Annotated in this window: 49 protein-coding genes and 4 tRNA genes (2 of these 53 running past the window's edge); 26 read left to right on the forward strand and 27 right to left on the reverse strand. The window is 39.3% G+C overall.

Annotation, left to right across the window (positions count from 1 at the left end; genetic code table 11):
• From H5088_RS09840 to H5088_RS20320, 3 genes are all read right to left on the reverse strand, one after another.
• A protein-coding gene (locus H5088_RS09840; RefSeq protein ID WP_182752777.1) for an aminotransferase class V-fold PLP-dependent enzyme crosses the window boundary here: on the reverse strand, positions 1-188 show its 5' end (the start). Its footprint begins 2,068 nt before the window's first position; 188 of the gene's 2,256 nt are visible here — the first part of the coding sequence; it begins with the start codon at positions 186-188; its stop codon lies off the left edge, out of view.
• A 135-nt stretch (positions 189-323) separates the two neighbouring features.
• The gene (locus H5088_RS09845; protein WP_024606584.1) at positions 324-1,400 is read right to left on the reverse strand and encodes an AI-2E family transporter; all 1,077 of its coding nucleotides are present in this window, start codon (positions 1,398-1,400) and stop codon (positions 324-326) included.
• The gene (locus H5088_RS20320; protein WP_024597627.1) at positions 1,393-1,611 is read right to left on the reverse strand and encodes a hypothetical protein; all 219 of its coding nucleotides are present in this window, start codon (positions 1,609-1,611) and stop codon (positions 1,393-1,395) included. Before H5088_RS20320 ends, H5088_RS09845 begins: the two co-directional genes overlap by 8 nt.
• Positions 1,612-1,756: 145 nt before the next feature.
• Between H5088_RS20320 and H5088_RS09850 the strand changes: the two genes are divergently transcribed.
• Genes H5088_RS09850 through H5088_RS09870 form a run of 5 tightly spaced genes read left to right on the forward strand, consistent with a single transcriptional unit; the run spans position 1,757 to position 5,276 of the window.
• A complete protein-coding gene (locus tag H5088_RS09850; RefSeq protein WP_024597628.1) occupies positions 1,757-2,422 on the forward strand; it encodes a hypothetical protein in 666 nt (221 codons plus the stop codon).
• Position 2,423: 1 nt separating this feature from the next.
• Positions 2,424-3,881 carry a M48 family metalloprotease gene (locus H5088_RS09855; protein ID WP_039487326.1) on the forward strand — a complete coding sequence of 486 codons (1,458 nt, stop codon included), beginning with the start codon at positions 2,424-2,426 and terminating at the stop codon, positions 3,879-3,881.
• Between the two features lie 53 nt (positions 3,882-3,934).
• Positions 3,935-4,282: an arsenate reductase (glutaredoxin) gene (gene arsC, locus H5088_RS09860; RefSeq protein WP_182752778.1), complete on the forward strand. Its 348-nt coding sequence runs from the start codon at positions 3,935-3,937 to the stop codon at positions 4,280-4,282.
• The gene (gene wrbA, locus H5088_RS09865) at positions 4,282-4,836 is read left to right on the forward strand and encodes an NAD(P)H:quinone oxidoreductase (RefSeq protein WP_024595680.1); all 555 of its coding nucleotides are present in this window, start codon (positions 4,282-4,284) and stop codon (positions 4,834-4,836) included. Before arsC ends, wrbA begins: the two co-directional genes overlap by 1 nt.
• Complete coding sequence (locus H5088_RS09870) at positions 4,833-5,276, forward strand: DUF2069 domain-containing protein (RefSeq protein ID WP_024595679.1); 444 nt, start codon at positions 4,833-4,835, stop codon at positions 5,274-5,276. The genes wrbA and H5088_RS09870 overlap by 4 nt, the downstream gene beginning before the upstream one ends.
• Positions 5,277-5,356: 80 nt before the next feature.
• Here the strand turns inward: H5088_RS09870 and H5088_RS09875 are convergent, their stop codons facing one another.
• Together H5088_RS09875 and H5088_RS09880 are read right to left on the reverse strand one after the other, a co-directional pair.
• A complete protein-coding gene (locus tag H5088_RS09875) occupies positions 5,357-6,694 on the reverse strand; it encodes an ankyrin repeat domain-containing protein (RefSeq protein ID WP_182752779.1) in 1,338 nt (445 codons plus the stop codon).
• Positions 6,695-7,051: 357 nt separating this feature from the next.
• Positions 7,052-7,645, reverse strand: a complete 594-nt coding sequence (locus tag H5088_RS09880; protein ID WP_182752780.1) for a phospholipid-binding protein MlaC — start codon at positions 7,643-7,645, stop codon at positions 7,052-7,054.
• Positions 7,646-7,890: 245 nt separating this feature from the next.
• Here H5088_RS09880 and H5088_RS09885 point away from each other — a divergent pair, with 245 nt between their 5' ends.
• Together H5088_RS09885 and H5088_RS09890 are read left to right on the forward strand one after the other, a co-directional pair.
• Complete coding sequence (locus tag H5088_RS09885) at positions 7,891-8,427, forward strand: acyloxyacyl hydrolase (RefSeq protein ID WP_182752781.1); 537 nt, start codon at positions 7,891-7,893, stop codon at positions 8,425-8,427.
• 89 nt (positions 8,428-8,516) lie between these two features.
• Complete coding sequence (locus H5088_RS09890) at positions 8,517-8,663, forward strand: DUF2897 family protein (protein WP_182752782.1); 147 nt, start codon at positions 8,517-8,519, stop codon at positions 8,661-8,663.
• A gap of 53 nt (positions 8,664-8,716) precedes the next feature.
• On the opposite strand, the gene H5088_RS09895 is transcribed toward H5088_RS09890, so the two are convergent.
• Positions 8,717-10,087: a YjiH family protein gene (locus H5088_RS09895; protein ID WP_182716756.1), complete on the reverse strand. Its 1,371-nt coding sequence runs from the start codon at positions 10,085-10,087 to the stop codon at positions 8,717-8,719.
• A 66-nt stretch (positions 10,088-10,153) separates the two neighbouring features.
• Positions 10,154-11,215, reverse strand: coding sequence for an outer membrane protein assembly factor BamC (bamC, locus tag H5088_RS09900; protein WP_182752783.1), 1,062 nt, complete (start codon positions 11,213-11,215; stop codon positions 10,154-10,156).
• A gap of 358 nt (positions 11,216-11,573) precedes the next feature.
• On the opposite strand from bamC, the gene H5088_RS09905 reads away from it, so the two are divergent.
• Positions 11,574-12,107 carry a glycine cleavage system protein R gene (locus H5088_RS09905; protein ID WP_007583906.1) on the forward strand — a complete coding sequence of 178 codons (534 nt, stop codon included), beginning with the start codon at positions 11,574-11,576 and terminating at the stop codon, positions 12,105-12,107.
• Positions 12,108-12,118: 11 nt separating this feature from the next.
• On the forward strand, positions 12,119-12,598 hold the full coding sequence (gene bcp, locus H5088_RS09910; RefSeq protein WP_182752784.1) for a thioredoxin-dependent thiol peroxidase: 480 nt from the start codon (positions 12,119-12,121) through the stop codon (positions 12,596-12,598).
• Positions 12,599-13,225: 627 nt separating this feature from the next.
• On the opposite strand, the gene H5088_RS09915 is transcribed toward bcp, so the two are convergent.
• The 3 genes from H5088_RS09915 to queE all read right to left on the reverse strand — a co-directional run bounded on the left by H5088_RS09915 (position 13,226) and on the right by queE (position 16,730).
• Positions 13,226-14,788: a P-loop NTPase fold protein gene (locus tag H5088_RS09915; protein WP_182752785.1), complete on the reverse strand. Its 1,563-nt coding sequence runs from the start codon at positions 14,786-14,788 to the stop codon at positions 13,226-13,228.
• A gap of 261 nt (positions 14,789-15,049) precedes the next feature.
• Entirely contained in the window at positions 15,050-15,793 is a 744-nt protein-coding gene (locus H5088_RS09920; protein ID WP_182752786.1) for a class I SAM-dependent methyltransferase, read from the reverse strand.
• A gap of 271 nt (positions 15,794-16,064) precedes the next feature.
• A complete protein-coding gene (gene queE, locus H5088_RS09925; protein WP_024591014.1) occupies positions 16,065-16,730 on the reverse strand; it encodes a 7-carboxy-7-deazaguanine synthase QueE in 666 nt (221 codons plus the stop codon).
• Between the two features lie 145 nt (positions 16,731-16,875).
• Here queE and queC point away from each other — a divergent pair, with 145 nt between their 5' ends.
• Positions 16,876-17,532: a 7-cyano-7-deazaguanine synthase QueC gene (queC, locus tag H5088_RS09930; RefSeq protein ID WP_002960416.1), complete on the forward strand. Its 657-nt coding sequence runs from the start codon at positions 16,876-16,878 to the stop codon at positions 17,530-17,532.
• A gap of 94 nt (positions 17,533-17,626) precedes the next feature.
• Here queC and H5088_RS09935 read toward each other — a convergent pair whose 3' ends face one another.
• Entirely contained in the window at positions 17,627-18,076 is a 450-nt protein-coding gene (locus H5088_RS09935; protein WP_007378935.1) for an isoprenylcysteine carboxylmethyltransferase family protein, read from the reverse strand.
• A 195-nt stretch (positions 18,077-18,271) separates the two neighbouring features.
• Here H5088_RS09935 and H5088_RS09940 point away from each other — a divergent pair, with 195 nt between their 5' ends.
• The gene (locus H5088_RS09940) at positions 18,272-18,514 is read left to right on the forward strand and encodes a hypothetical protein (RefSeq protein WP_010553668.1); all 243 of its coding nucleotides are present in this window, start codon (positions 18,272-18,274) and stop codon (positions 18,512-18,514) included.
• A 4-nt stretch (positions 18,515-18,518) separates the two neighbouring features.
• Here H5088_RS09940 and H5088_RS09945 read toward each other — a convergent pair whose 3' ends face one another.
• From H5088_RS09945 to H5088_RS09965, 5 genes are all read right to left on the reverse strand, one after another.
• Positions 18,519-19,541 carry a hypothetical protein gene (locus H5088_RS09945; protein ID WP_182752787.1) on the reverse strand — a complete coding sequence of 341 codons (1,023 nt, stop codon included), beginning with the start codon at positions 19,539-19,541 and terminating at the stop codon, positions 18,519-18,521.
• A 101-nt stretch (positions 19,542-19,642) separates the two neighbouring features.
• On the reverse strand, positions 19,643-20,323 hold the full coding sequence (locus H5088_RS09950) for a tRNA (adenine(22)-N(1))-methyltransferase TrmK (RefSeq protein ID WP_182752788.1): 681 nt from the start codon (positions 20,321-20,323) through the stop codon (positions 19,643-19,645).
• Positions 20,324-21,262 carry a class I SAM-dependent methyltransferase gene (locus tag H5088_RS09955; RefSeq protein WP_182752789.1) on the reverse strand — a complete coding sequence of 313 codons (939 nt, stop codon included), beginning with the start codon at positions 21,260-21,262 and terminating at the stop codon, positions 20,324-20,326. It lies immediately after the preceding gene.
• A gap of 2 nt (positions 21,263-21,264) precedes the next feature.
• Positions 21,265-23,259 (reverse strand): excinuclease ABC subunit UvrB, encoded by a 1,995-nt coding sequence (uvrB, locus tag H5088_RS09960; RefSeq protein WP_039487290.1) that lies wholly within the window; start codon positions 23,257-23,259, stop codon positions 21,265-21,267.
• The gene (locus H5088_RS09965; RefSeq protein ID WP_138489356.1) at positions 23,256-24,635 is read right to left on the reverse strand and encodes an MATE family efflux transporter; all 1,380 of its coding nucleotides are present in this window, start codon (positions 24,633-24,635) and stop codon (positions 23,256-23,258) included. The genes uvrB and H5088_RS09965 overlap by 4 nt, the downstream gene beginning before the upstream one ends.
• 1,051 nt (positions 24,636-25,686) lie before the next feature.
• Between H5088_RS09965 and H5088_RS09970 the strand changes: the two genes are divergently transcribed.
• The 15 genes from H5088_RS09970 to H5088_RS10040 all read left to right on the forward strand — a co-directional run bounded on the left by H5088_RS09970 (position 25,687) and on the right by H5088_RS10040 (position 38,567).
• A tRNA-Asn gene (locus H5088_RS09970) sits at positions 25,687-25,763 on the forward strand.
• A 21-nt stretch (positions 25,764-25,784) separates the two neighbouring features.
• Positions 25,785-25,861 (forward strand) — tRNA-Asn (locus tag H5088_RS09975).
• 21 nt (positions 25,862-25,882) lie between these two features.
• Positions 25,883-25,959 (forward strand) — tRNA-Asn (locus H5088_RS09980).
• Between the two features lie 29 nt (positions 25,960-25,988).
• Positions 25,989-26,065: transfer RNA gene (locus tag H5088_RS09985), tRNA-Asn, on the forward strand.
• 148 nt (positions 26,066-26,213) lie between these two features.
• Positions 26,214-28,157 (forward strand): EAL domain-containing protein, encoded by a 1,944-nt coding sequence (locus H5088_RS09990; RefSeq protein ID WP_182752790.1) that lies wholly within the window; start codon positions 26,214-26,216, stop codon positions 28,155-28,157.
• Positions 28,158-28,369: 212 nt separating this feature from the next.
• On the forward strand, positions 28,370-28,951 hold the full coding sequence (rsxA, locus tag H5088_RS09995) for an electron transport complex subunit RsxA (RefSeq protein WP_008172491.1): 582 nt from the start codon (positions 28,370-28,372) through the stop codon (positions 28,949-28,951).
• A 1-nt stretch (position 28,952) separates the two neighbouring features.
• The gene (gene rsxB, locus H5088_RS10000; RefSeq protein WP_007585357.1) at positions 28,953-29,507 is read left to right on the forward strand and encodes an electron transport complex subunit RsxB; all 555 of its coding nucleotides are present in this window, start codon (positions 28,953-28,955) and stop codon (positions 29,505-29,507) included.
• Positions 29,508-29,515: 8 nt separating this feature from the next.
• A complete protein-coding gene (gene rsxC, locus H5088_RS10005) occupies positions 29,516-32,092 on the forward strand; it encodes an electron transport complex subunit RsxC (RefSeq protein WP_182752791.1) in 2,577 nt (858 codons plus the stop codon).
• The gene (rsxD, locus tag H5088_RS10010) at positions 32,089-33,147 is read left to right on the forward strand and encodes an electron transport complex subunit RsxD (protein ID WP_182752792.1); all 1,059 of its coding nucleotides are present in this window, start codon (positions 32,089-32,091) and stop codon (positions 33,145-33,147) included. The genes rsxC and rsxD overlap by 4 nt, the downstream gene beginning before the upstream one ends.
• Positions 33,144-33,785 (forward strand): electron transport complex subunit RsxG, encoded by a 642-nt coding sequence (rsxG, locus tag H5088_RS10015; RefSeq protein ID WP_002962266.1) that lies wholly within the window; start codon positions 33,144-33,146, stop codon positions 33,783-33,785. Before rsxD ends, rsxG begins: the two co-directional genes overlap by 4 nt.
• Positions 33,782-34,480 carry an electron transport complex subunit E gene (locus tag H5088_RS10020; protein ID WP_002962263.1) on the forward strand — a complete coding sequence of 233 codons (699 nt, stop codon included), beginning with the start codon at positions 33,782-33,784 and terminating at the stop codon, positions 34,478-34,480. The genes rsxG and H5088_RS10020 overlap by 4 nt, the downstream gene beginning before the upstream one ends.
• A 49-nt stretch (positions 34,481-34,529) precedes the next feature.
• Positions 34,530-35,162: an endonuclease III gene (gene nth, locus H5088_RS10025; protein ID WP_182752793.1), complete on the forward strand. Its 633-nt coding sequence runs from the start codon at positions 34,530-34,532 to the stop codon at positions 35,160-35,162.
• Positions 35,137-35,598 (forward strand): hypothetical protein, encoded by a 462-nt coding sequence (locus H5088_RS10030; RefSeq protein WP_182752794.1) that lies wholly within the window; start codon positions 35,137-35,139, stop codon positions 35,596-35,598. The genes nth and H5088_RS10030 overlap by 26 nt, the downstream gene beginning before the upstream one ends.
• A 52-nt stretch (positions 35,599-35,650) precedes the next feature.
• Positions 35,651-36,361, forward strand: coding sequence for a GGDEF domain-containing protein (locus H5088_RS10035; protein WP_024598546.1), 711 nt, complete (start codon positions 35,651-35,653; stop codon positions 36,359-36,361).
• Positions 36,362-36,656: 295 nt separating this feature from the next.
• The gene (locus H5088_RS10040) at positions 36,657-38,567 is read left to right on the forward strand and encodes an aminotransferase class I/II-fold pyridoxal phosphate-dependent enzyme (protein WP_182752795.1); all 1,911 of its coding nucleotides are present in this window, start codon (positions 36,657-36,659) and stop codon (positions 38,565-38,567) included.
• Positions 38,568-38,937: 370 nt separating this feature from the next.
• Here H5088_RS10040 and H5088_RS10045 read toward each other — a convergent pair whose 3' ends face one another.
• The 11 genes from H5088_RS10045 to H5088_RS10095 all read right to left on the reverse strand — a co-directional run.
• Positions 38,938-41,901 (reverse strand): TonB-dependent receptor, encoded by a 2,964-nt coding sequence (locus H5088_RS10045; protein WP_182752796.1) that lies wholly within the window; start codon positions 41,899-41,901, stop codon positions 38,938-38,940.
• Positions 41,902-42,422: 521 nt separating this feature from the next.
• Entirely contained in the window at positions 42,423-45,455 is a 3,033-nt protein-coding gene (locus tag H5088_RS10050) for a TonB-dependent receptor (protein WP_182752797.1), read from the reverse strand.
• Between the two features lie 322 nt (positions 45,456-45,777).
• Positions 45,778-48,510: a poly(beta-D-mannuronate) lyase gene (locus H5088_RS10055; protein ID WP_182752798.1), complete on the reverse strand. Its 2,733-nt coding sequence runs from the start codon at positions 48,508-48,510 to the stop codon at positions 45,778-45,780.
• 449 nt (positions 48,511-48,959) lie between these two features.
• A complete protein-coding gene (locus H5088_RS10060; RefSeq protein WP_182752799.1) occupies positions 48,960-49,922 on the reverse strand; it encodes a class 1 fructose-bisphosphatase in 963 nt (320 codons plus the stop codon).
• The gene (fbaA, locus tag H5088_RS10065) at positions 49,919-51,001 is read right to left on the reverse strand and encodes a class II fructose-bisphosphate aldolase (RefSeq protein ID WP_182752800.1); all 1,083 of its coding nucleotides are present in this window, start codon (positions 50,999-51,001) and stop codon (positions 49,919-49,921) included. Before fbaA ends, H5088_RS10060 begins: the two co-directional genes overlap by 4 nt.
• Positions 51,002-51,015: 14 nt before the next feature.
• The gene (eda, locus tag H5088_RS10070; RefSeq protein ID WP_058154918.1) at positions 51,016-51,633 is read right to left on the reverse strand and encodes a bifunctional 4-hydroxy-2-oxoglutarate aldolase/2-dehydro-3-deoxy-phosphogluconate aldolase; all 618 of its coding nucleotides are present in this window, start codon (positions 51,631-51,633) and stop codon (positions 51,016-51,018) included.
• A 229-nt stretch (positions 51,634-51,862) separates the two neighbouring features.
• A complete protein-coding gene (locus H5088_RS10075; protein ID WP_182752801.1) occupies positions 51,863-52,795 on the reverse strand; it encodes a sugar kinase in 933 nt (310 codons plus the stop codon).
• Between the two features lie 74 nt (positions 52,796-52,869).
• Entirely contained in the window at positions 52,870-54,177 is a 1,308-nt protein-coding gene (locus tag H5088_RS10080) for an MFS transporter (RefSeq protein WP_002962964.1), read from the reverse strand.
• Between the two features lie 2 nt (positions 54,178-54,179).
• Positions 54,180-54,524: a cupin domain-containing protein gene (locus tag H5088_RS10085; protein WP_002962963.1), complete on the reverse strand. Its 345-nt coding sequence runs from the start codon at positions 54,522-54,524 to the stop codon at positions 54,180-54,182.
• Positions 54,525-54,529: 5 nt separating this feature from the next.
• Positions 54,530-56,746: a heparinase II/III family protein gene (locus tag H5088_RS10090; protein ID WP_182752802.1), complete on the reverse strand. Its 2,217-nt coding sequence runs from the start codon at positions 56,744-56,746 to the stop codon at positions 54,530-54,532.
• A 5-nt stretch (positions 56,747-56,751) separates the two neighbouring features.
• Positions 56,752-57,671 carry the end of a polysaccharide lyase 6 family protein gene (locus tag H5088_RS10095; RefSeq protein ID WP_182752803.1) on the reverse strand. It continues 1,339 nt past the right edge of the window, so the window shows 920 of its 2,259 coding nt (coding positions 1,340-2,259); its start codon lies beyond the right edge, outside the window; it ends in the stop codon at positions 56,752-56,754.

A 57,671-nucleotide genomic window follows, 5' to 3' on the forward strand; every position in this document is an offset into this window, starting at 1 on the left:
TTTTGACGTGTTTGTTCTAATAAATGCTTGGCTTGAATACCTGTGATGTGCGGGCTTGAAGGATTACCAAAACATATTTGCATGGTATGAGAAACAACATCAGCAATACAAGGCAACACAGGGGTCGTTGCATTTGCATCAAGGTAAACTTGTTTTACTGGCTCATCGTGCAATAAAAACTCAGACATTAAAAAACGCACCTTATTACTAAAAAATATATCTTATTACCAATAGTACATAAATTTACAGGTAATGAGTAATAATCAATTAGCACTAGAGGTGCGTTTACTATGCTTTTTTAAACTAAAAGTCTGTTTGCTTAACTATTCACTGAGCTCTTTGCTGATCTCTTCGTGCGTTGACGACCAAGCTGTTATTAGCGCTTTTACTAATGAGGCCAGTGGGATGGCAAAAAATACGCCCCAAAACCCCCATAAACCACCAAAAAATAATACCGCGACAATTATAAATACCGGATTTAAATCAACTGCCTCAGAAAACAACAGCGGTACAAGTACATTGCCATCAAGCGCTTGAATAATTCCATAAATAATTAAAATGGTCCAAAACTGCGTTTCTAATCCAAACTGAAACAGTGCAACTGCCGCTACCGGAATAGTGACGAGTGCCGCGCCAATAAATGGAATTAATACCGAAAAGCCAACAAGCACACCAAGTAAAGCTGCATAGCGCAAATCTAAAACAGTAAATGCAATGAAAGACACACCACCAACAATTAAAATTTCGAATACTTTACCGCGAATGTAATTCATAATTTGTTGGTTCATTTCGTTCCACACTTGTAAAATCAAGCGTCGTTGCTGCGGGATCAGTTTAGCTATACTCCCTGTCAGCTCCAGCTTATCTTTAAGCATAAAAAACACCAGTAACGGCACAAGTACCAAATATATAAGCCAAGCAACAACATCTTTTAAAGACGTAAGTGAAAACGATAACACCGCTTGACCAAACTCAATAATTTTAGCTTCTACGGTTGCAACAATAGCTTGTACTTGTTCTATATTAATTAAACTTGGGTATTGTTCAGGTAAAGCCATTAAATAAGACTTCCCCTGCTCTAGCATATGCGGTGTTTCTTGCACTAAGTTACTGGTTTGCTTCCAAAGCACTGGGCCAATAACTAAAATAAGAGTGAGCATAATGCTAATAAATATCAACATTACAATAATTGTTGCAGTAAAACGTTTTAAGCCAACACGCTCTAAATGAACAACCGGCCAATCTAGTAAATAAGCGATAACCAGTGCAACAAGCACAGGAACAATTAACGCGCCAAAAAAGTAAAGTAAGGCAACTGATACCAATAATAAAAATAATAAGGTAGACGAATGAGGATCAGAGAACTTCCTTTCGTACCATGTTTTTACGTATTCAAACATGTAATGGCTCCACTAATAACAACCCACGTTGTTTATCAAAATTGTAACTATAAGCATTTTTTTGCAAAAAACGTTCAATGTCGTTCGCACTTTCACCTTTATTAAGACTAAAAGTGATGCATTGTTTTGATGACTGTGCACTTCGAAGCGCAAGCTTGAACTGCACAAATTGCTGAGGACACTTAAACTCTTTTAAATCGCGCTCTACCATAACTACTTTATCCGTATAGTAAATGAATAATAAGTCGCATATTTACGGTCTACGTATTTATATACTCAAACCGTTGTAACTTTTTGTTAAAACAATTCCTGCAATAGTTTATCCTTATAACATAACTAGCAGTAAGGATAAGTTAATGCCTGGCACGCATAATAAAGCGCAACTACCAAGTAATCCAACACTCAAAGAGATTAATTGGTTTAAAAAGCAGATTAATTGGGGCGAACTACCTCCTTTTTATCACCTTGTTGCCTCATCAATAAGCGAATCAGAAGGAATTTTAGATCATGGGTTCGACAATGCAGTTAAACAACTTTTAGATAAACGCAATTGGAACTTAGATTTATTAGAAGGCTATGAAGATAACTTAGGTGAAATACATACCAAACATAAGCCACGTATTGCGCTGCACCAAGTATTTACCGACAGAGGCTTTGAGCTATGGGCACAGCCTTATGCTAAAGATGTTATTGTTGATCAATACATAAAAAACAATCGCTTTATGGAGTTTAGAGTGTGGGACCCACATTCAATGAAAAACTTGATCAGAATAAGTCAGTTACATAAGTTTATTGGCTTTTATTTTGAACGAGGCGACAAAGCAGATAAAGCCATTATTTTACATGCACACAAAGTAGTACATAAAATTATTACTTTTTTGCAGCGAGAATTGAACGTTGTAAAGCTTGATGGAGTCACAATAAAAGAACTGTACCAATTGTGCGAAAAAGACAGCCGTGCAAGCAGTGACGAAATAGACATAGCCAAAATTGCAATTGGCGAACAAATTAACAAGGAATAAAATGCAGCTAAAATCAGCATTTATCACTTTATGCAGTGCTGCGCTTACGTTTAGCTTATTAATAAGCGAACCTTTAAAAGCGCAAACTAACTTTACGCTTCCTGATTTAGGAACATCTGCATTACAAGCACTGCCACTCGAAAAAGAACAAGCCATTGGCGAAGTAATGATGATGCAAATACGAGGCTCATCACCAGTAATAAATGACCCAGTGCTTGATGAATACCTCACAACTATTGGCCGTAAACTCGTTGCTAATGCTAATGACGTGCGCTTTCCGTTTTCATTTTTTTGGATAAACAACTCAGAAATAAATGCCTTCGCCTTTTATGGCGGCCATGTAGGCGTGCATACAGGGTTAATAGCTCAAGCCGATAACGAGAGCCAGTTTGCCTCAGTGCTTGGCCACGAAATAGCTCACGTAACACAGCGCCACTTAGCGCGAAGAATACAGCAACAACAAGATAACAGCGCGCTGACTATTGCCGGTATGATAGCCGGAATATTAGCAACCGTTGTTGCACCAGATGCGGGTATTGCGATTATATCTGCCAGCCAAACACAATCTGCTTTTAGTCAGTTAACGCATAGTCGCTCAGCCGAGCAAGAAGCTGACCGCATAGGCATGCAAACGCTTAACAATGCAGGCTTTGATGCCCGTGCATCGAGCGAATTTTTAACTAAACTTGCCGCGCAAATTCGTTATAAATATAAACCACCTGCGTTTTTACTTACTCACCCATTACCAGAGAGCCGAGTATCAGATGTGCGTTTGCGTGCAGAGCAATTTCCTGTGCGTCATATGAGTGCCAGTCTTGAGTTTAATTTAGCTAAAAGCCGCGTGCTTGCGCGCTACGACAACAAACCAGAAAACGCCGAAGACCTATTTAGAAAACGACTACGCGAAAATAGCTACGATAACACCGCTTTAAAGTACGGTTTAGCTATTAGCTTACTTGATCAAAAAAAGCTTGATGAAGCAGCCCCAATACTAGACGAGCTTTTAAAAAACGATCCTAAAAACCTATTTTATATAGATACCCATACCGATTTACTCATCGCGCAAAAAAAGGCAGATGAAGCCGTAAAATTTTTAGCCGATTTAAATCAGTATCGCCCTAATAATCAGGTAATTACGCTCAACTATGCCAACGCAGCACTTGAAGCTGAGCAATATGAACTAGCCGAAAATATTTTGAAAAGTTTTTTACTCGAAAAGCCAGATCATAACCTAGGTAAGCAACTTCTGGCTGATGCGTATAAAAAACAAGATAAATTAGCCTCATATCACGAAGCGAACGCCGATGTATTGGCTCAATACGGTGCTTATTTAAAAGCCGCAGACGAAGTACAAAAAGCACTTAACTTCGTAGAGCCAACCGAACTTGTAAAGCAACAACGTTTAAAAGCACTACTTACCCAGTATCGACTTTTACAAAAAGAGCTTGCAAGACTTTAAGTCTGCAAGCGCTTACCCTAAAATAGACGCAATTCACACTTTGGAATCATTTTATGTCTGTTACTATTTACCACAACCCACGTTGTTCTAAATCACGCGAAACGCTAGCGCTACTGCAAAGTAAAGCGATAGAGCCAAGTGTTGTAGAGTATTTAAAAACCCCTCTTACTCACGAGCAAATCTCAACGCTTGTAATCCAACTTGGTTTTTCATCCGTACGTGAAATGATGCGCACCAAAGAAGATGACTACAAAACGCTTAATTTGAAAGATGAAACAAATGAGAACGCACTTATTAACGCTATGGTTAAATACCCAAAATTGATTGAACGCCCTATCGTAGTTAATAACAATAAAGCAGCGATTGGTCGTCCACCAGAAAACGTACTAAGCGTTTTATAATGAGTGCAACCATAGTGGTGCTTTATCACTCAAGCCATGGCTCAGTTGAAGCAATGGCTCACGAGATAGCAGAGTCGATAGAGCAACAAGGTGCTAGTGCACTACTTCGCACCTTTGTGGCTAAAAATGCGCACGATATTGTGATCACCAAAGATGATTTAATAAATTGCGATGGTTTAGCATTTGGTACACCAACTCGATTTGGCATGATGGCCTCTCAAGCAAAAAGCTTTTGGGAAACCACCAGCGACTTGTGGCTAAAAGGCCAATTAATCGATAAGCCAGCGTGTGTATTTTCGTCATCAAGTAGTATGCATGGTGGAAATGAAGCAACCTTACTTAACTTATCTTTGCCACTATTACACCACGGCATGGTGCTTATGGGTGTGCCATACGATGTGCCCGAACTACTTGCAACACAAACTGGTGGAACACCATACGGTGCAACACACGTCGCTGGCAGCGCTAATAGTGCACAGCTAAGCAAAGACGAAATTAAAATATGCCAAAGCGTTGGTAAACGCCTTACTCACATTGCGAGAAAACTTAAATGACTACAGCTGACAGTCCAGCTAAAAAGCCGATTACGGTAAAATTTCAACGTGCAGCACTATTTGGCTATGTTGGCTTACTTATTCTGATTCCTTTGTGGATGTATTTTGTACCCCCTCTAGACGGTAATACTAGTTGGGTGTCATTGTTTTTTCCTATCATTCCTTTACTGCTGCCGCTAAGAGGCATAATTCAAGACAACACATACACCTATGCGTGGGCTAACTTTATTGTAATGCTTTATTTTATCCACGGTCTTACCATGCTGTGGGCAGCACCAGATGAATTAATTTGGGTGTTGTTAGAGCTTGTGTTTGCCTCTTCAATGTTTATTGGTTGTACTTACTACGCAAGACACCGCGGACAAGAACAAGGTTTAAAAATCCGTAAGCTTAAAGAAGAATTAGCTGAAGAAAAAGCAGCAAATGAGCACGGTAAATAAGGCTTAACCATAAACGCTATATACAAAAAAACGCGCTTAAATTACTTTAAGCGCGTTTTTTATTAATTGTTTAAAACTAGCTAAACTAAATCGCTCAAGGCAGCTAGCACCACAATACTCGCCAACCCTATTTGAGCAATTAAGCTAATAAACGAAAAGCCTCTAAGCACAAATAAACCCCAAGGGTGTTTAATATGTGGATATAGCGCACAGCGCTTTAATGTGGTCGCAAAGAAAAAACAAATCACTGCAGTCATAGTTAAACCCAGCGTCAGCTCACTTTTAATTGAGAGGGTTTCATCAAAAAAGAAAAACAACTGTAAAGGCAGCAATATAGTCACAATAGCATGTAGCACATGCACTTTTTTAATGCGATCGAACTGCCCTTCTGGCGAAAGTTCTTTAATACCAAAATCACGCTCTAAACATTTAACTAAGTTATTAGCTTTAATACTCACCGCCAAACGATAACAGCTTAAACCTTCTTTATTACGTGCCCTAAAATCGTATCCGGCTTTAATAAGCAGCACCATTAACGACTCATTTTTAGCAAACACAGCATAATGAAGTGCAGTATTACCAAAGTTATCTGTCGCTTTTTTGTCTTGCTTTGCAAGTAGCGTTTCAACCACATTTACAAAGCCTTTTTCGGCCGCCCACATAAAGGCTGTTTTATTGTTTTCATCAGCAAGTACACCTGTAGCGCCTTGCTCAATAAAACGCATAGCCATTGTTTGCTTGGCTGTTTTTTTACGTAAATGAGTAAGCAAAGCTTTTTCTAGCAGTACAACAGAGTCAACATCAGGAGAAACCTGCGTAAGCAGCGTAAAATAGTCTTTACCCGCAGCTACTTTTTCGCTGGCAAGTTCACAAAGGGTATCTAAATCAGCAATAGATTCTGGAATAAACGCACTTAGGCGCTCTCTAAAATCAACTTCCTTCCAAAGCGCTAATGTGTCCTTTGCCGAGAGTTTACTTTTATTATTTAACGCATGCTCAATTAAGGTGAAGTAGCGTTTACTAAAAAATAAATCGACTAAAGACAGTGGCGTATCTATGGTATTTTGTGCAGCCACGCTTGCGTATTTTTCAAGGCGCTGGCACAGCATAAGCACTAAGCTTTCAGGGGTGAATTCATTATCGTAGTAATGGCTTTTAACCGCACTAATATACGCTTGTGCGTCTTCGTCATATTCAGAGATATGTTGAAAGTAACATTCTTCAAATGGCTCCAGCGGGGTTAGCCATGCCAAATAATAAATAGGTGGCAGCACGGTGGTGCATACACCATCGTCTTCATTTGTAGAACGACAAGCAGGCCAAGCTTCCAAAGCATCTAAAATAAAGGCACCGTTTTGTTCTACCAGTCCTTTAATAAGTAATGGGTATTCCTTTGGCCAAATCAGTACATTTTCCATTAAAACAACACAACTCCAGTGTGGCTTGGGGGTGGTAAGTTATATCAGTTTTAAGCTGACACCACGCTTAATCAAAGTGCCGATATTCTAGCACACCTTTGTTTTGCTGCTAGCGCAAAATTACGCAATAACAACAATCCTTTAGGATTATACCAATTCGCTTAATTAAGTGATTTATTTTGAGGTAAAAAACCGTGTGATAGCAAGGCAAAAATTTCGTTATTTAGTTGTTCTAAATGATTAAGTATTACTGTGGATTGGTATTGTCCTTAGCAAAAATATAAAAACGGCCAAGTACATAAGTAATTGGCCGTTTTTGAGGTTGGAGTTGGGCTTAATCAGAGCCAGACAAATAGTCTATTTACTTTTTAACTCGCTAATAACTTGCTCTAAACCCACATCAGAAATGCGTTGAATAATCTCTTTTTGTTTAGCACTTAATAGTGAAATGCCTTCAGCAACAATATCGTATACTTTCCACTCATTGTTTTTACCTAAACGAAGCTTAAAGCTTAAGTCGATAGTAGGCGCATTTGGCTCAATAATTTGCATATTAACTGTTGCGTACTCAGAGTCACTTTTTGCGTTATTACGCTCAAATACTACTTTTTGACCCGTGTACTTCATTAGTGCACCGGCGTATGTGCCTGTTAAGTAATGCTCTACTGCATCTATAAATTGAACAGCTTGCTCGCGCTCAATACCTTTAATGTGTTTACCTAATAATTTAAACGACACAAACTTAACGTCAATATGTGGCATTAAACGTTTTTCAACAATGGCAGCCATCGCGTCTTTGCTGGCTGTACCTTTTGAGTTTACTTGGCCAATATCTGCAAAAAGCTTGTCGGCTACCGATTCAAGTAACTGATCTGGTGATTGCTGAGCTTGTGCAAATAACGAACTGCTAAAAAAAGCAGTGGCTAAAACGAATAGTTTAAAGAGTTTCATAATTGTATATGTCTGTGTGATTAAGATGGCTGTAATTTACGCGAACTATACGCAATAAAAAAGGCACAAATAAGCAACTTATTAATGCTTAATTAGCACCAATCAAATAAATAAAATAAATTCAAGCAGTTAGAAAACTCCATTAACAGCTCATATACAACCGGCATTTTGTCCTCATTGTAATTGTTAACAGGCCGCCCTTATCATTTAGTTATCAAATTAAATCAAACAAACATTTGGCACCTATGAAAACGTCACTTAAAACACTTATTATCTCTTTTGTATTAGTAGTTTCACTTTTTGGCAAGCTTGCTTTTGCTCAATCGGACCAAGGTTATGCCGTTGACTTTCTCAAAGGCGAAGGTAACGTAAACGGCGTTAAGCTTGCGTATCAGTACCATGCACCTGGTATGCAAAACCTTATTGGTGATGCACGCTTTTACTTTGAAACCAGCGTAAACATGTGGGAATACCGCCACGGCGATGAAACACAATCAAACCTAGTACTTGCTATGTCGCCTGTACTGCAATTTCCTGCTTTTAGTTTTAACAATACCCCATTTTATGTAGAAGCAGGCATTGGTGTATCACTGATTGATGAAACGCAGTTTGCCGGTAAAAACATAAGTACTCACTACCAGTTTGAAGACCGCATAGGGCTTGTAGCCGATTTTGGCCACACCAATGTTGCCCTTCGCGTTATTCACTATTCAAACGCAGGCTTTAAAGAGCCAAACCCTGGGCTTAACTTTTTAACACTTTCGGTAGCGAGACGTTTTTAACGTTATTGATTGTATTTTTGAGTAAATTAATTGCTGTTATAGCGCAAAGCGGTCACACTTAAACGTACTAAAGATTAGGTGATACTGCGATGCAAACTTGGCATATTGTAATTATTGTCGCCGTTGTATTTGCCATTATCATTGGTAACATTGCGCTAATTAAGCTCTCTGCAAAACAGGAGTTTATAAAACCCAACGCCAATATAAAAAATACAACAGACACAAAAAAGCCCTGATTAATCAGGGCTTTTTCAATAATATCAATTCGCTTAATTATATTTTCGTTAATTTAGCCTACGAGCCAATGCGCCATTAGCGCAATAACAGGTAAAGTAATTAGCGTTCGCAAAATAAATATAATAAACAACTCTAAAATGTTTACCGGTATTTTACTGCCAAGTAAAAGTGCACCTACCTCAGACATATAAATAAGCTGAGTTACACTCATTGCGGCAATAATAAAGCGCGTTACATCACTTTCAATAGTCCCTGCTGCTAATATTGACGGAATAAACATATCAGCAAAGCCAACCATGATAGTTTGCGACGCTGCGGCTGCTTCGGGTACTTGCAATAGCTCTAAAAATGGCACAAACGGCATACCTAAATACTGAAATATAGGCGTATGCTCAGCAATGATCAGTGCAAATGTGCCTACCGCCATAACTACAGGTAACACACCAAACACCATATCAAGCGCATTATGTACGCCCTCTTCTATAGTGCCTTTAACACCCGTTGAATTATCTGCTTTAGCTAGTGCAACATCTAACGAATGGCCAAATAAGGTTTTATGACCCGGAATTGTTTCAGCGTCTCTATCTGGCTCAGTGCCATCAATGAGTAAGTCTTTTTTAAAGCGCAGTGGCGGTAATCGCGGCACAATAATAGCGGCAACAATACCGGCTAAACATACCGTTGCGTAAAACGGTGCAAATAGGTATTCAAGTTTAACTTGCCCAAGCACCACTAAACTAAATGTAATTGAAACCGCTGAAAACGTAGTACCAATAATAGCCGCTTCGCGTTGTGTATAGTGCTTTTGATCGTACTGCCTTGCAGTCATCAAAATACCCACACTGCCATCACCTAACCACGATGCAGTACAGTCAACCGCGCTTCTACCTGGTACACCAAATACAGGGCGCATTACTTTGGTCATTAACGTACCAGCAAGCTCTAATAGACCAAAGTTAATTAATAGCGGCAGTAATAAGCCCGCTAAAATAAATACCGAAAACAACACAGGCAATAAGTCATTTAATACCAGTGCGCCAGTGTTGGCCGAGGTAATCATCTCGCTGCCTAGGCTTAAGTACGTCATTAAACCAAACGCCATACCAAATAAGCGTACCACCAGCCATGTCCAGCTCACATCAAATAAATGCTTTAACAAAGGTGAGTTACATATAGCGGCGGGTTTAAACACTTTAGTAATTACAGAAATAACCCCTGTAATACAAATAATGAGGGTAATAATTGCTTGAGCAGAGCCAAGCATCATTGCTTGAACCGCTTTTGCCATAACGGCAATAGGAATGGTCATCCCTTGCGAAGTACTAATGGGTGTCATAAATAAAAACACACCAATTAACGAAGGAACCAAAAAAGTAAACCAAGTGCGCCACGTATAGTGTGAACGTTCAGGTAGCTGAGACATATTGTTTAACCTATAAAAACCACAAAAAGAGCATAGCGCTCTTTTTGTGGTAAAACTTATTATTATTTAAATTTTAATGCCGCGCTGAATGAGTGCTGCTTCTAATGCTTGTTGTAAACCATTCATAGTACCTGGCTCAAGCGTTTCGCCTTTATCATCCATCCACGTTAAGCTAGTACCGCCTTCTTTAGTTTTACTTACTAAAATTTGGTATTGGCCTTCATCAATAGGTAGTTGAGCTACGTCATCACCCCAAATTGAATCCCAAACGCTTGTTTCTGGTTTAGTATAATCTGCAGTAATTAAGCCCGTATCTGGGTTAATTTCAACAATAGAGAACGACAAGCGCTCTAAAAACCCAGAGAAACGGTCAAACACAGCGTCGTAAGATTGCTCAGTTACAAGTGCTGCATTACCTTTATTATCAAAGCCCATTTCAAGAGAAATAATACCTTGGCGTTTACGCATATCAACTTCAAGTTGACGGTAACGGTAATCAAACTCGCTCACTACTTGGTTAAGCGCACGTACTTCTAGTTGCTGCTTGAGTAAGTCTGTTAGCGTTTTATCACCTTTAAAATCAATCAGCTCTACACGTAAAGACGCAGTGCGTTGATGTGATTTTTCTTCAATAGTGAACCTAAACTTTTCTAAATCATCGTTAACTTCATCGCCCCACCACCAAAAACCTTCTTCGGTTTTAATGATTGAGTACCAATCAGTTTCAATAATACCAAGTAGCTTATCTTCTTTAGTTTTGCCCGCGTTATTATCAGCTAGGACAGATTTAATCGTATCCCAAAGAAACTCATCTAAATCAGCAATGCCATCATTTTTATCAAAATAAATACGCGCTTGTTTATCTGTCTCTTCTACCCAACTGCCTTTCGCAATTGTTAATACTTGTGCCGGTGGGCGGTAATTTGTAGCTTCAGGATTATTGTCGTATTGACCTACATCCATTTTATAAACTGGGTCTTGAGCTGGTTGAGATAACGACGCTGGTGCTTTTACAGGCTCATGCGTACGATAATTACGCTCGTCATGTGCCTTATTAATAAATACACTACACCCTGATAAACTTACCAATACACTTACTGCAAGTGCTTTTGGGATCCAATACTGCACAGATATTTCTCCTTAGCATACCCTTTAATTGTTTTAACAAATATATGAGTGGGTAATACCGATTTGGTTCAGTGTAAAATCAATATTAACTTTACATTTATTATTTGGCTGCCTAAATGCAATAAAGTTCAGCACTTCAACTTAGTAAGCAACTAAGCGCAAATAAGCAAATTTTAGCTATGGTACTTTCCCGTGCCAGTAAAAACAAGAAACACCGCACTTTAAAAGCGCTTAATTAGCGTGTGCTGTAGTTTAGAGCCCTTTTTGTGTTAAACTTCGCCGCCGTGCAACTTCTCGTGTGTATTTTTGGTGTTGCCAACTCGGTTGATATAATCCAAGTAACAAGGTATTTGAACTCATGACTGCATTTTCAAATCATCAAATTGTTTTAACAGCGATTGGCGAAGACAGACCCGGTATAGTAAGTGAACTAACCCAACTGGTTAGCGATTGCCACTGCAACATTATTGACAGCCGTATTGCTATTTTAGGCTGCGAATTTACCTTTATAATGCTACTTAGCGGGGACATGTCGGCAATAAGCCGCATAGAACACGTACTGCCCACTAAAGCCATGGAACTTGGCCTGCTAACCATGATGAAGCGCACAGCAAGTCATACTCCTAGCGAGTTTTGTGCAGGTTACACACTAGAATACACAGGCATAGACACCCCTGGCACATTGAGCAAAGTAACGCGCTTTTTTGCCGACAATAATATTAGTATTTGCTCACTTAAGTCAGACACTTATTCCCAAGAAGACAACATTAAAATGCGTTGTGAACTTGAATTCAACATACCTGTTGATGTAGATATAGATCAATTTAAAATTAGTTTTGAGAGCCTTTCTCACACACTAAACGTAGATTATATTTTTAAACGAATTCGTTAAGGATGCTAAACATGAACACAATTAGTCCATTACAAGCTGGCGATACTGCACCCGCTTTTAGCCTACAAAACCAAAACGACGAAACAGTAACATTAAGCGAGCTGTTAAAAGAGCAACAAGTGCTTGTGTACTTTTACCCTAAAGCGTCAACGCCGGGCTGTACTGTACAAGCCGAAAACCTACGCGATGAGCAAGCACAGCTTGCTAAATTTAACACCCGCGTTGTAGGTATTAGCCCAGATCCAATTAAGCGCCTTAAAAACTTTGAAACTAAAAAAGAGCTTAATTTTGATTTATTAGCCGATGAAGACCACGCCATTGCTGAAGCATTCGGTGTATGGGGCTACAAAAAGTTTATGGGAAAAGAGTACGATGGTATTCACCGCCTAACGTTTTTAGTAGGCCAAGACGGTAAAATAAAACACCTATTTGATAAGTTTAAAACTAAAGATCACCATCAAGTAGTGTTAGATTATTTAACTGCAGAATAAGCTAGCGGCTAAGTAAGTTAGCGGGACAGTAAGTTAGCTACCAGCTATTAGACAAATACAGAAAAGCGTTGCTCAAGGGCAACGCTTTTTTTATGCCTATACATTTGCGCTATATAAAAACTTAATTAGTAATTTAGTAAATAATTTGTTAAAACTGCCAAAGCACTTATTATTAGCACCTTGCCAATTGGATATTTAAACCTTGAATAAAAGCCTAAAATTTAAACTTTATTTAACTGCCTTAATCATCTGTATTATCGGTTTTAACTTTTCAGAACCAAGTATGCAATTTTACTCAAACCCGTTTTATATCGGTAGTTTTGTTTTTGCTATTGCGCTTATAATCTCTGTAATTAATTACGTCTGCCCTGCCTGTAAGAAAAACCAAGTAATGCGCTCTATTTCTAGTTATAAGCTCCCCACTAACGATTGTTATAATTGCGGGAAAGAGATTGATGAGAAAAGCTAATTCACTTACTTTGTCAAGAATAAGGTAACTAATTATTTAACATCAATTCGTTATAGGACAAGTGTTGTGGAAGCTATTGAGGAGTTAGAGCTAACCGAAAAGCTTTTTCCGTTATTATGTTTAGCTGAGCTAGTTATTTCTGCTCGAAATTGCAGAGATTAATCTAGATTGACGGCCATATTTGTTAAGTCCTTGTAATATTCAGGATCTGTCTTCATTTGTATAAGTAAAATATAATATTTTAATGCTTCACTCTGTAAATCTCTAGGGTGCTTTTCTTGAACTAAGCGGCTAACTTTTTCACCTTGTCGCGCCAAACCATCTAGTCCGAATGAAGAGCCTAGCAATTTATGTAAAGTTATATTCATATGTTTTAAATTATGACCATTGATATTTTGTGTTTCAAAATCATAAACCTGCCCCTCTAAATATAGATAATCACTTCTAACCTGCAGTGTTTCTAAACTCAAATCGAGATTCACATTAATAAATTTTTTACCAAAGTTTGGATATAGCTCCCTCACTCTAAGAATCCCATTAGCTATAATTAATTCATTAAAACAAACCTCAAACATTTTTGAGCTTTTCTCTTGCGTTGCGAAAAGAAGAACTATCGCAGCAATATTGACGCAAGTGTTTTTTTTCAAGTTTAAGAATGTTAGTTGAATCCGATCAAAAACTTTAACGGCTTGTCTAGGTGTTAAATCAACGGCACTAAATACTGATATACAAAACGTTAAAAATTTTTCACCGTCAAAACAAACAAATGGAAACAAAATAACTTGCATACTTTTTAGTTTATCTGCATTCACTAAACCTATATTACAATGGTTTTCTATAAGTCCTTTATTTAGCTCTGTTTTTAAATAATATCGATTATTGAAGAATCGGCTTAGATATTCTTCAGCATTAAAATCAACACCATAAACAGCTTTTACGGTATGCGCTAATTGAGATGTATTTGTTGCAACAATGAACACTAGGCCAGGTATATCGAAAACATGTTTTATTGCTTCTAACATTTCAACAGCATAAGTCGGCTTACAGCGATCTAATTCATCTACGAAAATAAATGCCGGGTAGCTATTAGTGATAGTATTCATATTTCTAACTGGATGATCTACAACGTATTCAACCCAATCTTGAATTGCGAGTTTTAGTGCTTTTACGCTTTTTTTGCTGTCAGTGACTTCTTTACAAAATATCTCTAATACTTTTTCACCAGCTTTAGAAAAATCAATTTCTTTATTAGACAAATTTGCATCGTCTGTGTGTGATGAATCAAATACATCAAGATCAAACCCTAAGTACCTTTTCATTAATCCACTGCCAACTCTTGGTGCTGCGGCTTTAATTATTTCTTTAAATTTAGCTTTGGCTTTAGGTGTATCGGCTCGATCAGTTTGGCTTTTTAATTGCTCAATAATTTCACTTAAAACAATCATTAGTGGAGACTCTAAGTAATCAATAGCCCACGCATCAATATAAACTACGGGGTGATTCCCCTTTAGATCTTCACTCCACCTTTTCAAAAAATATGTTTTACCAGCGCCCCATTCAGCATCGAGGTTAAGAACATAATTTGAAAGGTTATCTTTATCTGTACCACCTTTAGCTTTTATTAATGAAGCTAAATAAGTAGCATATTTTGCCCTATCAAGATTATCTGATGAGAACTGTTCTCCATCAATAAATTTGATTTTACTCCAGTCAAAATCCATTTTAGCTCTCTTCTAAAAGTCAGGTTGTCGTTTAATCTCTATAAATTAGAGCTTTAACCATTATTAGTGGAAAATAATACTCTGTACGAATTATATCGAGAATAGAACTCATATACGGTGTATTGTCGGATGGCGCTTCGCTTATCCGACCTACGTTTTCAAATATATAATGCGGGGTTATTAGGGGCGTGGATATTGGAGGTTCGTTGGGTTTCGCTACGCTCTACCCAAACTTTTATCTCTTCTTGATGAATGTTTGCCTTAAATTTTTACGCAGACAAAAATGGCGTTGCCTGAGCGCTCTGCCCATGGGGTTATTTTGTCGTAGTCATGTTCAAATATGTGGATTTCGAAGTACGGCTTTAAGGCTTCTTTAAGCTCTGTATAACTAAAAGCAACCATTGGGTGCTCATCGTGCCATACGAGTGTGTTGTCTACGGTGGTTTTTTCTATGCTGAGTTTTAATAACTGTTTGCTACCACTGCCACTGTAATGCCAACCAGAGCGAAATGTGAACGAGCTATTTTCGCTTGTTGCTGTGTGCTCTACAAATGAATCGCTGTCAATTTTGTTTTTATCAACCGTGTTAAAGCAAAATATTCCACCTACATTTAATGCATTGTGCACGCTAGCAAGGCACTCTTTTAGCTTATCAATTCCGTCGCAGTAGTGGATTGAATACAAAAAGCAGGTAATTAAATCCACGTGCTCAGCGACCTTAAATTCACTCATGTTTTGCAATGAAAATTGCGCTTCTGGGCAACGAACTTTTGCTTTATCGAGCATTGGCTGGTTTAAATCAAGCCCACTACTTTTATAGCCGTAATCAATAAAGTGGCGTACATGCGGGCCGGTGCCACACGCTAAATCGAGATGGGTATTTGCGCCATTACCAAAAATTTGGTGCAGCCTGTGAATAGAATTGCTTTGGGCTTGATAATTAATATCTGCACACATTAAGTCGTAGTAATCAGAAAGGTCGGTGTAAAGCGCATTTACGGACATATAAGCCTAGTAGTAAGTAGTGGAATATTTTTAAGTCGCGCATAGTAAACTAATTAGCACAATTAACGAAGAAGATATGAGCTTTAAGGTAGATGTAATTCTAGGATATAAATTTTAGGCTATAAAGTACAGGGTTGTCGGATGGCGCTTCGCTTATCCGGCCTACGTATTTAAATATTATAAAACGTTATTAGAAAATGGTGCGGAAGTAGAGGTTTGTTGGGTTTAGCTTCGCTCTACCCAACATACGTAATATAACTTTAAACTGGCTTTAACTAATTCCTAAATACTTATGTACTTGTATTGATAGGCGCCAGTTTTTGGCAATGCAGGTGTCGATTGCGAGTTTAGTTGCTGATACTTTTTGGCTAATTGGCTGTAAGTAAACAAGCTTAGGGTTAACGCCTGTTTTAGCAAATAATTCTTCTAACTCTTCTACATGCTTTTGCATGGCAACGGGGTGTTTAATTTCATTGGCACGCTTCATAGCGCTGGTGAGTACTTCATAACCGCCGCGCATATTGATTTTTGGCGATACCGTTACCCATGTTTGCTCTGGGGCGAGTATTTCAAACGTGCCGCTGGTTTCTATTTGTGTGCTAAACCCGTGTTCGTGTAATAAGTTACATACTGGATTTAAATCAAACATGCATGGCTCGCCGCCAGTAATTACAACATGCTTTGCGGTGTAACCACGTGATTGAAACAAAGCTAAAATTTGCTCTGCACTGGCGTTAGCCCAATGATCTGAGTCGGCTTTTTTTTCTACGGTTTCATCCAGCGATACTTTATATACATTATCAACATCCCACGTTTGCTTGGTGTCGCACCAAGAGCAGCCTACAGGGCAGCCTTGCAGACGTAAAAATATTGAGGGTGTGCCAGTAAAGCTAGCTTCACCTTGAATGGTTTCAAACACTTCATTAATTTTGTACAAAAGAGATCTCACTTACTACCTAGCAGCCAAATTGCTACTATTAAAAAACCAAAAAGCGCTGTGCAAAAATTGTTATTTAAGCTGCGGCCGTGTAGTATATCGCGCCCTGATATAAACCTCTATTAAAACTAAGAGCAAAACAGATATGACGCAAAAAGTAGTTGTTATTTATTCCGGCGGTATGGACTCATTTACCGTATTAAATAAAGCCCTGCAACAAGGCCATGATGTATATGCCCTTTCATTTGACTATGGTCAGCGTCATGTAAAAGAGCTTAAAGTAGCGGCAAGTGTGTGTGAAAAATTAAACGTTCCACATAAAATTGTTGATATTTCGGCGATTAACCAACTTATTGGTGGCTCATCACTTACTGATGATATTGACGTACCTGAAGGCCATTACGAAGAAGAAAGCATGAAAAGTACGATTGTACCTAATCGTAATATGATTTTGCTCTCGCTTGCTGTTGGTTACGCGGTATCACTTAAAGCTAGCCAAGTTTATTACGGCGCTCATTCTGGGGATCATGCTATTTACCCTGACTGCCGTCCTGAATTTGTGCAAAAAATGGATGATGTGTGTCGTATTGCGAACTACGACGCGGTAGAAATTTTTAGCCCATATTTAAATAATACTAAAATTGGTATTTTGACCGACGGTATTGAAATGGGTTTAGATTACAGCCAAACGTGGACATGTTATAACGGCCGTGAAAAGGCCTGTGGTAAATGTGGCGCGTGCCAAGAACGCCTTGAAGCATTTGCACTAAATAACATTACAGACCCGTTAGAATACGAATAAGCCGCAATTAATTAGTAATACAATTGCTGCAAACAAAAAAAGGCTATCATCGATAGCCTTTTTTGTTTGTCACGTTTTAAGTCAATGATATTGATTACAGCCAGCGTTTTACGCGCGCTTTGTAAGCGGTAAACTCTTCACCAAATAATTTAGTGAGCGCACGCTCCTCGGGTATTATTTGAAAAAACGTTAAATACGCAATAAACCCGATAATACATAAAAGCGCCCACAAGGAACTTAACCAAACACCCCACCCTGCTAAAATAAATGCAAAACCCACATACATTGGGTTACGCGAAATTTTATAAATGCCGCTCGTAATAAGTTTTGACGCTTGCTCAGGTTTATTAGGATTTACTGTGGTGTTTGCTATTTTAAAGCTCGCCACACCTGCAATACAAAAAACACACCCAATAATGACCAAACTTGCTGCTAGGTAGGTAATAAATGCGGTGAAATCAATAACACTGTAATGCGCAATAAGCGCCATTATGCCTGCAAAAAACAGCACAACGATAACCGGTGGAATTTTATTATTTAACATGGCAACTCTCTGTATTGGCTAAAGTATGTTTATTATATGGAGGCACTATCGCCATTAAACAATATAAAAAATGTATGAATTATGAACACGCCAAGTAAACTATACAAATTAAGTTACAATTGTCAGCTTTATCAAAAGCGCTTAAAGGTTATACTTTAACCATAAACGAATAATAAAATGATAAGGAATGAGGTTATGTCTGGAACTACGATGATTGTACTTATTGTGCTAATTTCGGTTGGCTCAGGAGTAGTTTACGATATGTATAAAAAGCATCTTGAATTTAAGCATAAAATGCAAAACAACAACAGCGATGCCCATAAACAACTAGCTGAAACAAACGCACAAGTGCTTGCATTAAAAGAGCGTGTACAAACACTTGAGGCTATTGTTACTGATTCAAGCTTTAACGTTAAAGATGAAATTAATAAACTTTAAGTTTTTATAAGTAATTTGGATATAAATGCGCATTTTCTGGCTGCTCAATGCCGTGAGCAGCTAAAAACCCACCAATAGCTTGCCCGCAGCCCTGTGGTGCTCGCCCACTGTCTATCTCAAAATTTAACTGATTAGCATGTTGCTTACCCATAGAGCAAAGCCCTACAGTACTTGGCGAGCGCATAGCGATACTTAGGTTACCTATTTGTTCAACCACTACGTGCTTGCTAAAACGGGCAAAACCTTTGTATTTAAACTGCTCGTTTACGTAGTCATTACTTGTGGCCACCAATGCCGCAATTAAGCCGTGTAAAAAACTATTAGCGGATGAGTCTGCTGTTAAAAACGCAATTGTTTTTTTATTAAACTCGCTAAGCTGGCAATCCTCACACAACAGCTCAACAGTATATAAATGTTGCTCGGCTACTTGCTGCTGACTTTTAAGCTCAATACTTTTTCCTGCAAATACAATACGTTTAAGCACTTCATCAACGTTACTTGTAACCGCTTCGCTTTTAACAAGTTCAGGGTTTTGCGCCATTACAGGTAAGTCGTGGTGATTGTTAAATGGCGTGCTTGTTGCGCCGCTTTGCATTAACTGAAAAAGTTCTCTTACTTCATGTTCACGCGCTACTTTTAACGCTAAAAATGCAGTTTGGATAAGTTCTGAAGTAGGTAGGTTTTCCTCTACAATCCAGCGTCTGCCAAATAATAGTTTTTTAGCTTTGGCTTCATTAGTAGATGCGCTTTTTTGGTAGTTATCAGGGCTCAGCACTGCTACTTGCAGATAAATCTCTTCACCTTTTTGTGCAGCAAGCACTCTAAAGTGAGCCGAAAATTCAATACTCTCAAGTACTTCGTTTACGCTTTGAAGCGTGTGCTTGTAACGTAAAAAATGCTGTGGCACCACCCAATTACTATTAGCCAATTGCACCAGGGGTGCATAAGAAATAGGTTGCTCGTAACTGTGTTGCCATTTTTGCTCATTGCTAAGCAAATGATTAATGTGACTCTTGTTATCTGACATAAATAAACCAAATAAACTCGCGTAGTGCGATATAAACTATGAACACATTACGTCGTCAATGTCGTAATTAGATCACATGTACGCCCTACTTTTGGGCTTTTTTAACTATCGGTGAGTTCTTGATAGTCTGTTATAACTTTTTGATAGTATGGCTTATCTTTATTGAGCATTTTATTATAATGATTTATGAGTTGTCGTTGGTACATAGCGTGCTCTGTACTAGCAAAGTCCCACATTTTGTTGCCGGTATGGCTAATCTCATTATTGGTACTCAAGCTCACTTCAATCACTTCATAAAAACGTTTGTTGTCGTAGACTATTTGTTCACTTATAAGCCCTAAACCGAGTTGTTTTAAACCCACTCGCAACTTATAAGTGTGATGCACTGGGCATAAAATAAACCGAACATTATTTAAATGCTCCACTGCGTTATTAGCAATAATTTGTTGTACTAAACTTAACAACAGCTCACCGCCAACACCTGCTATTACAACTACTTGGCTTTTACTTTGAGTAATTTCTATTTTGCCTACATCCTGACATAAGACCTGCCACTGCGGATTTTTATCACAGGTTTTTTGTAATTTATTAATAGATGATAATTGCGCTTCTAAATCGTTCATTAAAGTGGCGACTATATCTACAAAAATAACGTGGTTTGCAGCTGCGCGTTTTAATAGCGCCATGCCTAAATAACCATGGTCGCAGCAACAATCCCAAATAATATCGTGATGCTGCGAAATTAATTTATCAATGGCAGTTAGGCGTTTACTGAGCTTCATTTAAGCAGGTGTTTGTGACGTTTTATAGACAAGCGCTTTTAAACTTTTGTCGCTGTCTACTTCAATAAAACGCTCGGTGGGGGCTAGGCGCTCAACAAATTCAATTGCGCCTTGGGTGTTCTCGTTTATTAATGCTTTAAATACATCTTCGCTAAGCTCTGGGCTATTAGCACACAATAGTAATTGTGTGGTATCGCAAAGTAGCTCTGGCAACCTGCGCAGCACTTTTTGATAGTCTTTAGTTAATATAAAGCTGCCTTTTTGAAAGCTTGGCGGATCAACTATTATTAAATCAAACGGGGCTGCTTTTTTTAGTTTTCCAAAGGATTTTAAAATATCGTGAGGTAAAAAACTTACGCCGCGCTCAAAACCATTTAGCTGATGGTTTTGCTTGCCGACTTTTAGCACGCCTTTGCTCATATCCATGTTCATCACATGATCTGCCCCGCCTTGCATGGCGGCAAGCGAAAACCCACATGTATATGAAAACAAATTAAGCACTTTGCCATGCTTGCTGTTAGCCATTACAAATTCACGGCCGCTGCGCATATCGGGAAATATTCCGGTATTTTGGCGGCTCTGTAAATCAACCAAAAAGCGAATACCATTTTCGGTTACAACATGTGGGTTAGGTAATTGCCCATAAACCACGGTGTTTTGGCTTTGTACGCCAGCACGTTGCTGGTACACAAGTGACGTAATAAGCTCAGGCTGATTTTCTTGCGCCCACTGCCACACAGCATTGGTGAGCTCGCTTAGTGTTTGCTCGTCAATTTCATCGTACGAAACCAAAAATAAACTGGGCGGGTAAAAGTCTAAATTAATATGGCTTAATGCTTCGACGCTGTGGCCTCGGCCATGAAAAACACGACACAGTTCATTTTTTAAAATTGGCGCGTCTTCAAGCGCAGTAATAAGAGGTGTAAAGTTTGCTGTCATTTTTAATTAATCAACTGTTGTTGTAGTTCATGTATTTCATCGCGAACAGAGCCCGCTTTTTCAAATTCTAGGTCGCTTGCGTATGCATGCATTTTGGTTTCAAGCTGCTTAATTTGCACGGCAATTTCTTTCGCACTAAGAACCTTTTTAGACTCTTTACGTATAAGTTTAAGGTTGTCTTTAGGAGCCGCTTCCTCGCCTACATCCATTACATCAAGTATTTTTTTAGCCAGAGCATGAGGCTCTATACCGTGCTCAACATTGTATGCATGCTGAATTTCGCGCCTGCGTGCTGTTTCGTCCATGGCTTTTGCCATTGATTTTGTAATTCTGTCACCATATAAAATAGCGCGGCCATCTAAGTGACGAGCAGCACGGCCAATGGTTTGTATCAGCGAGCGAGCCGAGCGTAAAAAACCCTCTTTGTCAGCATCAAGTATGGCAACAAGTGCCACTTCTGGCATATCAAGTCCTTCTCGCAGTAAGTTAATACCCACTAACACATCAAACACGCCTGCTCGTAAGTCACGAATTATTTCTACGCGCTCAACGGTATCAATGTCTGAATGTAAGTAACGTACTTTTACATTATGCTCGCTTAGGTAGTCTGTTAAATCCTCAGACATACGTTTAGTAAGTGTAGTTACCAGTACGCGTTCGCCCTTCTCCACACTTTTGTATATTTCTGAGAGTAAATCATCAACCTGATCGCCCACAGGACGTACTTCTATAAGTGGGTCGAGCAGCCCTGTTGGGCGAATTACTTGCTCTGCTATTTCGCCCGCGCAGCGCTCTAACTCAAAGTCGCCAGGCGTTGCCGATACATAAATAGTTTGTGGTGCTATGGCTTCAAATTCTTCAAAACGCAGTGGCCTATTATCCATTGCTGAGGGCATTCTAAAACCATACTCAACAAGGTTTTCTTTACGGCTTCTGTCGCCTTTATACATTGCACCAATTTGCGATACGGTTACATGCGATTCATCAATAATCATTAATGCGTCATCAGGTAGGTAATCAAGCAATGTTGGCGGCGGATCGCCTGGCGTACGCCCAGATAAATAGCGGCTGTAGTTTTCTATACCCGAGCAATAACCAAGCTCGGTCATCATTTCTATATCGTATTGCGTTCGCTGTGCTACACGTTGCTCTTCTACTAACTTGTTTGCACTGAGTAACTGGGCGCGTCGCTCTTTTAGTTCTTCTTTTATTTTTTCGATAGCGCCAAGTATCTTTTCACGCGGGGTAACATAGTGCGTTTTAGGATAAATAGTAGCGCGCACTATATGCTTTTCAATTGCACCGGTAAGCGGGTCAAAAATACTTAAGCGCTCTATTTCATCATCAAACATTTCTACACGTACAGCAAAAGTGTCTGATTCTGCTGGGAATATGTCAACTACTTCGCCACGTACACGGTATGTACCTCGGCTAAAATCTATATCATTACGGGTATATTGTATTTCAGCAAGACGGCGTAGCATGTCGCGTTGATCGACTTTTTCGCCCACTTTTAAAAGTAGCATCATTTTCATGTACGATTTAGGGTCACCCAAACCATAAATAGCCGATACCGATGCCACAATAATGGTGTCGCGACGCTCAAGCAATGCTTTGGTCGCACTTAAACGCATTTGCTCTATGTGCTCATTTATCGAAGCATCTTTTTCAATAAATGTGTCGCTAGATACAACATAGGCTTCTGGCTGGTAGTAATCGTAATACGATACAAAGTATTCAACCGCGTTTTTAGGAAAAAACTCTTTCATCTCGCCATATAGCTGCGCAGCCAATGTTTTATTGTGCGCCATTATTATTGTTGGACGATTTAAATCGCTAATAATATTGGCCATAGTAAAGGTTTTACCTGTACCGGTGGCACCTAATAACGTTTGGTGTGCAAGCCCCGCTTCTAACCCTTCGCATAGCTGTTTAATGGCGGTAGGCTGATCGCCTGCTGGTTTGAAATGTGATTTTAACTGAAAATGGTCGCTCAATTATTGCACTCCTGTAACGATTCGCCGCTCAGCGCTTCTAGTTTTTTCATAAACCATTTATATGCCACTATTGCTGTAAATAAATTACCTATGGCAGCGCCTATAAATAACCCTAATAATCCGGCTATTTCGTTGCCGATATAAGCAAATGGTACATAAAATATGAATAAACGAATAACGCTTAGTACCAATGCGTTCATTGGTTTGTGTAAAGCGTTAAACGATGAGTTTGATAATATGATCACCCCTTGTAAGCCATAGCTTAGTGGGATGGTATAAATAAAGAGCTTAATTACATCTATTACGGCTTGTTCTTTACCAAATAATTGGCTTATTACACCTGAAAATGCAATTAGTAATACGTAAATGGCAAATTGCCATACCATCACAAATTTTAGTGTGCCGGTATACGCTTCTTTAACACGGCATAATTTGCCAGCCCCAAAGTTTTGACTCACAAATGGCGGTAATGTCATCGATAGCGCAAGCACTAAAATACTTGCAATAGATTCTATCCGGCTTCCTACTCCAAATGCGGCCACGGCTTCTGGCCCATGATGCGCTACTAAGGCGGTCATTACCGCCATTGCAACAGGTGTAAGCATGTTTGCGCCGGCAGCAGGTAAACCAATTTTTAATATTTTACGAATAGCGCCAGTTACAGTTTGCTTGCCCGCTTTTAGACTCAACAAACGTTTTTTAACCGCTAATATATATAAAATAATAACCACAGCGACCGACCATGCAACAACACTTGCTATGGCAGCGCCTTGAATTCCTAACGCGGGTACCGGCCCAAAGCCAAATATAAGTATTGGGTCAAGTACGGCGTTTATCAGCCCTGCTCCGCCCATTACTATACTTGGCGTTTTGGTATCACCGCTGGCACGCAGTACCGAATTACCAATCATTGGGGTTATTAAAAATACGCTACCGATAAACCATACATTCATGTATTCGTGTATTAACGGCAATACTTGCGCGCCCGCTCCTAGCAAAGTAAATATGGGGTCAATCAGTAAATATCCAACAGATGACAACACAATAACCAGAACCACACCAACCATTAAAGAAATACTGGCATCAAAACGTGCTTCATCAATTTTATTACTGCCGAGCGCTTTCGCTATTACTGCTGATGTACCGATCCCCAGCCCTATTGCTAAGCTGATAACGGTAAAAGTAACCGGAAATGTAAAGCTCACGGCAGCTAGTGGTTCGGTGCCAAGTAAGCTTATAAAAAAGGTGTCTACAATATTGAACATCATTAGTGTGATCATGCCGAATATCATCGGTATGGTCATCGTCTTTAATGTAGGCAAGATAGGATCGTTTAGTAAATCTGGGCGAGTCTGAGATTTTGAAATTGCGCGCATGAAATAAATAGGCCTCTTTTACTGAACGAATCATTTTAAAGCATCAAGGCAGTTCAAGCCACGGATTTATCACCACAATTGATGTAATTACGGAAGTAAATATTCTAAAAAATAGTAAAACTTGGTTTTTACATCTTTTTGTTAAAATAGAGCCTAAACACGCCAAAAAACAATTAAAACACATTTTTATAACTTTTATTACAAACACCCTGTGTTATCTGATGCTTTTTTACACAAAGCAACTACTTGGTTTATCGTTACGAAAAAATTCATTCATGGAGTTACATCTATTAGCCACCAAAACATAACCCACTGTTTTACAATGAATAAAAAATAGTGATTTAAAAGCTTGAAATCGTTGTAGCACCCTAAAACATTGGTGCCGATGATGTTCTTAAAGTTTCATAAACAGAGTTATCCACAGAAACCGTGGATAACTCATTCAAAGCCGCATTTATAAAGGCCTTGAGAGACTCGCAATTTTCGCTGAGGTCCAACCAATTGTTGATTTGCTAATTGTGGCATTTTTATAAACTCACACTGAAAACGCAAGCTTGCCGATTTTTCTTCTTAACATAGTTATACGTTAGTAAATAAAAAACGTTTAATACAAAGTTAAGTTATTGATTGTTCTATTTTTGAGCGAAGATAATAAATGCTCAATTTATAGATCAAAATTGGATCACTATTAAGGGGAAAAATACTTTTATGACTATTCGTGCAGGTATATTTTTAGAAAATTAAAATAAAAAAGTAAATAAATACGAAGAATACCCGAAAGTAAAAAATGAAATTTTATGTTTTTGAGTTGTTTTTTAATTACAAGTGGCTTTAATGGCGTGTTTAATTTAACCAATTTAAAGACTCAACAATAATAAAACTCGCATTAGTATTCTTAAATTCTCAAAAAAATAGCTTTAATAGAGCTATAAATCACGCAGATCGAACACAAAAACAACGAATAAACCTCTTTTTTCAATTTATGACTTTTATATGTTGACACTTTGCGGCTCGGTCATTAATATTTCGCCCCGTTGAAAGGCAAGACGCTTCCCCCTTAGCTCAGTTGGTTAGAGCGACGGACTGTTAATCCGCAGGTCCCCCGTTCGAGTCGGGGAGGGGGAGCCAAGTTTTTCAACCATAAACGATTCCCCCTTAGCTCAGTTGGTTAGAGCGACGGACTGTTAATCCGCAGGTCCCCCGTTCGAGTCGGGGAGGGGGAGCCAAGTTTATGTTTATGATGTAGTTCCCCCTTAGCTCAGTTGGTTAGAGCGACGGACTGTTAATCCGCAGGTCCCCCGTTCGAGTCGGGGAGGGGGAGCCAAATCATCATAATAATATCAGTACTTTAGTTCCCCCTTAGCTCAGTTGGTTAGAGCGACGGACTGTTAATCCGCAGGTCCCCCGTTCGAGTCGGGGAGGGGGAGCCAATTCTAAGAATTTCATAGACATTCCAAGCTATTTCCACTACTCTTCCTTATATAACTAAAGCATTAGTTTAATTCTTTAATGCGCTGTACTTAGTTTATTAATCAAGGACTTGATTCCTTCCCTTTTGATTATTAAAAGACTGAAAACATGGCTGGATTTAAAAAACTTATTTTTATACAAATTATCTCTTGGTTATTGTGTGTTGCAGCAGGAAGCTACTTCATATCTATAAGCTTTGATACTGCGGTAAGTGATGCACAAAAAAATGCACAAACAACTGTCACTAAGTATATTAATGACCTTTCTTTAGACGATATTTCTGCTCAAAATTTAAAACAATCAATTGCAGATGGTAATACGTTTTCAAGCTTTACTCTAAGAGATTACCAAGGTGCTGAAGTATTTAGCATTAACCCCCCTACTCAATTACCAATGTTTGCTGATTTTGTACTCTCTAACTTTAACTCTGTACGCCCACAGTTTGCTGTAAACGATGCCGCAGATATAAAAGTTGAATTTGTACTTAACATTGAGCATTTAGCGTCGCAGCTACAAACGTCCCTTTTTATTGTTATTTTGATTTCTGCCATTTTAGTTATTATTCCAATAATTCTAATGAAATCTATTTTTTACCATTTAAATAAAAATATAAGTACAACAGTTGCTGACATTATCGATATTTATATCAATCAAAACCAAGTTGATAATGATTTAGAAGCAGCATTAGATGGCACTCGATTGAAAAAAATGGGAAAAGATTTAGTACCTAGCTTTAATCGATTATCGCATTTTTTAAAAAACAAAAACGAAGACATACAAAGCGCTGCTATGACTATCAAGCATGAAGCGTACAAAGATGTAATTACCTCGCTTGGTAATCGTAATATGTTTGTTGAGTACTACGAAAAAAATATTGAAAACACTGAGCAAAGTACATTTGGCTCTTTAGCTATGGTTCGTTGTAGCGAACTACAAGCTATAAACCAAAGCCGTGGTTATCAAAAAGGTGACGAGTACGTTAAAGGCGTTGCCGATATTATTAAGCACATAAGCGGCACTTACACGGGTAGCCAAGTATTTAGATTAAACAGCTCTGATTTTGCGGTAGTACTCCCCCACATTCCTTTAAAAGAAGCTGAGCGCTTTGGTGAAAACCTGCAATCGCGCTTCACGCAGTACCAACAAAACCAAGAGTTAAGCTCGGTAGCTAATACGGGTATTGTAGGTTACGAAAAAGGAAAACCGTTAGGCGAACTACTTTCTGTTGTTGATAACGCGATGAGCATGGCGCAGTCAAAGCAAGTTAATGCATGGCACGTACAACGCGAAACCGATTTAGTTAATAACGTAAGTGCGGGGTTTGGTAATCAAAACTGGCGTAAGGTTATTAAGGAAGTTATTGAATCTAAGCGTGTGCATTTAGTGATGCAAAACATTATGCCGCTTGGTAAAAGCATAAAAGCCTACGCTGAAGTACAAGTTCGATTTAAAACAGAAGACAATCAAGTACTGCCTACCGCTTCTTTTTTAGCAATGGCCGAAAAACTTGATATGGCAATAGAAATTGATCGCCTGATCATCGACTCTTCTCTTGAAAAAGTTAAAAGCCGTAATTTATCTGAAAAGTTTTTTGGTTTAAACGTAACAGCCTCAAGTGCACACAACGATCAGTTTGTAATTTGGCTAGAGCGCCGATTATTGAAAGATACGCATATTGCATCTAAACTAGTATTTGAGGTAAGCGAGTTTGGTTTACAGCAAAACATCAAGGCTAGTAAGCGCTTTATCGACATGGTTCACCGTGTTGGCGCACGCGTTACAGTTGAACGTTTTGGTGTTGGCTTAACTTCATTTAAGTTTTTCCGCGATTTAAAACCTGATTTTATTAAAATGGATGCAAGTTATACTCGCGGCCTAGAAGATGATAAAAATAATCAGTACTTTATGCGCTTAATGGTCGATTTAGCCCACCGCATTGGTGTTAGCGTATTTGCTGAAGGCGTTGAGAGCCAAGAAGAGAAACACATTATAGAAACGTTGTGTTTAGATGGCGTTCAAGGTTATTACATAGAAAAACCTAAAGACATTTAATTAGTTTTCAATTAATACAAAAAAGAGCATTCGTTGCTCTTTTTTTGTTTCTGCTATTTGACTAATTCCTTACATCAAAATCACATTAATTTTACAGCCTTGTGATCAATATGTTTGTCCTTGCGTTTATTTAACTGATAACGACTCGCAAATGTTGTTTATCGGGGCAGAAAAAAGGATAATAAGCAGGACTTTAATAGCGTGAGGCACACATGACAGAATATGTCTTGTTATTGATTGGAACCGTTCTGGTTAATAACTTTGTATTAGTACAATTTTTAGGCTTATGTCCGTTTATGGGCGTATCAGGTAAGCTTGATACGGCGATTGGTATGTCTTTGGCAACCACGTTTGTGCTTACCCTTGCCTCTGTAACTAGCTATTTAGTTAATCAATATATTTTAATCCCTCTGGATATCGCCTTTTTACGCACCATGAGCTTTATTTTAGTGATTGCCGTTGTAGTGCAATTTACCGAAATGGTTGTGCGTAAAACCAGCCCTACCCTATATCGTTTATTAGGCATATTTTTACCGCTGATCACCACTAACTGTGCGGTATTAGGTGTGGCTTTATTAAATATCAAAGAAGATCATTCGTTTTTACAATCTGCGGTATATGGTTTTGGTGCTGCGGTTGGTTTTTCTTTAGTGCTTGTATTGTTTGCAGCACTACGAGAGCGTTTAGCAGCTGCTGACGTTCCTACGCCTTTTAAAGGCGCCTCTATTGCAATGATCACTGCAGGCTTAATGTCGATGGCGTTTATGGGTTTTACTGGATTAGTGAAGTTTTAATATGACCTTGTTTTATGCCTTGATAGCGATTGGTTCGCTAGCACTCATTTTTGGACTTATTTTAGGGTTTGCAGCAATTCGCTTTCGCGTTGAAGGTAACCCTATTGTTGAGCAAATTGATACTATTTTACCGCAAACTCAATGCGGACAATGTGGCTACCCGGGTTGTCGCCCTTACGCCGAAGCCATAGCTAATGGCGATGAAATAAATAAATGCCCACCAGGCGGAGAATCTACCATGAAAAAGCTTGCCGGCTTAATGGGGGTTGATGAAAAACCACTTGCCGGTGGCGAGCAAGCAGAACCTATAAAAACAGTGGCTTATATTCGCGAAGATGAATGTATTGGCTGTACCAAATGTATTCAAGCCTGCCCAGTTGACGCTATTTTAGGCGCAACTCGTCAAATGCATACCGTGTTAATTGATGAATGTACTGGCTGTGATTTATGTGTTGAGCCTTGCCCTGTAGATTGCATTGATATGCTACCTGTAGCCGAAACTAAACAAAACTGGAAATGGCAGCTAGACGCTATTCCTGTTACACAAATAGATTAGAGGTTTGAGTGGACAAGTTACTTGAACAAATAAAAAAAGGCACCGTGTGGGCATTTCCTGGCGGCATACACCCACCACAACAAAAATCACTCTCTAATAGTGCGAGTATCACTCGCCTACCTTTGCCCGATAAACTCATTGTTGCGCTTAAGCAGCATATAGGCGCAAACGGTAAGTTACTTGTAGAAAAAGGCCAACACGTCTTAAAAGGCCAACCACTAACAGAGCCTGCTGCTAACTGGTCGGTACCTGTGCATGCGCCAAGCTCTGGTGTGGTTACTGATATTGCACCTATGCCATCAGCACATCCATCGGCCCTGCCAGAACTAAGTGTTATTATTGAACCAGACGGCAAAGACGAATGGGTAGCTCTAAATAAAAATAAAAATCCTGCTGAGCTTAGTCATGACGATCTTATAAATATTATTCACCAAGCCGGTATTAGCGGTATGGGTGGTGCTGGTTTTCCTACTTATGTAAAAGCAGATACTAAGCAACCTATCGAATTTTTGATTGTAAATGCTGTTGAGTGCGAACCTTATATTACTGCCGATGACGTTTTAATGCGCGAACACGCTAAAGAAGTTATCCAAGGCATTGAAATTATGCAGCAGCTTTTAAACCCAACACTGTGCATTGTGGGTATAGAAGATAATAAGCCAGAAGCTATTGCAGCAATGAAGCAAGCAGCTGAGCATAACTCAAAAATAATTATTCAAACGGTGCCCACTATTTACCCCTCTGGCGGTGAAAAGCAGTTAATTAAATTACTTACCAACCGTGAAGTTCCTAGCATTGGTATTCCTGCCGATATTGGTATTTTAGTGCACAACACGGGTACTTTGTTTGCCGTACAACAAGCCGTTTATGAAGGCAAACCGCTAATTGAGCGTATAGTTACAGTAACAGGTAACACTATTCATAAGCCTGGAAATGTATGGGCACTACTTGGCACTGAAATAAAGCACTTACTTGATTGCCAAGGGTTCTCGCCTGTACCTCAGCAAAGTGTTGTGATGGGCGGCCCGATGATGGGATTTACGCTACCCACAGTACGTATTGGCATAGTTAAAACAACTAACTGTATTTTAGCGCCCGATCATAAAGAGCTAGCAGAACCCGGCCCTGAAAAAGCCTGCATTCGTTGTAGTGCTTGTGCCGATGCCTGCCCTGCTTCTTTATTGCCACAGCAATTACAGTGGTTTGCTAAATCAAAAGAGTACGACAAACTACAAGAACACAATTTATTTGACTGTATTGAATGTGGTGCTTGTGCATATGTGTGCCCAAGCGAAATCCCTCTTGTACAGTACTACCGTATAGCCAAAGTTGAAATTAAAGAACAACAAGCTGACAAAATTAAAGCCGACAGAGCAAAAGAGCGTTTTGATGCCCGAAAAGAACGTTTAGAGCGTGAGCAAGAAGAACGCCAAAACCGCCATAAACGTAAACCTGCTGCTAAGTCTGCTGACGAAAAACAAAAAGTAGCTGAGGCACTAGCCCGTGTTAAAAATAAATCAGATAACGGCGATGAAAAATCTGCTGTTGCTGCCGCTATTGCACGCGCTAAAGCTAAAAAGCAACAAGGCGAAGAACTAGAGCCAGATAACAGCGAAGTAGCAAAAGAGCGCGCACTACGTAAAGAACAAGCGCGCAAATATAAAGAGCAAAAATCGCAAACAGATGAATCGGCCGAGACTGCACCCGTTGATGATAAAAAATCAGCAGTCGCTGCAGCCATTGCTCGAGCTAAAGCTAAAAAAGCAGCACAAGCATTAGATAACGCTGAACAAGCTGCAAGTGACGAATCACAAAGCGATACCCCTGTTGATGATAAAAAAGCAGCGGTAGCTGCGGCCATTGCTCGAGCTAAAGCTAAAAAGGCGGCACAAGCAAGTGAAGTGACTGAGCAGGCAGTAAGTGAAGAGCCACAAAGCGTGGCACCTGTTGATGACAAAAAGACAGCCGTAGCTGCTGCCATTGCTCGTGCTAAAGCTAAAAAAGCGGCTAAAGCATTAGAAGACGCTAAGCAATCCGTGAGTGAAGCGCCACAAAGCGATGAGCCTATTGATGACAAAAAAGCAGCGGTAGCGGCTGCCATTGCTCGCGCTAAAGCTAAAAAAGCGGCTAAAGCATTAGAAGACTCTGAGCAAGTCGTGAGTGAAGCGCCACAAAGCGATGAGCCTGTTGATGACAAAAAGGCAGCCGTAGCCGCTGCCATTGCACGTGCTAAAGCTAAAAAAGCGGCTAAAGCATTAGAAGAAGCCGAGCAATCCGTGAGTGAAGAGCCACAAACTGATGCCCCTGTTGATGATAAAAAGGCAGCGGTAGCGGCGGCCATAGCTCGTGCTAAAGCTAAAAAAGCAGCTAAAGCACTTGAGGATACCGAACAAACTCAGCCCCAAGAGCTACAAGTTGATAGCGCAGCACCTAAAAGTGCAGAAAGTAACACCGATGACTCATTCAATTCTACTGAAGCAGATAAACCTAAATCAGCCGACGATAAGAAAAAAGCCGCCGTGGCTGCTGCAATTGCGAGAGCAAAAGCTAAAAAGTTACAAAAAGAAGGAAATAATCAGTCATGAAATTAACCATGGCCAGTTCACCGCATAATCACAGCCACAAATCGTTAACGCGATTAATGCTTAGCGTTATTGCTGCGTGTATTCCTGGGCTAATTGCTCAAGTTTTCTTTTTTGGTACAGGTGTGCTTATTCAACTAGTACTAGCGCTTGTTGCTGTAAGCATATTTGAAGCAGCAATAATGCTAATAAGAAAGCGCCCTGTTTGGCCTGCATTAAGTGATGGTAGTGCGTGGCTTACTGCCGTACTGTTGGCATTGAGTATTCCTCCACTTGCCCCTTGGTGGATAATTATTATTGGCTGTTTATTTTCTATTGTTATAGTTAAACAGCTTTATGGTGGCCTTGGTTTTAACTTATTCAATCCAGCAATGGCGGCTTATGTACTGCTTTTAGTTTCGTTTCCGGTACAAATGACCGCATGGTTGCCTGTTACCGATTTAATAAATACGCCAATAGGCTTTGGTGATCAGTTAAGGTTAATATTTACCGATTTTACGGCCTCTGGGTTTAGTCTAGATCAAGTACGTGCAGGGGTTGATGGCCTAACAATGGCAACCCCGCTGGATACTGTTAAAACAGACATAGCACACGGTTTAACCGTTACCGAAAGCATGCAAAAGCCAATATTTAACGAATGGGCTGGCCTTGGTTGGTTGTGGGTTAACTTGGGCTTTTTAGTGGGTGGTTTATACTTATTAAAAGCAAAAATAATTAACTGGCATATTCCTGTTAGTTTTATCGTAAGTTTAGCTGTATGTAGTGCTATTGGTTATATCGCATCACCTGGTACAGAGCCGGGCACCCTATTTCACTTATTAAGTGGTGCCACTATGATGGGGGCTTTTTTCATAGCAACCGATCCGGTATCTGCAGCAACAACTAACAAAGGGCGCTTAATTTATGGCGCGCTAATTGGCTTACTAATTTATTTAATTCGTACCTTTGGTGGTTTTCCTGATGCTATCGCATTTAGCGTATTACTGATTAATATTGCAGTGCCGCTAATAGACTACTACACACAACCGCGTACTTATGGCCATGGAGCAGTAAAATGATCATTTCGTCAATGGCTAAAAATGGTGCTATTTTAACTGCGTTTGCGTTAGCTACGACGGGCTTAGTTGCCTCTATCAATGCGCTTACTGCCGATAAAATTGCAGAGCAAGAACAACTGCAACTCACTGCGCAGTTACAAGAAGTGCTCGACCCAAAATCGTACGACAATCAATTATCACAAGATTGCGTAATTATTACTGACGAAAAACTAGGCCCACACGCAAATCAAGTAATTTACCGTGCTCGTAAAAACAATAAACCAGTCGCTGTTGTTATTAGGCATGTTACGCCAAACGGCTACAGTGGCGATATTAACTTATTAACAGCGGTATTGAGCGATGGCACTATTGCTGGCGTTCGTACGACTAAACACGAAGAAACCCCTGGTTTAGGTGACAAAGTCGAAGTTAAAAAATCACTTTGGATCACAACATTCAAAAGCTTAACGGTTGAAGGCGAAGAAGACGCTCGCTGGGCTGTAAAAAAAGATGGCGGCCAGTTTGATCAATTTACAGGTGCAACCATAACGCCACGTGCTGTTGTGGGCTCTGTTAAAAATGCCGTATTGTTCGCACAAACTAATTTTGATGATATTTTTGCAGCACCTAATGCCGAATGTATGGAGGTAGCTAAATGAGTGAGTTAAAAACATTATACAAAGAAGGTGTATGGGTAAATAACCCTGCCCTTGTGCAGCTTTTAGGTTTATGTCCACTGCTTGCCGTTACCTCAACTGTAACAAATGCCTTAGGTTTAGGCTTAGCAACTTTACTCGTACTAATAGGCTCAAATGTTACCGTATCAATTGTGCGTAACTGGGTGCCAAAAGATATTCGAATACCTGTATTTGTAATGATCATCGCGGGCTTTGTAACAATAGTTCAATTACTCATGAACGCTTATACCTTTGGTTTATATCAATCATTAGGGATTTTTATCCCGTTGATTGTAACTAACTGCGCCATTATTGGCCGCGCCGAAGCATACGCCTCTAAAAACCCTGTTCATTTATCAGCATTTGACGGCTTAATGATGGGCTTAGGCTTTATGGCTGTACTGTTAGTATTAGGTACTATGCGCGAACTAATCGGCCAAGGTACGCTGTTTGACGGTGCCGACTTATTACTTGGCCCATGGGCACAGAGCTTGCGCATAGAAGTATTTAACTTTGATAACCAATTTTTACTGGCAATTTTACCACCGGGTGCCTTTTTAGGGCTTGGGCTGCTTATTGCTGCAAAAAACGTAATTGACGCACAAATAAAATCAAAACAAGTTGCACCGCCAGAGGCTGAAAAAGGCCCTCGAGCACGTGTTACTAGCTTAACTTAAGGGGAAAACGTATTAGAGCAACAATTAGCACTAATACGTTTTAAGTTGCATGAATAAAGACAAACGTCACCAAATACTGTCGCGCCTACGCGACGATAACCCACATCCAGTTACAGAGCTTGAATATTCAAGCCCATTTGAGTTACTAGTAGCGGTAACCCTCTCAGCGCAAGCAACCGATGTAGGCGTTAATAAAGCCACTCGAAAGTTGTTCCCTGTTGCCAATACGCCACAAGCCATTTTAGACTTAGGTCACGATACACTGCGTGATTATATAAAAACCATCGGCTTATTTAATTCTAAAGCTGCCAACGTGTACAAAATGTGCCAAATTTTGGTGGATGAACATAACAGCATCGTGCCAGAAAATCGTGAAGCCCTAGAAGCCCTACCAGGCGTTGGCCGTAAAACCGCTAATGTTGTACTCAATACCGCCTTTGGCTGGCCTGTAATAGCCGTAGATACACACATATTTCGTGTATCTAACCGTACAAAGCTTGCCATGGGTAAAGATGTTGTAGCTGTAGAAAAAAAGCTTGAAAAGGTTGTACCAAAAGAATTTAAAGTAGACGTGCATCATTGGCTGATACTGCACGGACGTTACACCTGCGTAGCACGTAAACCAAAGTGTGGCAGCTGTATTATTGAAGACTTGTGTGAGTTTAAAGAAAAAACGGAATAACGAGTTGAAAAGCTATAGTGGTAAAACTCAATTATACAATTTGCTTTTAGCAATTACTTCAGCCTTCTGTATCTGGCTTTCAAATGGCTTTATCACCTTTATTGCTTTTAACGAGTCTGTTGCGGGAGTAACATTTGAAGAACTTTTGATCATATTTTCAAATGTCGATCTTTTACAGGTTTTGACCTTTCCTGAGTTTTGGGAAGCTAATGAAAATCATTCTTTTATTGAGGCCCCAAGTTTTTGGTTTGAGCCGATGACTGTTTTATCTTCTATAAGCTCATTACTTCTTATAATTTTATTTTCAACGTATGTAACTAAGTTGAAGCCTGAAACGATATCTTTATCTCTACTCTTAATTGGATTTTTATACCTGGTTGTTTCATGGGGTGTTTTGCTAGATGTATCTGATGCAAAGATGATTGGGCCCTATTGAAGTATTGGTATTCAAGGTCTATTATTACATTCATTTATAAGTTGCCTAATTTGTGTTTCTACTTTATCAAAAAATGTATATTTTAAATTTAGCACTAATTAGCCTTTCTTTATTCAGTAGCTTTGCATTTCCAAGCGAAATAGATTGGCAAAACAAAGCGGCTGATCATATTAGGTTAAATATAATTCTGTTCATTAATCTTAGCCTTTTCATTCTAATTTTACTTTTCTCATTTCGACATATTAAAAGATTAAAACGACTAAATATAACCATCACTAATGAATCGTTAATCGACCCTTTGACAAAAGTATTAAATAGGAGAGGCTTCCATGAACAAGTTTCACGCTTAGATAAACAAAGCGGCTTTTTACTAATTGCAGATATAGATAACTTTAAACTCATCAATGATCAATTTGGACATAATGCTGGTGACAAAGTCCTTCAAAGAGTAGCCCATGCTCTAAAATTTCAAACTAGAGAGAAAGATATTGTAGGGCGATATGGCGGAGAAGAGTTTGTAGTTTTCTTTCCTAGCCATGATGTTGAAATTGTAAAAATGATTTCACAACGGCTTGTAGAGGCAATTGCGAGTCTTAATTTAACTGATATATCACCTGAATTGCAAAGAGTTACAATTAGTGCTGGTGTAGATAAAGGCGATACAAAACACTGTAAGTTTGAAAAATTATATGAAAACGCAGATAAACTGTTATATCAAGCTAAAAGTGCTGGTAAAAATCAAGTTATCGTATTTGATAACTAACAGGTTAAACCTTGGCTAGCACACTTCTATTCGAACTCTAGTGATAAGATAGCTAATCGTTTAGCTGCCAGTCGATTCTATATTATTAAATAAATTGCGCCGCATTAACTAAACGCTCACTAACAATAAATTGAGTCGTATTTTTAACCCAAGGCCTAGCAATATTTTTGTAATTTAATTTAGATAACCCGCAGAATGTGACTATTAATAGAACATTATCAAAGTATTAATTTCACAACGCTCACTCCTTTGGTTATGCTAGTGGGCATTATAAAATTATATTGCGAAACCCTTTATGCTACCTCTACTTCGTATCTTGATAATTGAACAAGACCCAGCCACTTTACAAGGGCTTTCAACGAATCTGTCAAAGACCATTCCTAACTTTGAGCGAGACGATATTCATATCGATATTATTGAATGCCGCGAGCTTAAACACGCGCTGGAATGTGTAGAGGAAGATGGTGATATTCAAGCCGTAGTTCTTAGCTGGGATATGCACAACAAAGTGGGTGAGCGGATGTATAGCCGCTTTATCGAGGATTTAAAGGCAATTCGTCTTGAGTTACCGGTTTATGTTATTGGCGACGACACTAAAGGGCTGGAGATCGTAAACGAATCAGAAGAAATCGAATCATTCTTTTTTAAAGATGAAGTGATTTCTGACCCAGAAGCTATTTTAGGCTATATGATTAACGATTTTGACGACCGCTCTGAAACGCCATTTTGGACGGCATATCGTCGTTACGTTGGTGAAGCAAACGACTCTTGGCATACACCGGGTCATAGTGGGGGTTCTAGCTTTAGAAACTCACCTTACATCAAAGATTTTTATCAGTTTTACGGCCGCAATGTATTTGTTGGCGACCTGTCGGTTTCGGTAGACTCGCTAGGTTCATTGTCAGACAGCACTAATACCATTGGTCGCGCTCAAGAATCAGCAGCGGCGACGTTTGAAGTTAAGCACACCTACTTTGTTACAAATGGTTCATCTACCTCAAATAAAATCATTTTGCAGACACTCCTGCGCAAGGGAGATAAAGTAATTGTCGACCGTAATTGCCATAAATCAGTACACTATGGCATCTTGCAATCAGCTAGCTACCCCATTTATTTGGCGAGTATTTTAAATCCAAAATATGGTATTTTCGCGCCACCGTCGTTGGCCGACATCAAGTTAGCAATTGAAAACAATACTGATGCTAAATTACTAGTGCTTACCGGTTGTACCTACGATGGCCTACTTAGCGACCTGAAACAAGTCGTAGATTATGCTCATCAATATGGTATCAAGGTGTTTATAGATGAAGCCTGGTTTGCATACTCTTTGTTTCATCCTAGCTTTCGTCATTATTCTGCAATACATGCTGGGGCTGACTACATTACGCATTCGGCGCATAAAGTAGTATCGGCGTTTTCTCAAGCGTCTTATATTCATATTAACGACCCCGATTTTGATGCCGATTTCTTTCGAGAGATTTATAGTATCTACGCTAGTACATCGCCTAAATATCAGCTTATTGCATCGCTTGACGTGTGCCAAAAGCAATTAGAGATGGAAGGCTATAAGCTCCTCAATGCGCTGCTAAATCATGTTGAAGAGTTTAAACAACAGATGGCCTCGCTTAAGCAAATTAAAGTATTAGCTAAGCAAGACTTTATGGAAATATTCCCGCATTTTAGTGGTGATAATATGGGTCACGATCCATTAAAGATCCTTATTGATATTAGTGAGCTACCTTACTCATTAAAAGATATTCATAAATATCTACTGGATGAAATTGGGCTAGAGATAGAAAAATACACACACAGCACCATTTTGGTTTTACTGACGCTTGGCGGCACACGCTCAAAAATAATTCGTTTGTACAATGCATTGAAAAAGCTAGACAGCGGTAAAGTAAAACTATCGAAATCGACGCGTAAAGCTCGCTTACCTGAAAATTTACCAGCCATAGACTTGGCGTGTATTCCAAGCGATGCTTTTTATGGCGACCGCGAATCTGTGCCTATTAGCAAAAGTAACAACCGCATTTGTGCAGGTTTAGTTACTCCATACCCACCGGGCATTCCGCTTTTAGTCCCAGGCCAGCATATTACTGATGATCATGTTGAATATTTGCAAGAGTTGGCAAGCCAAGGACTGACGATACAAGGCAGTTTCGATGGTGAAATTTATGTTCTTAAGGGCAAGGTTAAGAAGTAACGGTATTGGTTTAATACTATCTCGATAATAATACCAACCTGCTTATATACGGGGTCTATTTAACGTTAAGAAAATTACGCTAGAACTAGGCAAAAATTTTTGTATCTATGTTCTAAATAAAAAATTTTTAACGACGTTATAGTGCAATTTAATTCGTTAAATTGATCAAAGATTTATGCAGGTTGGTATAATTACTGGTGGCAGTGTCGCAAGACATTGCCGCTTTAACGGTATTGATAAGTAAAATACAAAGTGGAATAAATCATTTTTGTAAATGTTAACTAATTATAGTTAAAAAAAAGCAAGCCAGGTGGCTTGCTTTTAGCGTCTTTAAATACACACACTTATAGACTCGATTTAACTATAACCTTTAAAATCTATAGCTTGCGCCAAATGTAATACGGCGGTCTGTAATACCTTGGAAACAAAGTAAAGCACCTTCGTTTACACAAGACTGGCTAACTTCTGACTCAGTTAAGTTAACGGCTTCAATACCGATATTTAGCTGATCGTTCACATCATAACTTATGCTGGCATTAAGCTGCCCTCTGTCTTCTTGTACAACAGGGAAACCCCATGGGAAGCTTGAAGTGCTACCAAAGTCAGTTGAACGGTACCCTTCGCGCCACGTGTAACGCGCTCGAGCAGATAGACCGTATTTCTCATAGTAAAATGTGATGTTATATGCGTTTTCTGACAGATCAATGAGTGATTGCTTAGCACTGATGTCTGCATCCGGGTTACCGGTTGTTAATGCAAAAACAGCATTTGCACGACTCGTTGCGGTGTCAAATGATTCACCACCAGAAAATTCTTGATAGGTGTAGTTAGCAACAACACCAAAACCTGATGCCCAGCCTAGCTCTTTTTCAAAATTTGATAAGTCGTATTGAGCTGCAAGCTCGATGCCTTGCTGTGTTGTTTCGCCAGAATCATTAATAGTAGTTTGTGTTGGTACACATAACCCTACACCAGCATCTGGGCCAAATACGTTTATGTCAGCAATTGGGTTAAATATGCCGCCGCCTTCACATTCAGGACCATTTGTATCGCGAAAGCCTGTATTTGGGTCTTCAAATGGGTCAACTTGCTGTGTAACGTGCAAATCGCTACGTGTTTTATGAAAGTACCCCACACTTAATAAAGCAGCGGGTGCAAAATACCAATCAGTGGATATATCGAAAGAGGTTACTTCTTCTGGCTCTAAGCCTGAGTTACCTATTGAAACTGCACTATTAGGGCTGGTGCCAAACGTAACGGATGTAGATAGGTCATCAAAATCTGGGCGTCTGATATCTTTTGACCAACCTAGACGAACAATCACATCTTCACTTACATTCGCGGCTAAATTAAATCGTGGTAAAAAGAAATCGTAATCACCTTTTGACGTTACTTGAGTCACCAGTTCGTTGCCACTTCCATCTTGAGTAACAGAGTTACCTAGCGATGTAACTTCAGTCTCTAAATAACGTAAGCCAAAGTTACCGCGAAACATGCCATACTCAAAATTAGCTTGTGCATATAAGGCATGTGTTTCTTCTTCAATATCAAAAAACGCATTTACTTGAGACGTTGGTGAACTTATTGGACCACGATCAGAACCTGTTATTGCATTATTAGCTTCAATCGCTTGGTTAAGTGCTGCTAATACAGCTTGTGGATCAGAGGATGCAAGCTCTGGGTTTATAAGTAAGAAATCACGAATATAAAGTGCTCGCCCATCACCATCATTAAAGTTATCTGGGCCCGCTGTTAATAATTGTGCAAATAAATCACCCGTTGGGCTATCAGCCATATTTCTTAAACCAACGTTAGAGCGAACTTGATCCGACATACTGCTCGTTTTACTGTAGCGGTAACCAAAATCGACTGACGTTATTACATCATCTAAGTAATATGTAAAATCTGTACGAAACGCATCTTCTGTATTTTCTGACTCATCTTGCCCTTGGTTTACGTCACGTAGAACAACATTTGCAGGGTCGAGTAATTGAGCCATTGTTGGTGCGTTTGCCTCCCCCGTTGCAATACCAAATGTAAGTGCATCACCTGTAAGATCATACTCAAAAGGAGTACCGTTTTCATTTGACGAATTAGTAGCGACATTTGGATTTATAAAATTAAGCGTTGTATTAAAGCTTGGTGTAGTTGAATCAGAACGAGAAGTTGAGGCTTCAATACTTGCAAATAATCTATCGCCTTGCCATTCGCCCCCTATTCTAAATATTTTGCTTTTTGTTATGCGTGAATTAGTATCGCTAGAAAAACGTAAATTAGGATCGCCACCACCGTCTTCAACCGGAATCACGCCTTTTACGGCCGCTTGTATGCTGCCTAGGTTTTGTCCGTCAAGAGAACCAAAATTAACTGTTTCAAATTCACTCGGTATTGATACATTTCTAAGATCACTTAGGCCAGATGCTTGTACTCTTGAGCTTTCTTGGCGGCGCTCTTGATCGTTAACAACTGCATCAAAAAAGAATTTCATATTATCGTTTGGTGCATATTCAAATGTACCTGCGAAGTTTTTTGTCTCGTATTCGTAATTATCGTAATCTTGAATCAAAAATTGTACTGGTAGAAAATCAAACGATTGTGCACTTGCAGCACCACTATCAGCGGCTACCGAATTATCTCTATCAGCACGAGGACGAAATGCGGTTACGTCTTGCTCACTGTAACTACCACTAAATACAACACCAAACTTACCGCCAGAATCAAGCTCCCAGTTATCACCCCAAGCACCCGATACCCTAGGAGTAACACCATCTGTTGATAAGCTACTATCTTCACCTTGAACTCTAATTGAGCCTAGAGTTTCATTTAACTGTAACGGGCGAATTGTTTTAAGGTTTATTGTTGCGCCCACAGAGCCTTCGATTGTTTTTGCTTCAGGTGACTTAATTACTTCTACACCGGAGATGATTGCAGCTGATACATCTTCAAAACTAATGCCACTTCGCCCAGACCCAGAGCCAACTGTTGATACGCCGTTCACTTCTGTACGATTAGCATTGGTACCACGAATTTGAACGCCCGTACCTACCCCTGCTTCACGGGTAATTTGAATCCCCGTTACATTTTCAAGTACTTCTGCGAGGTTTTGATCTGGTAGCTTACCAATATCGACAGCCTCAATAATCTCAACAAGGCTATCTGCTGAACGCTTTTGTGCAAGCGCATTTGTAAGCGATTGTCGAATGCCTGAAACCTCAATAACCTCAAGATCGTCTGCAGCTTTTTTTGGAGCTTCTTGCGCCTGTGTAGACAAAGACATACCAAGTGCGGTTGCCGATATAACTGCCAGTGTAATTTTAGATAACTTGTGACTCATAGTTTTTTTCCTGTGTGTGTGAAATGCTATGTTTAACCAGCTACTTTATTGTTTTTATTAAAAGCCCTTAATTATTACAAACCCTTAACTTTATATTTACACCCAACCATAAAAAGGTCAACCTTTTGGTAATGAATTTAGATCAAATATTATGCAATATGTTATTACCAAAATAGAAAAACCTACCTAACCTTTAAATTAAAATCATAAAGTAGATTTTAAGTTCATGTTATTTATTGATTTTAAATTTAATTAGAAATTGAGCTATCAATTACAAGGGTTAAAAGAGTTAGTGTTTTAAAAATGAAATAATTTTGGCAAGAGAAACCGATGATGTTGTACACACTTAATAAATGGCATTATTGGTTAACCAATTTTTTTCAGTCAAGAAGCGTTATTAGAAAGCGAACTGTGTTGAGTACTATTTATTAGCGTTATTGAAAATATAAAATTGAAGAATTTAGGGATCAAAAAAAGGCGGTAAAACCGCCTTTTTAATGAGATTTAATGTTTAACTATTATTACAGCTTGTAGCTTAAACCTAAGAATAAGCGTGGGCCGTAGTCATTCACTTCACCTAAGTTTCCTTCAACAAAGAAATCTTGTGATTTAGGTGCGCTGAACAAGTTAATTGCTTCTGCTTTAACTCTAAAGTGCTCATCAATTTTGTATGATGCGCGCATTTCCCATACGCCTACAGAATCAACATAACGAAGTCGAGTACCATTTGTAGTATATGGTTGGAAATACTCACTACGATATTTGTAAATAACGGCAGTATCAAACCCACCAATTTGGTAGTACAGCTGGCTGCTAAATACATGCTTTGAGAAGCCAGGTACTGAAGCCGACTCAACAATACCGTCAGTTAATTGTGTAGTATTACCGTCTACATCAGTAACAAACGTATCGCCGTATAAGCTATCTTGGAACTCAAAGTCAGTGTCTGCATAGTTGTAACCAAATTTCATACCGATGCCATTATCCCAGCGGTAAGAAAATGAAGCTTCAAGACCTAGTATTTCACTGTCCTCGTCTGACGTAACAGAGTTGGTGATTGGTAGTGAAACTGTTTCACCGGCAACAGTAAAATCTTCAATTACGGTTTGTTGTTGAAAACCGCCATTGAACTGTTTGTAGTATAAGCTTAACGCTAAGATTGAATCTTCGTTAGGGTACCATTCAAACGCAGCGTCGTAGTTCCAAGACATAAGTGGTTGAGTGTCTGGATTACCAGAACCATTTACACCCACTAATAAATCGCTGATTGATGTTGCTGTACCTTCTGTATCTTCTTGGAATGTACGGCTATAACCTAAATTAGATGGATTTGCGCGTGACATACCACGGTATATACCTGCTCGGAATAAAATATCTTCGCTGTAATCAATAACTAGGTTAAAGCTTGGTAAATACTTAGTGTAATCGCCACCACTTTTTATTTTATCCAGTGAACCGTTATCAGACTCAACTAGAGACAGTACACCGGTATCACTTGTTACAACATCAAAGCTATTTCTAAAACCAATCGAAGTTACATCTGTGTCTACAATACGAAGACCAAAGTTACCGCGAATGAATTTACCAAACATTTCTGTATCGTAATTAGCCATTAAGTACACTGATGTTGTTTTTTCTGTTACATCAATTGTACCTGCATTTTCATATTCCACTTCTGGGTAAGCAAACACACCATCAGCGTTAGAACCAGCTACAGCTTGTGAGAAACATACGTTGTCGTATGTAGCCCATGATGAACCTGTACCGCTAGCTACAACGTTACCGTCACTATCAATATTTGTTACGATATCACCATCAGATACACTCGATAAAAAGCCTGATTCAGGGAAATCGATTTGACAACCTTGTAATACGTCAAGCGCTTCAGTACCAGAGTCTAGTGTAAATTCGTTTCTTGAACCGTTACCTTGGCTACCACCATACTGTAGGAAGGTCATTTCAGATGTTCTAATACCACCTTGAATACTTGTAATAACGTTACCATCTAGCGCATAGTCAAAATCTAATCGTGCTGAGATAACTTCGTTTTCACGAACATTTTCACGGTCAAGTCGTGTTCTTAGGCTATCTGTAAAGTTTGAAATATCTGTTACGTCAAAATCTGTTAATGTGAAATGAGGGATTTCATCGCCCATATCCCAAGAAAAGAAAGTTTGGCTTGAGGTTCTACCACGGTTAGATATTTGAAGTTCTTCACGTTCAGTTTTTGAATACGCTAAATCTAAGTCAACAGTTAATCTATCGGTAACTGTATGTTCTATATTTATGCCGTAACCTTGGTAGTTTTCTTCACGAGAAAATTGCTCACCCGCTGATTCAATACGCTCTTCACCTTCCCAATGTAAAATACCGCCTACATCGTTAGTTACAAGTGTTGGACCGGTTACACCTGGTGTTGCACGTTTTTGTAAAAAGATTAAATCGTGGCGTGCTTCTTGTTGTGTTCTATCTGAAATTTGTGCATCAAAGTTAACATCCCAATCAGCTGACGGTTGGTATTGCAGTGCAAAAAATACTGCATCACGTTCATCAGATGTCTCGTTTTGACGAAAGCTTCGGCTACTGCCAGTCCAAGCATAAGGAGTCCCATCACTTACTGCTTTACCTGTTTCTGGATCAATTTCTGTATCGTAACCTTGGTTACTACTGCCATTAACTTGGTCTTCACAGTCGCCTGCGCTGCTGCGATAAAAACCTTCATTGGTATTAGTCGGATCGTTTAAACATGCCCATAATGAAGAACCTGATGGGCTAGAGCTTCTGTATTCAGCCTCTGGTTGACTAATTTCTTGGCGCTGCACACCAAAAGACACACCAACGGCTTGGCCGTTATCAAATTCAAACTGATCAACATAACTAAACGTGCCACGGTAACCCGCGTCACTTTGCAGCGAGTTATCTACATTACCTTCGTCTGGGTTATAGTTTAATTTAACCTCAGCTGATACACGTTGTTTGCCAAAATCAAGTGGAGTTATAGTTTCAAGTGCAATAACACCTGCAACACCACCTTCAATCATTGACGCATCTTGCGTTTTATATATCGCTACTTTTTTTACAAGTTCAGAAGGGAACTGCGAAAAGTTAACTGAGCGGTCACCACTACCATTAGTCGCTTCACGACCATTAATGTGTGTTGCACTTAAAAATGGACCAAGACCACGGATAGTGATTTCTGTAGCACCACCGTTTTCACGGTGAGATGCAGCACCTGTAATTGATTCTAGTGCTTCACCGATAGACAGTGCTGGTAAATCACCAATATCTTCAGATGACAGACCATCAACTACCGTTGTTGCTTCACGTTTAATTGCTATTTGATCTTGTATCGTTCTACGTGTACCTGTAACACTAATTATTTCAACGTCTTCTTCAACTTCTGTCGCTTTTCCCTGATCTTCCTGTGCGCTTGCTGTAAATACGCAAGAACTTGCCATACCTGCGATGACCGCTGTTCTTACCCATTTTGCAACTGGGCGCATTGCAAACTGCCCTGTTGTAGAATTATTGTTATCTCGTGACTTCAACGACATTTGAATTCTCCGCTGGTTGTTGTTGTGTGATTTTAGTGTGTTAGCTTGTTATGCTGATGTATATTTTATGTGACCTTTGACATTAATATACTTAAACCCAGCACGATGATCAACCAATTTGACGTTTTAATATTACCACAATGTATACCAATTTAACTTAACGGCATTACCAGTAGGTCAGGCAGGTTTTTTACTAGAATATAAACAGCTCTAAACTAGTCCATAAATGAGTTATGGAGGCTAAAAAAGCGTGGTGAAAAGTATAAATAATAAAAAAGCCCCAAATTTGGGGCTTTTAAAAGTTAACTGATTAATTGGTTACTTAATCGTTTTGTATTTTCCATGTAGATCCAACACCGACTTCAGATGATTGAATATAATGAAGACCTTTAGCACCTGCCTCTGCCTGAAGGCCTGCAGGGTCAGTTTCTAATAACGTACTTGCTGCTGTAACGTACTCAAGCACTTCTTTACCGTTAGTTGCTGGGTCTTGGTCAATTGCACCATCAGTATCGAATGCGCCATTACCATTTAGTTTTCTAATTTCAACCCAGTCACCGCTTGCATCGCCTGATACTCGACTATCCATATAACCAAAGTTGTTACTTAGCACCGAACTATCATGATTAATTAAGTCACAGTCATATTCAAAAGCATGGTCACTATCAAGTGTATTTGGGTAAAATAGGCCTTGAGTTGTAGCACTGCTGCTTATTGTATCTGCGTCTGTTTGATTACCTAAACCGTTTGCAATTAAATTTCCATTAAAGTTTATAACAAACGCATTTTTGGTCAGCCCATAGAGAACCGGCGCATTCGCTGCGGTTAACTCATCACAATCACTTGTTGGTGCTTTAGAGCCTATTTCCGTACTAAATACAATAGGTTGCTGTGAGTTCAAAACCGTATTGTTTGTTACATTTAGTGTAAAGTCGCCAGCCGCATCAAGTACAGCTTGGTTACCCGAGTTTGGCACACCGCCATCAGCTTGTGAAAATGGATTTGCCGTAAATACAATACCGCCCGCTTCTTTATTGCCAGAACGAATACCTGCAATGTAGTTGTTACTCACAGTGTGACCAAGTGGTGTGATTAATATACCCGCTGGGCGATCATCAGAGCTTGCAATATCGGTAGTTCGAATAATAATGTTATCTGTAACACTGTTGAAGCCACCATCTTCTAGTGAAATACCACCATTAGGATTCACGATTGTATTGCCTTTGATGGTTGCACCAGAAGTTTGTACACGCATTAAACGACGACCTGTTACAAAGTTTTCTACGCGGTTATACTGAATAGTAAAGTTTGCGTTATCAGCTGCACCGCTACCCGTTGTACTACCTGCATTAATTAAGTATAAACTTGATTGATCAAAGTTTGGATTATCACTGTCACTAAATAAATTATATTGAATAACGTGATCAGAGCTTGATGATGATATTTTTATCACAGACCCTTTTTCTGCTACATTTCGATTAGAGAATGTATTTCGCTCAACCAACGCACCTTGACCTTTTATCATCAGCCAATGGTATTCAGAGTTATTGAGTGTAGCTTCTTCTCCATCCATCGTGTTTTGCGAAAAAGTAAAGTTATCCCCTTCTGAGTAAATAACAGCACCTTCTTCGGTTTCACAAAATGCACCCGCTTTAGTATCTATATTCTTAAAGGTAAGCCCTGTTAACCCAGCGCCATCTACTCCAGCAGCTACATGCACACATACTTCACCACTAAGTACAGGAGTTTGACCTTCTACAGCGCGAAGCGTTACTGCACTGGTTAATAAAATTGCGTCCATATCAGCATAAACACCCGTGTTTAAGCCAATAACATCACCGTCAGCTAAACCGCCACTTATAGCACCAAGAAGTGCTTCAGGGTTACTAACTAATTGTGTGTAAACCAGTGTATCAAGTGAGTTTGTAACCTCACTCGCAAAGCCATCATTATCTGTATACGTGGCTTTTACTGACATTATTGAGCCAGCGTAATCAGAAGGCGTAAATGTTTTACTATTGCTCCCAGCTATTTCAACGCCATCAGCAGACCAAGTATAAGTAACGTTAGCCTCTTCAACGCCGTTGTTATCAGTTACCTCAGCGGTTAACTCGCCATTTGTTAAATAAGGCACTACACCCATAATGGCTACGCTACCGGCTTCGTCAACCGCAACAGCAGAAACAGCAATTGTTTCCTCTGATGTATTATCCTCGATAAACCCATTATCATCTGTATAAGCAACCTGAACACTTACCTTTTGACCTAAAAGTGATGCATCAACTGTAAAGGTGCTCTCTATTGCGCCATCTATCTCTTGTGCGTCAGCAAGCCATTGATAAGTGATATCTCCTGTCGCCCCATCGGTATCATTAATTTCTGCTGTTAAAGTATTTCCAACAGTTGGCGTGCCGCTAATTGTAACTTCGCCTTCTGAGTTTGTTCGTGCGACAACCTCTGTACCGGCTGAAGTTACAGACTCGTTAAACCCACGGCTATCTTCAAAAGATGCACTAACTGTAATAACTGTACCAAACTGTGCGTCTGTTAACGTGAGCGTTGAAAGTGCTTCATCAGCAATTTCTACGTCATCTGCAAACCATTTATAAGTTACTGTATCGCCATCAAAGCCATTGTCGTCAGCTACATTAGCAGTTAGTTGCGAACCAACTAGTGCGTCACCTGTAATAGTTAAACTTGCAGGAAATGCGATTGCGGCAACATCTGCGGTTGGTTCTGTAATATGCGATTCATTAATACCGCCATCATCGGTATAAAGCCCTTGAACTGTAATTGGTAACCCTATCTGATCGTCAGTCAATGTAAATGAAGCGCTATTTGCACCAGCAATTGCCTCACCATCTGCATACCAGTAGTAAGTCACGTCACCTGAGATACCATCAGGGTCACTAACTTCAGCTGTTAATGTTTGTCCGCTTGTAACAGTTCCACTAAGAGCAATAGAGCCCAAGTTGTTGTCATTGTTGTTTGAGTTTGTGTCACAACCAACGATTGCTGCTGCAATAGCGCATAGCGCAAAATGTTTGAATTTCATGGTGGCTCTATTCTCCAAATTTATAGTTTTAATATTTGGCTATCTATTGTGTGTGTTACCAAATAAATCATGTATTTATTACCAAATTCATTTAAATTTCAAATAAATTGTTAACCAACTTGGTAATATAACCACAATAAGATAAGTTTTTCCACTATCGCCACCTAATTAAATAACAATAAATAAACACCAAGTTAACCTTGGGCTTTTGTTGTTGGTTAAAAATTGAATTCAATTGTGAAAAATAACGTTGAAGATACATAGCCTTATAGTAAAACTTAGTTTTATATAGGGTTTAGTAAGTAATATTATTTAATATATGTGAAGTATTCTTATTTGAAGACAATAAGAAAAGAAGTGAGTTTGTCTAAAGAGGATGATTTACAAAGAGAATTAAAATTAGGGGTAAAAAAAGGGCAATTTTTTTACCCCTTTTTTTGAGTGCTGTTTTATAACATGGCGTTATTATAAAACTCTACAGGCTCATTTGAACCCAAAGCTACAGGCACACGCTGGTGCAAGCTAGTGGGCGCAATATCTAAAATTCGCGTTCCTCTAGAGGTTGCTTTACCACCTGCGTTTTCAACTAAAAGTGCTAACGGGTTTGCTTCATAAAGCAGTCTTATTTTTCCGTTATCGTTACCACTGCGTTTATCTTGTGGATATAAAAATAACCCGCCTCGGCATAAAATACGATGAACGTCGCCTACCATCGCTGCATTCCAACGCATTGAGCTTTTTTCAAAGCTTTCACAGGTGTATAGCAATTTATCAAAATACACTTGTGTTGGTTCGTCCCAGTAACGGTAGTTAGCCATATTTACGGCAAATTCGCGACTTTGTTCTGGCACACTTAACTGCTTGTTTGTCAGTAAGTAACCGCCATGTGTTGAGTCTAACGTATAACAACGCGTAGGACCGCCAGTACTCATTACAAGTAATGATGAAGGGCCGTATAACACATAGCCTGCACACACTTGATTTACACCGGGCTGACTAAATTGCTCGTCGCTATCAAAAGGAACATCATCACGGGCTAAGTAAATAGTAAATATAGTGCCTATTTGCCCATTAACATCAATATTAGAAGAGCCATCTAACGGGTCAAAAGCAACAATAAACTTACCTTCAGGGTGGCCACCTACCGCATGATCTTCTTCCTCTGATGCAACAGATCGTACACAGCTATCACCAAGTAGGATGTCTTTAAGTAGTTGGTTTGCGATTATATCAAGCTTTTTTTGAACTTCACCTTGAACGTTTTCATTCAAAGTTGACCCTAAAACACCGGCTAATTCACCTTGGCTTACTCGAAAAGCAATTTCTTTACTGGTCGCTAAAATTGTGCGAATAAGTAAAATAAGATCAGTATCTACACCGTCTTCTTTCAATACTGTATTTAATCTTTTCATGCGCTATACCTGTTTACACAATTTAGATCGTCAAAGCATTGCTCTAGCCTTGCAACCATACTTTGCTCTGAATGACGCAACCATACACGAGGGTCATAGTATTTCTTGTTTGGCTTATCATCCCCGTCAGGGTTACCAATTTGCCCTTGTAGGTATGCTTGCTTGTCTTTGTAGTAATCTAAAATACCTGTCCAACACGCCCACTGCGTATCGGTATCAATATTCATCTTCACTACGCCATACGTTAAAGACTCTGCAATTTTACTGTACTCAGAACCACTACCACCATGAAAAACAAAGTTAATTGAGTTACTTGGTAGATTAAATTTTTCTGATACGTAAGCTTGTGAATCTTTTAAAATAGTTGGCGTAAGAACAACGTTACCCGGTTTATATACACCATGAACATTGCCAAAAGAGGCTGCAATTATAAAGTTAGGGCTAATACGACTTAAGCGTTCGTAAGCAAATGCAACATCTTCAGGTTGAGTATATAAAGCAGAACTATCTAAGTGTGAGTTATCAACACCGTCTTCTTCGCCACCCGTGCAACCAAGCTCAATTTCAAGCGTCATACCTATTTTTGCCATACGCGTTAAGTAACGTTCACAAATTTCGATATTTTCTTCTAAAGGCTCTTCTGACAGATCAATCATATGTGAGCTAAACAATGGTTTGCCAGTCATTTCAAAGTGTCTTTCACCTTCATCAAGTAAACCATCAATCCAAGGTAGTAGCTTTTTAGCTGCGTGATCAGTGTGAAGCATCACTGCTACTTCATAATGTGCTGCCACTGAATGTACATATCTTGCAGCACTTACCGCCCCAAGCACAGCTGATTGTTGCTCTGGTAAAGATAAGCTTTTACCACAAAAAAATTGTGCTCCACCATTAGAAAGCTGAATAATAACGGGCGAGTTTTTCTTTTTAGCAGCTTCTAGCGTCGCATTAATAGATGTTGTGCTAACAACATTTACCGCTGGCAACGCATATTGATTAGTACGTGCATGCTCGTACACAGCACTTACTTCGTCGCCAACGATTACGCCTGGTAGTATTGTTGGGGCTAAATAATTCATTTATGAAATCCTTTCTATTTTAAAGCCTGGATACAAGAATCAGTAATTGCTTGCCAATTTTCTTGTTCAACCCATTCTTTTTTCGCTATCCAAGTACCGCCAACGGCGAATACATTATTTAAAGAAAGATAGTCCATTTTGTTACTTTCGCTAACGCCACCTGTAGGACAAAAGCTGACTGCTCTAAATACTGACGACACAGCTGACACAAAAGGAGCGCCACCAGCAAGCGATGCTGGGAATAATTTTTGCTCTTCAAAGCCATACTCAAGCGCCATTAAAATATCACCGGTGTTTGATACACCAGGAAGTACCGGCACATTACATTTAGCAAGTGCTTCAAGTAACGTAGGAGACACCGCTGGGGTTACAATAAAATCAGAACCAGCTTCAAGTGCTTGCTCCAAAATATCAGTATTGATGACTGTCCCTGCACCTACTTTTAGCTCAGGCACCTGTGCTTTAATAGCTTTTAATGCCTCTATTGATGCCTCTGTTCTTAGCACTACTTCAACTAAAGTAAGCCCAGCATTGGCCATAGCTTTCGCTATTTGAACACCTTGCTCTGGAGTATCTGCTTGAATTATAGGTAGCAGTGTTTGTCCTGCCATAAGTTCAGAAAAGCGAGTCATAACGTTGTTCCTTTATAAAAAGTAATGCGGCCGAGGTATAGCGGCCTTTAATGTTTAATTATTTTGTTATACCAATTGCATTAAATTAATGAGCTATTATAGCGACAAGAAAATAGCTCAATAACAAGGCTAAAATTATGATACATAGTTGCTCTATATAAATAATTTTTAACGTAGTTAGTGAGTTATTTAATACGCTAAGGTGATCATGTTTTTAATAAAATTGGTATCACATGCCAGCTTCAGCCATTGCTAGCTGAAATATATCTTTTGGAGCAATAGCACCTGGTTGCTGTATAACAGTCCCTGCCGCTTTTGCAGCAAGTTGCACGGCACTTGAAATTGATTTATCAGATAAACGTGCACCTAAGTAAACACCGTTAAAGGCATCGCCTGCTGATGTTGTATCTACAACGTTTTTGACCGGTACAATAGTGTGGCTTTGAAGCGTATCGCCCTCTTTTGTCACTACCGATTCAGGGCCATTTTTAACAACAATTTCTTCAATTTGGTAAGGCTTTAAATATTCAACAACTGCTTCTACGCTATGAACGCCATAAAGTGTTGTTAAATCTTCAACGCCTGGTAGGGTAATATCTGCAAACGTAAAGGCTAAATGATACTGCTCTTTTGTTTCCTCTACACTATTCCACAAACGTGCTCTATAGTTAGGATCAAAAACGATTTTAACCCCAGCATCTTTAAGCTGCTTTACAACTTTCCAAAAGTCTTCACGTGCACTTTCTTCAATTATTGCTAATGAAATTCCTGAAAAGAAAAACATATCACCTTGGCTAAGCTGCTCGAGTGCATCAGCATCTAAAAAATCAACAACCTTTTTAGCTGCAGAATCATTGCGCCAATAAATAAAGCTACGCTCACCATGCTCATCAGTTTCTATGTAGTACATACCAGGTACTTTGGTGTCGTGAGCAAATACAAGTTGCGTATTTATTTGTTCACTCTCAAAGCGTTCTAGCATTTTTTTACTTAAATTATCTTGACCTAAAGCCGTAACAACCGAAGTAGTAACCTGCGGGAAGCAACGTTTTAAATACACTGCAGAATTATAAACATCGCCTGCAAATGATTGGTGCAGTATTGCCGCGCTCATAGCTCTAAGCTCGACCATGCATTCACCGATAAAGTAAATATTTTTCATCTTGGAAGTTACCCTATGTAGTTAACTGCTATGCACTTATACAAAATATGTTGGCATAGCAGTTATTATCTAGATTATTGAGGCTTTTTAAGAGGTTCTATTTTTGGAATTAAAATCCAAACAGCTGCCATTGCTATGATGGCTAAAGAAGCACCAATTACAAATGCTGGTGTGTAGTTACCATCAGCAGTAAGAAAAGGTACTAACGATGTAAGACCTACAGCACCAAGCTTTGCCGCCATACCAGAAAAACCTGATAATGTACCCACTGCTTTTTTACCTAACAAATCACTTGGTAGTGTTTGCACGTTACCAATTGCAGTTTGAAAACCAAATAAGATAACAGCCATAATTAGTACCGCTGTTGTTGGTCCGCCTGGATTTGCCATTGCAAGTAGCGCTGGTAACATTATTAAACAACCCAGCGTAATAGTAAGCTTACGTGTTTTATCTGTATTCCAACCTGCTTTGAGTCGGTTTTGAGCCAATAAGCCACCAAACCAAGCACCAAACATAGCGCCAACATAAGGTACCCAACCGTATATACCAATAGATTTAACATCCATACCGTACACTTCGTTTAGGTAAATAGGGATCCAAAATACAAATAACCACCAAATTGGGTCAATTGCGGCAGAGGCAATGATTACACCCCAGCTTTGCTTACGAGAAAGTAACTCAGCAGTTGTAGGGTTATATTCCTCTTCGTCTTCACCAGTTACATCACCGTTGTCATCAACACGTCTTTGACCCGTTAAGATATATTCACGTTCTTCGGCAGTCAGCCAAGGATGTGAGCTAGGCGGTGCTTTAACTAAAATTAACCATGGAACTAACCAAAGGAAACCTAATGCACCAACAAAAACAAACACCATTTGCCAGCTAAAGTAGATAGTTAAATAAGCAATTAAAGGAATAGCAATAATGCCGCCAATTGCGGCGCCAGAGTTAAAAATACCCTGTGCTAAAGCACGTTCCTTAGTAGGGAACCATTCTGCGTTACCTTTAGCTGCACCAGGCCAGTTACCGGCTTCTGCTACACCTAAGATTGCGCGAAAAATACTAAGACTAAGTACACCTTGTGCAAATGCATGCGCAACGGTTGCAATAGACCAAACACCTATTGATAGTACAAAACCGAAGCGTGTGCCCACCCAGTCAAATATTTTACCAAAGATTGCCTGACCAAATGCATAAGCAAATACAAACACAATAGAAATATTAGCGTATATTTGTTTGCGTTCTAGCGCTGATTCATCAGGAAATAAATCTTCAACAATGTCCGGCCAAAGCACACTAAGTGCTTGGCGGTCGATATAGTTAATAATGGTAGCTAGCGCTATTAGCGCTATAACCCACCAACGTAAGCCTTTAAGTTGCATAATTAATCCTCAAGAAAGTCTTCACGCGCTGGGCTAAAAGTATCAATCAGGATTCCGCCTGTTGGGCAGGTAGCTCCATGATCAGCAAATGGTGGGATTAAGCAGCTATCACCCGGTTTTAAGATTTTAGTTACGCCATCAATGTTAAAGTGAAACTCACCTTCAACAACATACGTTACTTGAGAATGTCTGTGAGCATGGTTATAACCAATAGCCCCTTTCTCAAACCAAATTTTAACAGCCATTAGCTCTTCGTTATAACCTAGCATTTGACGTTTTAGACCATTTCCTAAGTCTTCTATTTCGGTCTCGTTACCAAATGAAAAGTTTGCGCTTTGCTTTTGCATCCTATTTACTCCTGATTATTGTTCATCATATAAACGCCTAATCGGCCATTTAAAGTGAACTCTTTATTTTGATAATTGAATGTGTTTTTAGCTGATGTTTGTGCTTTATTAATTGCCACTAAATATGAGTTGCCTTTAATATCAAGTTCAACAAGTGTTAAATCGCCCTGCTGACTATATTCAAGCTTTGTAACTCGACTAACAGCTTCTAGGGTATATTCTTTACTTGGGTTGTACTCACCATGTGGCTCTAATACAGATATAAACTTATGTTGCTTTTGCCCCTCAACACGACGAATAAAACCATTTTCGTTGCGTAAATTAAAGTGAGGGTCATTTGCGCCTATTTGAGTAAACAAGAAAGACTCATCACCTTTTACCAAGCTCGTTTGCGTATAAAAACGACCATTTTCGTTTAGCCACGTTACTTTAGCTAAACCACTTTGAGGTTGCGCTTGAGCTTTAAGCCATAAATGTTGGTAGCCATTTTTAGTACCTAGCGCAGACAGCTGTGCTGCATTTGCTTTTAACTCAAAGCTGGTATCGATAAGCTGACCTTTATAATGCAAAGGCAGGTCAAGCTGATGCGCTTTATTTGCAGCAACATCAAATATATCAAGTGAAACTGTGCTTTGTAGTTCAGGTAAGTTAATAAGTGCAAGCGTACGCTCAAGATCTACGCCTTTATAAGCTGTGCTTATTTCGCCGCTTGAAACCGTGCCGTATTCATTTGTTTCGAAAAAGTTAAGTGCAGGGTAATTACTATTTCCTACTTCAACATTTGCATTAAAATGCGTTGTTTCGTCAACCACTACCGTATTGTGCGCAACAGTGTGTTTTGCGTAAGTTTCGTTTTCAGGTAAATAACGACCGCCGTATTTAGCTTCTACATTTAAAAAACGTGCTGCGCCATAATCAGATACAATTTCATTTCCGTGGTCGTAAAACTGCCATGTTAATTTATCAAAATGACCATGGCCCAAACCTTGTGCAGCAGGTTTAAACAGTAGCGCTTGATCGCCACCTACCTGCGTTCTCATTACAACTAAAGCACCTTGTTTACTGTCATTACCATCACCGAAGGCAACAGATTTAAACGAATAAGGTTTTGCCATGTTGTTATCAAGTGCTTGAGCTACTTTTAGCCCATCACCAGAGAGAATTATTTGGTCTTGTTGCTTAGCAATATCTAAATAACCTGCATCGTTGGTTAAGCCGTACGCTGCCGTTACACCATTTACTAACTCAATAGTATCGATGCCTTTACTTTTTATTGCATCGTTAATTGGGAAGAACAAACCGTTGTAGCTAAGTTGAATCGTCGTATCAATCGCTTTTAATAATATGCCATCGCGATATTCAAATATTTTTCTTTGTGGTTCGTTGTTTTCAATCGCTTTAGCAAACGTTACAAATGGTAATAGTGCAAAGCGTTGATAGTAAGGACCTTCGTTATAGTAACCTTGTGGTGAAAACAGCATCTCTAGCTGCTTAATAAAGCCACCCTTACCCGATTTTTCTAAATCGTATAATGATTTTTCTACCCACTCAGATTCGCCTAATACATACCCAGCCATGCCAACACCCGCTGTTGCCCATGTTCCATGGTTATGTACTTTATTAAATGTAGACGGTTGGCCTACAGATGTGAACAACGAAACAGGACGGAGTAAGTCATTCTCGATTGTTTTAATATTATCGGCATTTAACGAGTCATGAATTAGATCATAAGCTTGTATTGTGTACACAAGCCACATTGCTTCATTTAGGCTTTGCCAAAAAAACTTACCTGGATTTTGCGAATCCATTTTACGTTTTGGATGCAGACCAAGCGTTGGGTATAATTTTGCGTACTCAAGCAACATATCACGAACATAGCTTGCGTATTTATCATCTTGGCTTAATTGATAAATAATGCCCGCGTTGTACATAAGTTGGTAATTTTTCTTATGGCGCTCATGTGTATAACCACCACCGCCATCTTTTGGAACGGGTACAGTGATAGGCTTTGCAATTTGTTCATCTACTTGCGTTTTTAGCGATTCAAACGCAGTAGCAAACTTTGTGCTACCGTTGCTACTAATTGCTTGGCGCATTTGCTTAACATCATCAGTAGTAATCACTAAGTTTGGGTGCGCTGCATGCGCCTCCAGTGATGTAAGTAATGTAATTGCAGCTACAGCAGCTATTTTAAAACGTGTTTGGCATTTTAATAAGTACATAGTATTTACCCTGCCTTATTTAAAATGTTGTTATTTTTTAATACTGCCGTATGCGGGCCTTTAACTCTTAACTCTTTAACGCTTGGTGCTTTAGTGGCATCAAATGTATTGCCTGAGATTTCAGTTTTAGGCTCGCCTACTGTGTGCTCTACAATAATAGGAGCAGATTTAACAAATTTATTATCTTTGATACTAGTAACTTGAACACCGTGAACATAAATGCTCGCTTGCTCTTTGTTACGCTTACCAAGGCCAACGTTATTAAGCGTGTTATTTGTCATTTCAAAATGAGGGCCAAATGTACTTTCATCAGTGCCACCACGGTAAAGCTTAACTATGCCGCCTTTTACATCATTAAATGTATTATCATTTACAATAACGTATTCCGCGTTATAAACACCTAAGTCTTCAATTTCAGTATTTAGGCGTAAAATGTCACCTGTTACTGTATTAAAGGTATTACCTGTAACAATAATTTCGTCAGCCATTGCACCTTTACCAGTGATAAAGAAATGGAATGAATGATTAATATCTAAAGCATTTAACTCTGAGTTGGTCATTACAAAGCGGTAATTATCAACCATACCCCATTTTTGCGTACGAACAATGCTGTTACCTATTGCATCTGGCGCGTTTTCACCTGAAATTGATAAACCATCTAGTTTTAAGCTGCCGCCATCATGTATTTCAAACAAGGTAGAGCGTTGAAAAGTAAGTTTAGACTTTGCGTTCTGCTTCGCTTTAATTGTCAACGTTTTATCAATTTTAACCAGTTTAGACACATCATACTGGCCAGGCGCTAGTTCTAGAACATCGCCCGACTCTGCATTATCAATAGCATCTAGTAATGCACTTACATCAGCTTTAACAGAATGTGTCTTACCAGAATCAAAATCAACTAAAGCAGGTACTTTTGCATACCAGC

Source organism: Pseudoalteromonas sp. SR43-3, assembly GCF_014163875.1.
Lineage (GTDB): Bacteria > Pseudomonadota > Gammaproteobacteria > Enterobacterales > Alteromonadaceae > Pseudoalteromonas > Pseudoalteromonas distincta.

Excerpts from the sequence above, each read along its gene's own strand:
- H5088_RS09845 (WP_024606584.1), bottom strand. The coding sequence starts at position 1,400 with ATGTTTGAATACGTAAAAACATGGTACGAAAGGAAGTTCTCTGATCCT.
- H5088_RS20320 (WP_024597627.1), bottom strand. The coding sequence starts at position 1,611 with ATGGTAGAGCGCGATTTAAAAGAGTTTAAGTGTCCTCAGCAATTTGTG.
- H5088_RS09850 (WP_024597628.1), top strand. The coding sequence starts at position 1,757 with ATGCCTGGCACGCATAATAAAGCGCAACTACCAAGTAATCCAACACTC.
- H5088_RS09855 (WP_039487326.1), top strand. The coding sequence starts at position 2,424 with ATGCAGCTAAAATCAGCATTTATCACTTTATGCAGTGCTGCGCTTACG.
- arsC (WP_182752778.1), top strand. The coding sequence starts at position 3,935 with ATGTCTGTTACTATTTACCACAACCCACGTTGTTCTAAATCACGCGAA.
- wrbA (WP_024595680.1), top strand. The coding sequence starts at position 4,282 with ATGAGTGCAACCATAGTGGTGCTTTATCACTCAAGCCATGGCTCAGTT.
- H5088_RS09870 (WP_024595679.1), top strand. The coding sequence starts at position 4,833 with ATGACTACAGCTGACAGTCCAGCTAAAAAGCCGATTACGGTAAAATTT.
- H5088_RS09875 (WP_182752779.1), bottom strand. The coding sequence starts at position 6,694 with ATGGAAAATGTACTGATTTGGCCAAAGGAATACCCATTACTTATTAAA.
- H5088_RS09880 (WP_182752780.1), bottom strand. The coding sequence starts at position 7,645 with ATGAAACTCTTTAAACTATTCGTTTTAGCCACTGCTTTTTTTAGCAGT.
- H5088_RS09885 (WP_182752781.1), top strand. The coding sequence starts at position 7,891 with ATGAAAACGTCACTTAAAACACTTATTATCTCTTTTGTATTAGTAGTT.
- H5088_RS09890 (WP_182752782.1), top strand. The coding sequence starts at position 8,517 with ATGCAAACTTGGCATATTGTAATTATTGTCGCCGTTGTATTTGCCATT.
- H5088_RS09895 (WP_182716756.1), bottom strand. The coding sequence starts at position 10,087 with ATGTCTCAGCTACCTGAACGTTCACACTATACGTGGCGCACTTGGTTT.
- H5088_RS09905 (WP_007583906.1), top strand. The coding sequence starts at position 11,574 with ATGACTGCATTTTCAAATCATCAAATTGTTTTAACAGCGATTGGCGAA.
- bcp (WP_182752784.1), top strand. The coding sequence starts at position 12,119 with ATGAACACAATTAGTCCATTACAAGCTGGCGATACTGCACCCGCTTTT.
- H5088_RS09915 (WP_182752785.1), bottom strand. The coding sequence starts at position 14,788 with ATGGATTTTGACTGGAGTAAAATCAAATTTATTGATGGAGAACAGTTC.
- H5088_RS09920 (WP_182752786.1), bottom strand. The coding sequence starts at position 15,793 with ATGTCCGTAAATGCGCTTTACACCGACCTTTCTGATTACTACGACTTA.
- queC (WP_002960416.1), top strand. The coding sequence starts at position 16,876 with ATGACGCAAAAAGTAGTTGTTATTTATTCCGGCGGTATGGACTCATTT.
- H5088_RS09935 (WP_007378935.1), bottom strand. The coding sequence starts at position 18,076 with ATGTTAAATAATAAAATTCCACCGGTTATCGTTGTGCTGTTTTTTGCA.
- H5088_RS09940 (WP_010553668.1), top strand. The coding sequence starts at position 18,272 with ATGTCTGGAACTACGATGATTGTACTTATTGTGCTAATTTCGGTTGGC.
- H5088_RS09945 (WP_182752787.1), bottom strand. The coding sequence starts at position 19,541 with ATGTCAGATAACAAGAGTCACATTAATCATTTGCTTAGCAATGAGCAA.
- H5088_RS09950 (WP_182752788.1), bottom strand. The coding sequence starts at position 20,323 with ATGAAGCTCAGTAAACGCCTAACTGCCATTGATAAATTAATTTCGCAG.
- H5088_RS09955 (WP_182752789.1), bottom strand. The coding sequence starts at position 21,262 with ATGACAGCAAACTTTACACCTCTTATTACTGCGCTTGAAGACGCGCCA.
- H5088_RS09965 (WP_138489356.1), bottom strand. The coding sequence starts at position 24,635 with ATGCGCGCAATTTCAAAATCTCAGACTCGCCCAGATTTACTAAACGAT.
- H5088_RS09990 (WP_182752790.1), top strand. The coding sequence starts at position 26,214 with ATGGCTGGATTTAAAAAACTTATTTTTATACAAATTATCTCTTGGTTA.
- rsxA (WP_008172491.1), top strand. The coding sequence starts at position 28,370 with ATGACAGAATATGTCTTGTTATTGATTGGAACCGTTCTGGTTAATAAC.
- rsxB (WP_007585357.1), top strand. The coding sequence starts at position 28,953 with ATGACCTTGTTTTATGCCTTGATAGCGATTGGTTCGCTAGCACTCATT.
- rsxD (WP_182752792.1), top strand. The coding sequence starts at position 32,089 with ATGAAATTAACCATGGCCAGTTCACCGCATAATCACAGCCACAAATCG.
- rsxG (WP_002962266.1), top strand. The coding sequence starts at position 33,144 with ATGATCATTTCGTCAATGGCTAAAAATGGTGCTATTTTAACTGCGTTT.
- H5088_RS10020 (WP_002962263.1), top strand. The coding sequence starts at position 33,782 with ATGAGTGAGTTAAAAACATTATACAAAGAAGGTGTATGGGTAAATAAC.
- nth (WP_182752793.1), top strand. The coding sequence starts at position 34,530 with ATGAATAAAGACAAACGTCACCAAATACTGTCGCGCCTACGCGACGAT.
- H5088_RS10040 (WP_182752795.1), top strand. The coding sequence starts at position 36,657 with ATGCTACCTCTACTTCGTATCTTGATAATTGAACAAGACCCAGCCACT.
- H5088_RS10045 (WP_182752796.1), bottom strand. The coding sequence starts at position 41,901 with ATGAGTCACAAGTTATCTAAAATTACACTGGCAGTTATATCGGCAACC.
- H5088_RS10050 (WP_182752797.1), bottom strand. The coding sequence starts at position 45,455 with ATGTCGTTGAAGTCACGAGATAACAATAATTCTACAACAGGGCAGTTT.
- H5088_RS10055 (WP_182752798.1), bottom strand. The coding sequence starts at position 48,510 with ATGAAATTCAAACATTTTGCGCTATGCGCTATTGCAGCAGCAATCGTT.
- H5088_RS10060 (WP_182752799.1), bottom strand. The coding sequence starts at position 49,922 with ATGAAAAGATTAAATACAGTATTGAAAGAAGACGGTGTAGATACTGAT.
- fbaA (WP_182752800.1), bottom strand. The coding sequence starts at position 51,001 with ATGAATTATTTAGCCCCAACAATACTACCAGGCGTAATCGTTGGCGAC.
- eda (WP_058154918.1), bottom strand. The coding sequence starts at position 51,633 with ATGACTCGCTTTTCTGAACTTATGGCAGGACAAACACTGCTACCTATA.
- H5088_RS10075 (WP_182752801.1), bottom strand. The coding sequence starts at position 52,795 with ATGAAAAATATTTACTTTATCGGTGAATGCATGGTCGAGCTTAGAGCT.
- H5088_RS10080 (WP_002962964.1), bottom strand. The coding sequence starts at position 54,177 with ATGCAACTTAAAGGCTTACGTTGGTGGGTTATAGCGCTAATAGCGCTA.
- H5088_RS10085 (WP_002962963.1), bottom strand. The coding sequence starts at position 54,524 with ATGCAAAAGCAAAGCGCAAACTTTTCATTTGGTAACGAGACCGAAATA.
- H5088_RS10090 (WP_182752802.1), bottom strand. The coding sequence starts at position 56,746 with ATGTACTTATTAAAATGCCAAACACGTTTTAAAATAGCTGCTGTAGCT.